Origin of the sequence: Thioalkalivibrio sp. ALRh (genome assembly GCF_000381425.1) — a bacterium.
GTDB lineage: Bacteria > Pseudomonadota > Gammaproteobacteria > Ectothiorhodospirales > Ectothiorhodospiraceae > Thioalkalivibrio.
In genome coordinates this window covers 114,134-170,767 of sequence record NZ_KB906519.1, presented here as the reverse complement: position 1 = coordinate 170,767, position 56,634 = coordinate 114,134, and the positions used below count along the sequence as shown (strand labels likewise).

Below are 56,634 nucleotides of genomic sequence, written 5' to 3'. Positions count from 1 at the left end.
CGAACCCCCGCCGAGGCGGCTGCCCCGCCAGCGGTCAATCCCGCACCCCTGGCGCCCAACGATGACGCACAGCGCACCAGCGTGGTGCGTCCCTACCAGCGTGTCCATGCATCCGAGGCCGAGCGTCTGCTGCGCGCCATCGAGGAATCCAGCGGCAACAAGACGCGGGCCGCACTCGGCCTGGGGCTGACCCCGCGCCAGCTACGCTACCGCCTGAAAAAACTCGGCATAGAAGTCACTTAGAAGCGATCAAGCCGTTTAATAGGGACACTTTGTCCACTCTGTCCAGAGTGTCGACCAAGTGTCGCCAGACACCTCCCCGCCGCCTCCCCACAAATCGTCATTTCCCTTCTTGGCATGGCTTCTGCAACCCCTTGGGCATGGGCGGCGCAACCGCCCCGTTTTGAATCCGTCCACCCAGGAGAACATCGCCATGCCGACCAAGAGCCTAAGCGACCCGTTTGACGCCAATTCGGACCTGCGCCACGACAGCGCCTGCCGCCACGGCCACCACGGCCCAGGTCAGTGCAGCTGCTTCGACACGGCCGACCCCAACCTCGAACGCCGAATGGACAACGGCGAATTCGCCACGACCGAGCCGCACCATGCTGAGCACAAGGCCCAGGACACGCTGGACGAAGAGGCCCTGATCGACCGCGCGGTCGAGAGCGCGGTAGTGCGCGGCATGTTCGGCCACAACGAGATCAATCGTCGGCGTTTCCTGCAGATGCTGGGTGGCGGCACCCTGGCCGCGGCGCTGGGTTCGGTCATGCCGCTGGACAAGGTGAAGGCCGCGATCAAGGACGGCGGGCCGCTGGAGAAGACCAAGCTGCGCATCGGCTTCGTGCCGATCACCTGCGCCACGCCGATCATCATGGCCCACCCGATGGGCTTCTACGAGCGCTATGGCCTGGATGTCGACGTGATCAACACGGCGGGCTGGGCGGTCGCGCGCGACATGTCCCTCTCGGGTGAATACGACGCCTCGCACATGCTCTCGCCGATGCCGCTCTCGCTGACGATGGGCACCAGTTCCTCCAGTCGCGAGCATTTCATCATGCCGGCGATCGAGAACATCAACGGCCAGGCAATCACGCTGCACAACAAGCACAAAGACAAGCGCGATCCCAAGGACTGGAAGGGCTTCCGCTTCGCGGTACCGTTCGAGTATTCGATGCACAACTTCCTGCTGCGCTACCTGGTCGCGGAACACGGCCTGGACCCGGATCAGGACATCAGCATTCGCGTGATCCCGCCGCCGGAGATGGTCGCCAACCTGCGCGCCGAGAACATCGATGGCTACCTGGCCCCCGACCCGTTCAACCAGCGCGCGGTCTGGGACGAGATCGGCTTCATTCACATGCTGACCAAAGAGATTTGGGACGGTCATCCCTGCTGCGCCTTCGCCTGCTCCGCGGCCTGGGCCGAGGAACACCCGAACACCTTCGGGGCACTGTTCCGCTCGCTGATCGATGCCACCCAGTACTCGTCCGACATCGAGAACCGGGCCGAGATCGCCAAGGTCATTTCGCCCCGTGCCTATCTGAACCAGCCGGAGCCGGTGGTGCGCCAGGTCCTGACCGGCCGCTACGCCGACGGCCTGGGCAACGTGCAGGACGACCCGCACCGGATCGACTTCGACCCGTTCCCCTGGCATTCGATGGCCACCTGGATCCTCACGCAGATGAAGCGCTGGGGCTATGTGAGTCGCGACTTCGACTACAACCGGCTCGCCGAGGATGTCTTCCTCGCCAGCGAGTGTGCCGAGGTGATGAAAGAGCTGGGCTACGAACCGCCGAGCGACACTTACAAGAACTTCGAGATCATGGGGAAGGTGTTCGACTACACCGACCCGGAAGGCTATCTCGAAAGCTTCGAAATGCGCAGGAGCTAAGCCATGTTGAGCAATCTCAACTTTCGAGCCGGAGTACTTTCGGTTGTGATCCTGCTGTTCTTCCTGGGCGTGTGGCAGTTGGCCACCGCCCCGGAGGTCCTGATGATCCAGGAGGAAGAACTCAGCGAGTACGAAATGCTGACCGGGGGCGGCGGGCAACGCGGCTCCAGCGGCATCCCCGCACCGTCCGAGGTGATCAGCCACGCCGTTTCCGAGCTGAGCAACCCCTTCTACGATGCCGGCCCGAACGACAAGGGCATCGGCATCCAGCTGGGGTACTCGATCTACCGCGTCCTGCTGGGCTTCTTCCTGGCCGCACTGATCGCCGTTCCGTTCGGCTTCGTGATCGGCATGTCGCCGCTGTTGAACAAGGCCTTTGACCCGTTCATCCAGGTGCTCAAGCCCATATCGCCCCTGGCCTGGATGCCGCTGGCCCTGTTCGTGATCCGTGACTCGAACATCTCGGCGATCTTCGTGATCTTCATCTGTTCGATCTGGCCCATGCTGGTGAACACGGCCTACGGCGTCGCATCGGTGCGCAATGACTGGCTGAACGTGGCCAAGACCCACGAGCTGTCCAAGGTGCGCACGGCGTTCACCGTAATCCTGCCCGCCGCGGCCCCGACCATCCTGACCGGGATGCGCATCTCCATCGGCATCGCCTGGCTCGTGATTGTGGCCGCCGAGATGCTCGTGGGCGGCACCGGCATTGGCTACTACATCTGGAACCAGTGGAACAACCTCGACCTGGCCAGCGTGATCTTCGCGATCGTGATGATCGGCATCATCGGCTTCCTGCTGGATCTCAGCCTCGCCCAGGCCACCAAACTCGTGCGCTACGCCGACTAGCGTCGGCGCAGCCCAACCAGGAGTACAACCATGAGCAAGGGCTTCCTCGAAATCGAGAATCTGAGCCAACGCTTCCCGCAGCCCGACTCGGACGACCTGATGACGGTCTTCGAGGGGGTAGATCTGGGGATCCAGAAAGGCGAGTTCGTCTGTCTGATCGGCCACTCCGGGTGCGGCAAATCCACCATCCTGAACGTGCTCGCCGGCCTGGCCTCGCCCACCGACGGCAACGTGATCATGGACAACAAGGAGATCAAGGGGCCGAGCCTCGATCAGGGCGTGATCTTCCAGAACCACAGCCTTCTGCCCTGGCTGTCGGCGCGCGACAACGTAATGTTCGCGGTGCGCGCCCGCTGGCCCAACTGGAGCAAGCAGAAGCGTCTGGAACATGCCGAGCGTTATCTGAAGATGGTCGGGCTGGATCACGCGATGGACCGCAAGCCGTCGCAGCTCTCCGGCGGCATGCGCCAGCGCGTCGGCATCGCCCGCGCCTTTGCGATCGAGCCGAAGCTGCTGCTGATGGACGAGCCGTTCGGGGCACTCGATGCCCTGACCCGCGGCGTGATCCAGGAGGAGCTGCTGAAGATCTGGCAGGAGACCCACCAGACGGTATTCATGATCACGCATGACGTCGACGAGGCCATCCTGCTGGCCGACCGCGTGCTGCTGATGACCAACGGCCCGCACGCCAAGGTCGCGGAGTCGGTGAAGATCGACATCCCGCGTCCCCGCGAGCGCGCCACGCTCCACCAGCACGAGCACTACTACAAGATCCGCAATCACCTGGTGGACTTCCTCGTACACCGCGCGAAGGACATGTCCCTGGAGGCCCAGCAGGAAGCCGCCCAGGGGCTCGATCCGCGCCACAAGCCGCGCCATGTCAATCCGGCGAAGCCCTCGGAGTCCGCCACGCCACAGGAACGGGCCGCGATCCGGGCCGTTTGAACACCCTTATCCACTAACACGACCAAGAGGACTTACCCGATGAGTCTCAGCAAGACCGCCATGACCACCACCATCCTCGAGGCCAAGGAGAACCGCGACACCACCTGGGCCGCGATCGCCGAAGCCACCGGGCTGCACGAGGTCTACGTGACCTCTGCCTGCTACGGCATGAATCACCTCGAGGCGGACCAGGCCGAAAAGCTCTCGAGCTTCCTCGGCCTCGGGCCGGAGGTCGCCCAGGCACTGCAGGCCTTCCCGCACAAGCACTGGGACAAGACGATCCCGACGGACCCGGTGATCTACCGTTTCTATGAGGCGATCAATGTCTACGGCGACACCATGAAGGCGCTGATCCACGAGAAGTTCGGCGATGGCATCATGAGCGCGATCGACTTCACCATGGATATCGACAAGGTCGAAGACCCGAAGGGCGACCGCGTCAAGATCACCTGGAACGGAAAATTCCTGCCCTACAAGAGCTGGTAGTCCGCCCGTGCGCCCTGCCGCCGACCCGTGGCGGCGGGGTCCCTCCCCTTGCACCGCACTCGCCCGCCCCCATGCGGCATTCCCCCAGATCGAGTAGGCTCTTGCCATGTTCTGGCCACGACCCCTGCTCTCCTCGCTGCTGGCGCTGCTAACCGCTGTTGCGCCCGCCCTGGCCATCACCGATACGCCCGACGTGCATACGATCGGGGTCCTCGCCTTCGAAGACCTCGAGGCCACCGAGGCGCGCTGGCAACCCACGGCCGACTATCTGAGCGAAAGCATCTCCGACGCCGCGTTCCGGATCCGTGCGCTCGACTACGCTGACCTCAATCGCGCCGTCGAATCGGGGGAGCTGGACTTCGTACTGACCAACACCGGACACTACGTGCGGCTGGAGGCGCAGCAGGGCATTACCCGGCTGGCCACCCTCATCGGGAGCGAGCAGGGCCAACCGGTCCGCCAGTTCGGCGGCGTGGTCCTGGTACCCGCCGGGCGCGAAGACCTGCAGACCCTGCCCGACCTGCGTGGCCAGCGCCTGCTCGCCGTAGACCAGGACTCGCTGGGGGGGTGGCAGGCCGGCCATTTCGAACTGCATCGCGCCGGGATCGACCCGTTCGAGGATCTCGAATCGCTCACCTTCACCGGGATGCCGCACCGCCTGGTGATCGACGCCCTGCTTGCCGGAGAGGCCGACGCCGGGATGGTCCGTACCGGGCTGCTGGAATCGCTGATAAAAGCGGGCGAGATCCCCTCGGATGCCCTTCGAGTACTGCAGCCGCGCGAAACCGCCGAATTCCCGCTGGCCCACACGACCCGGCTGTACCCGGAATGGCCCTTCTCGCGTCTGGACCACACCCCCGATGCAATCGCGGAGGCGGTCACCATCGCCCTGCTGCGCCTGCCGGCCGATCACCTCGCGGCCAGCGCAGGCGGCTACCACGGCTGGTCGGCCCCCCTGTCCTACACCCCGGTGCACCAGTTGTTCGAGACGCTGGGCCTGCCGCCCTACGAACCGACGCTAGTGCTGGATCTCCGCGCGCTCCTGGAGGCCCGCCCGGAGATCCCGCTGGGGTTTCTGCTGGCCCTGCTGCTGCTTTCGACGCTGGCCGTGGTGCATTACCGCCGGCTGAACGCCCAGCTGGCCCTGGAAGTTGACCAACGGCGCGAGGCGGAATCGCGCCTGCGCGCGCACGAGGCGCGCCTGGCCTATCAGGCCGGCCACGACCCGCTGACCGGGCTGCCCAACCGCGTATTGCTGCACCAGCGGCTGGAGAGCGCCATGGCCGAGGCCCGGCACCAGAAGGACCGAATAGCAGTGCTGTTCATGGATCTTGACCGCTTCAAGACCATCAACGACAGCCTGGGCCACGCGGTCGGGGACGAGCTGTTGCAAATCCTCGGAGAGCGCCTGAAAGAGCGCTTCCGGGCCCAGACCGTGGCACGCATCGGCGGGGACGAATTCATCGTGGTGCTCGATGACATCCGCGACCGGCCCGATGTCGAGGCACGCGCCCGCGAACTGCTGGAGCTGATCGCGGAGTCCTTCGCGGTCGGGGGCTGGCGCGACCTGCAGGTGGGCGCGAGCATCGGCATCTCGCTTTTCCCCGACCATGCCAGGGATGCCGGAGAGCTGATCACTCAGGCGGATGCGGCGATGTACGAGGCGAAGGATGCCGGCCGCAATACGTTCCGCTTCTACAGCCATTCGATGACCGAGGCGGCGAGCCGCCGCCTGGAGATCGAGAACCGCCTCCGCCGGGCCCTGGCGCAGGACGAGCTCGAGGTCTTCTATCAGCCACAGGTACGGATGGCCACCGGCGCCATCACCGGGGTCGAGGCCCTGGTGCGCTGGCGCGACCCGGAAGAAGGCCTGATCTCTCCGAACGTGTTCATCCCGGTCGCGGAAGAGACCGGCCTGATCGGGGCGGTCGGCGACTTCGTGCTGGAGCAGGCCTGCCGCCAGGTGATCGAGTGGGACCGCTCCGGACACCCTCCGCTCGAGGTCTCGGTCAACCTGTCCGGACACCAGATCGCCGCGCCCGGCCTGCCGCGCCGGATTCGTCAGGTACTGCGCGACACGGGCCTGGAACCGCGCCGTCTGACCCTCGAGATTACCGAGAGCACCCTGATGCACCAGGCCGAGGCCACCCGCGGCACACTGGAACAACTGAAATCCCTTGGCGTATTGCTGGCGATCGACGACTTCGGCACTGGATATTCGTCGCTTGCCTACCTGAAGGAGTTCGCGATCGACATCCTGAAGATCGACCAGACGTTCGTGCGCGACCTGCCGGAGGACCGCAACGACGTGGAGCTGACCATGGCGATCATCAGCATGGCCCACAACCTGGGGCTGGACGTGCTGGCGGAAGGCGTGGAGACCGAGGCCCAGCGGAGCTTTCTCGCCTCGCAGGGCTGCGATGCCTGGCAGGGCTACCTGACCACGCCCCCCGTGCCCCCCAAGCGAGTGATCGAGCTGGTGCAGTCCAGCCACCCTTCGAGCGCCCGCCAAACCGGAAGCTGAAACGAAAAAAGGCCTGCGTCTGCAGGCCTTTTCTCTGATGTATTGGTGGAGCGGAGGAGGATCGAACTCCCGACCTTCGCATTGCGAACGCGACGCTCTCCCAGCTGAGCTACCGCCCCAATCAAGGCGCGCATTCTAGCAACTCCCGACGAGCGCGGGAAGAGACAGTCGCGTAATCCCTGCCCGTCGCCCTTGCCCAGGCTGACCAAGCGGCGTTCCTCGCCCATCCCGGGTGCCAGCACGGGCCCGGAACCGGGTGGAAAACGCGATGCCTAGCACCTTTTTCAGCCGTTGTCCGACCACACGTGCCATTTTCGTGGTGCAGGTCACGTCAGACACGCTTAGACCTGATCTAGTCTTAATGTATGTTAGAAGTACGTCGGAAATCCGTCGTAGCTACCGTCTCTTCAAGGAGGCGTCTCTGCCGCATGGTCTGCCGAGACATTCACAACTTTCAGTTGCAGTCCGATCCGGAATGAGTCTCTCTGTCCGCATATTGGGCGCTAGTGGCGGCATCGGCCCCAACCGTCGCACGACTTCGATTCTGATCGACGAAGATATCCTGATCGACGCCGGCAGTGGGGTCGGTGACCTGACTCTGGGCGAATTACAAAAGGTCCGTCACGTATTTCTGACCCATTCGCACCTCGACCACATCGGATTTCTGCCGATGCTCGCGGACATGGTGTATTCACCGGACGCGCCCCCCATCCAGATCCATGCGCTACCGGCCACCCTGCGGGCCCTGCGCAAGCATGTGTTCAACTGGGTGATCTGGCCAGACTTCACCTGTCTCCCCTCTCCCGAGCGGCCCCTGCTGCAGTTTCAGGCGATTCAGCCGGGGCAGCAGGTAATGATCGGATCGCGCGAGATTCATATCCTGCCTGCGCTGCATACGGTGCCCGCCGTGGGGTACGGCGTGATGCACAACGACGGCATGGGCTTCGCGTTCACCGGAGACACCTCGTCTTCCGGGGCCCTGTGGGATGCCTTGAATACCCTGCCCTATCTGGACTTGTTGATGATCGAGTCCGGGCTGCCGGACGAAATGGACGGCATGGCCGAGCTGGCCAAGCATTACACCCCGCATCGTCTTGCGGACGACCTGGAGGCGCTCCATCACCAGCCACGGATCGCCATCACACACCTGAAGCCCGGACATGAATCCGCCATCCGCCGGCAGCTCCAGCAGTCGCGGCATGCGAGCCGGATGGTGCTACTGGAAGGCAGCGAGCGGTTCGAACTGCATGCCCAGAACCGGGCCCTCAAGGTCGGATAGGCTCTCAGCCGCAACGCCCGGCCTGCATCCGGCCATTCCCGTTCCCTCACCGTCACACGGCTGTAACATCTCTGTTATCTAATGCAGGGCATCCTGAACTCGGGAATGGGTCATGGCTGTAAAGATACTGCTGGTCGAGGATGACACCGCAATCCGCGAAATGCTCCAGCTGCCGTTGCACAAGGCCGGATACGCGGTGCGCGAGGCGGGCGATGTGCGCACTGCCAAGGCCCTGCTGCTGGAAGATCCCCCCGATCTGATCCTGCTCGACTGGATGCTGCCGGACACGAGCGGCCTCGATTGGGCGCGCACGCTAAAGGCCAGCCCGCTCACCAAGGACATCCCGATCATCATGCTGACGGCCCGCGGCGAAGAAGAAGACCGCGTGCGCGGGCTGGATGTGGGTGCCGACGACTACGTGACCAAACCGTTCTCGCCACGCGAACTGGTTGCCCGTATAAAGGCCGTGCTACGGCGTACCGCGCCGATCACCAGCGAAGAGCCGGTGGAAGTCGAGGGTCTGCGTCTGGACCCGGTCTCGCACCGCGTGAGCGGCAACGGCGAGGCCCTGTCGATGGGCCCGACCGAATACAACCTCCTGCACTTCTTCATGACCCACCAGGACCGCGTGTTCACCCGCGGCCAGTTGCTGGACCAGGTCTGGGGCACCAATGTGTACGTCGAGGAACGCACCGTGGACGTGCATATCCGGCGCCTGCGCAAGGCGCTGGCGCTGACCGGGCATGACCACCTCGTGCAAACCGTACGCGGATCGGGGTACCGTTTCTCCCAGACTCCCTGACCGCGGCCGGCGCCGCGAGCTCCAATCACCCCACTCGGTCGTCCGATGCAATCACGCAACCCCTGGCCCGGTGTCATCGCGGGAACCCTGCTGGTCGGTGTCCCGATCGCGCTGCTCGGCTGGAGCATGGGGCAGTTCTGGGCCACGATCGCGTTCCTGCTGGGGGCGGCGCTGTTCTGGAACCTCTCTCACCTGTTGTTGCTGGAACGCTGGCTGCGTCAGGGCGGCCGCAGCGAACCACCGGATGTGCGCGGGCTTTGGGGGCTGGCCTTCGACCATCTCTACCGCCGACGCCGGCGCCACGAACATCGCGTCCATCGGCTGCGCCAGTACCTCGAGCGCTACCGCGACTCGGCACGGGCGATGCCGGATGCAGTCGTGGTCCTGAATGACGATCTGCGCATCGAGTGGCTGAACGAAATGGCCACGCAGCTGCTGGGACTGAACTGGCCGGAGGATGAGGGCCAGCGCATTACCCACCTGCTGCGCTATCCGGCATTCATCACGTTCATGGAGAGCGCGCGCACCACGCCGGGCAGCGTGACCACGCCCTCCCCGATCTACGACGACCAGCAGCTGGAATTCCGCCTGGTGCCCTATGGCGATGCGCAATTCCTGCTCCTGGCGCGGGACACCACGCACCTGCACCGGTTGGAAGTGATGCGGCGCGACTTCATTGCGAATGTCTCGCACGAGCTGCGCACGCCGTTGACCGTACTGTACGGAGTTGTGGAAACGCTGGAAGACGAACTGGCGGACCAGCCGGACAAGGCGCGCTCGGTCCAGCTGCTGCGCGAGCAGTCCGAACGCATGAAGCTGCTGGTCGACGACCTGCTGACCCTCTCCCGCCTGGAGACCGGCAGCCCGCAGGGCCCGCCACAATGGGTCGACGTCGGGGCCATGCTGGACACGCTGAAAGGCGAGGCGGAACTGCTCTCCGGCGACCAGCGCCACCGCATCGAGATCCACGCACAGCACTGGCTCCAGTTACAGGGGGCCGAGAACGAATTGCGCTCGGCCTTCGCCAATCTCATCTTCAATGCGATCAAGTACACCCCGGCCGGGACCCGCATCGAGGTCCGCTGGAAATCCGACCCGGACGGCGCGCGCCTCAGCGTAATCGACGAGGGACCGGGGATCGCCCGCCACCACCTTCACCGCCTGACCGAACGCTTCTACCGCGTGGACGCCGGCCGCGACCAGCGCCGCGGCGGAACCGGGCTCGGACTGGCCATCGTCAAACATGTGCTCGCGCGACACGGCGGCCACCTGGAGATCGACAGCCAGCTCGGTCGCGGCACGCGCTTCACCTGCCTGTTCCCCCTCTCGATCACCCGCACCAAGCCCACCGAGCCCGCCAAAAACTAACGCCCTGCGATGTCACACGGCTGTCATGTCCCCGTCACAGGAGCGTCAACGCGGCTCCGCATAATCCCCCTCCAAGGTCGCTTGAAGTGACCTTGCAAGAATTCCATTCAAGGGGAGATTCCCATGTTGTTGAAGCGCAGCATTCTGGCCCTGGCCACCGCCACCGCAATGGCCGTTACGCCGTTTACCGCCTCCGCCGAAGTCGATGCCGACATCCCGGCCTACGAGGCGGTCTCCGGGATTTCCGGCAACCTGTCGAGCATCGGCTCCGACACCCTGAACAACCTGATGACGCTGTGGGCCGAGGAGTTCCAGAACTTCTACCCGAACGTCAACGTCCAGATCCAGGGTGCCGGCACCTCCACCGCGCCGCCGGCCCTGACCGAGGGCACCGCCGACTTCGGCCCGATGTCGCGCATGCCGCGTGACAGCGAGCATGCCGAGTTCGAAGAGCGCCACGGCTACGAAATGACCGCCGTCCCGGTCGCGATCGACACCATCGCCGTGTACGTGAACCGCGACAACCCGATCGAGGGCCTGACCCTCGAACAGACCGATGCGATCTTCTCCTCCACCCGCCGCTGCGGTGGGGCCGAGGATATTACGCGCTGGGGCCAGGTCGGCCTCGACGGTTCCTGGGAAAACCGCGACATCACGCTCTACAGCCGTAACGCGGTCTCCGGCACCTATGGCTTCTTCCGCCAGCACGCCCTGTGCGACGGTGACTTCAAGGATTCGGTCAATGAACAGCCCGGTTCCGCCTCGGTGGTCCAGGGTGTCTCCGAGTCGCTGAACGGCATTGGCTACTCCGGCATCGGCTACATGACCTCCGGTGTTCGCGCCGTCCCGCTGGGCGAGAACGAGGGCGAGTACTACGAGCCGAACGCGGACAACGCCTCCTCCGGCGACTACCCGCTGGCCCGCTTCCTCTACGTGATGGTCAACAAGCACCCGGAAGACGGCCTGACCCCGCGCGCGGCCGAGTTCCTGAAGATGGTGCTGTCGAAGGAAGGCCAGGAAGTCGTGGTGCGTGACGGGTTCATCCCGCTGCCGGCCGCGGTGGCCGAACGCGAGCGCAAGAACCTCGGTCTGGAATAACCCAGGCCTCGCGCCGGCCATCTCCGGATGGCCCGAACCGGGTCCCTCGCGGGGCCCGGCTTTTTTGTGCCCGCCCGCTCGACCCGCAATACAGCGTTCAACGGTCCGTCACATGGCTGTCACGTTTCTGTCATGAAGCGGCCGTAGCATGCCGGCCAGTTGCACCCTACACCCGCCGCATCAGGGGACCCTGAATGTCCAGCCTCTCCGCCACCTCGACGCTCGGCCGCTTCCAGCGCTGGCGCCGCACCAAGGACCGCACCGCCCGTTACACCATCGGCTTTTTCGGTGTGGCCGTGGTTGGTGCACTGACCCTGATGTTCGTGTATCTCGCCAGCGAGACACTGCCCATGTTCCAGGGCGCGACCCTGGAGCCGCGCACGGAATACGCGGCTCCAGGCGGCGCCGACACGCAGACCATCCATCTGGCAGTGAACCGTCATCGCGAGATGGCGGTTCGCCTGACCGAAGACCGACGCGCCCTCTTCTTCCGCCCCTACAGCGGCGACATCGTGAAAGAAGAGTCGCTACCGATCCCGGAGGATGTGCAGGTCACCAGCTTCAGCGCCGCCGAGCCGCGCACGCGCCTGGTGGCCGCGGGCCTGGACAACGGGCAGGTACTGGCCATCGAGTACGAATACAACGAGCGTTTCAGTCCCGAAGGCCGTCTGTACGACCCGAGCCTGGTGTACCCCCTGGGGGACGAAGACTCCGCACTGCTGGACGTGGACGACGACGGCCGCGCGATCTCGGTGGTCGGCATACAGCGCGGCTCCAGCGGCATCCGCGTCGCCGCTGCGACGGAGAATGGCGATCTCAAGCTGGTGCGCTTCGAGAAACGCACCTCGATGATGACCGGCGAGACCGAGGTCCGACGCTCCGCCTACGACCTGCCCTCGCTCCCGGATGGCGCCACACCGACCCGCATCCTGCTGGATATCACCGGCCGCCACATGCTGGTCGGCGACGATCAGGGGCAGCTGCACTTCTTCGACATCAACAACCCCTCGCGCGCCAGCCTGGTCGACAGCAAGCGCGTGATCCGCGGCGATGATGCCGAGGTGACCTCGCTGGAGTATCTGCTCGGCACGGTCTCCATCATCGTCGGGGGCTCCGACGGCACGGTCGCCCAGTACATGCTGGTGCGCGACGACGACAACGTGAATCGCATCACCCGCGTACGCGATTTCCCGTCGCATGCCGGCCTGATTCGCAACACCCAGCCGGAGTACATCCGCAAGGGCTTCCTGACCGCCGACGATCAGGGCGAGGTCAAGATCCACTACTCCACCTCTCAACGGACCCTGATCGAACGCCAGATCACCGACCAGCCGCTGCACCGGGTGTATGTCGACCCGCGCAACCGCCTGCTGATCGGCATCGACGACGACGAGACCTGGCACCTGCAGGACCTGTCCAACCCGCACCCGGAGGTCTCTTTCCACGTACTGTGGCAAAAGGTCTGGTACGAGGGCCGCTCCGGGGGTGACTACGTCTGGCAGTCGTCCTCGGCAACCGACGAGTTCGAGCCGAAATTCTCGCTGGTGCCCCTGACCATCGGTACCATCAAGGCCGCGTTCTACGCGATGCTGTTCGCCACCCCGCTGGCGATCATGGGGGCGATCTATAGCGCCTACTTCATGTCGCGGCGCATGCGCAGCATCACCAAACCCTCGATCGAGCTGATGGAGGCGCTGCCGACGGTCATCCTCGGCTTCCTCGCCGGGCTGTGGCTGGCCCCGTTCATCGAGGCCAATCTGCCGGCTGTCGTCAGCATCCTGATCCTGATACCGCTGGGCATGCTGGTCGCCGCGTTCCTGTGGACCCGTGTGCTGCCGGAGAATCTGCGCAATCTCGTGCCCGCCGGCTGGGAGGCCGCGATCCTGATCCCGGTGATCCTGGTCATCGGCTGGTTCTCGGTCTCCATGAGCCCGCTGATCGAGGTCTGGATGTTCGGTGGCGATGCCCGCCAGTGGCTGACCGATCAGGGCATCACCTACGACCAGCGCAACGCGCTCGTGATCGGCATCGCGATGGGCTTCGCCGTGATCCCGACCATCTACTCGATCTCCGAGGATGCGGTGTTCAACGTGCCCAGGCACCTGACCCAGGGCTCGCTGGCCCTGGGCGCGACCCCGTGGCAGACCGTGGTGCGCGTGGTGCTGCTGACCGCCAGCCCCGGGATCTTCTCCGCGGTGATGATCGGCTTCGGCCGCGCGGTGGGCGAGACCATGATCGTGCTGATGGCGACCGGCAACTCCCCGGTGGTCAACTTCAACATTTTCGAGGGCATGCGCACGCTCTCCGCGAACATCGCGGTGGAGATGCCGGAGGCCGCCGTCGGCAGCACCCACTTCCGCATCCTGTTCCTGGCCGCCCTGGTCCTGTTCGCGCTGACCTTTGCGGTAAACACGGTCGCCGAGATCGTGCGCCAGCGCCTGCGCCAGAAATACAGCTCCCTTTGAGGCATACCCGATGAATCGTTGGTTCAAATCCGGCACCCCGTGGATCTGGCTGAATGCCGGAGCGGTCGCTGCCTCGCTGGTGATGGTCTTCGGCCTGATCCTGATGATCGCCGTGAACGGCCTGTCCTTCTTCTGGCCCTCGGAGGTCATCGAGTTCGAATACCAGACAGAGCAGGACTCCGAACCCCGGCGCGTCATGGGTGAGCTGCAACGCTCGGAGACCATGACCGCCCAGGCCATGCGCGACGCTGGATTCACCGTGCCGGAAGGCCAGGACATCGTGGTCCGCCACCTGATCAAGCGTGGCAACCGTGACCTCGACAGCCGCGACTTCCAGTGGTACCTGGACGACTTCATGTCCGAATGGGAACGCCCGCGCGACGTGGTGGTGCTGGAGCGTCTGCAGTGGGGCGATTTCTACGGCTACATCCGCGAATACCAGGAAGACGGCGAAACGGTCGCCGAGGGTGGCGAGGCGCGAACCGCGTTCGAGGAACGCATGCCGCAGACCCGCGAGCTGGTTCAACAGATCGAGCGCATCGAGCGTATCGAGATCGGCCGGGTGAACTTCGAGCTCGAGCGCCTGCGCATCGCCCAGCGCGGCGTGGAGCGTGCCGAAGAGCTGTCGCTGGAGGAGCGCGGCCAGCGCCAGGAGGAGCTGGACGCCGAGCGCGCGGAGCTGGACGCCCGCTACGCCGAACTGGAGGCCGAGCGCAACGCCCTGCGTGACGAACTGGGCCGCTTTGCGATCGTGCTGGAGACCGCCGACGGGCAGCACGCGACGATCCCGCTTTCGCGCATCGTGAACGCCTGGTGGCCGAACGACATGAGCGTGCCGGCCAAGCTACGCCACTATGTCGTCGCCTTCTGGGACTTCATGACCGGCTACCCGCGCGAGGCGAACACCGAGGGCGGCATCCTGCCGGCGATCTTCGGCACCGTGCTGATGGTCATCCTGATGTCCATCGTGGTGACCCCGTTCGGCGTGCTCGCTGCGATCTACCTGCGCGAGTACGCGAAGCAGGGCCCACTGGTGCGCACCATCCGTATCTCGGTGAACAACCTCGCCGGGGTCCCGTCGATCGTGTTCGGGGTGTTCGGGCTCGGCTTCTTCGTGTACCTGATTGGCGGCAACATCGACCAGATCTTCTTCCGCGATGCCCTCCCCTCGCCGACCTTCGGCTCGCCCGCGATCATCTGGGCCTCGCTCACACTCGCGCTACTGACGCTGCCGGTGGTGATCGTCTCCACCGAGGAAGGCCTGACCCGGATCGGCGCCAGCATCCGCCACGGCTCGCTGGCACTGGGCGCGACCAAGGCCGAGACCCTGTGGCGCCTGATCGTGCCGCTGTCGGCCCCGGCGATGATGACCGGGCTGATCCTGGCCGTGGCGCGTGCCGCGGGCGAGGTGGCGCCGCTGATGCTGGTCGGCGTGGTCAAGCTGGCGCCGACCCTGCCGCTGGATGGCAACTTCCCCTATCTGCACCTGGACCGCGCGTTCATGCACCTGGGCTTCCATATCTTCGACGTCGGCTTCCAGAGCCCGAACGTCGAGGCCGGCCGCCCGCTGGTCTACGCCACCGCCCTGGTGCTGGTAATGCTGATCATCGTGCTCAACCTGATCGCGATCTCGATCCGCAACTACCTGCGCGAGAAATACCGCGCCGACAGCGATTGAGTTGCCCGATGCACAACGCCTCCCGCAAACACCGTCATTGCGAGGCCCCGAAGGGGCCGCGGCAACCTCCCGCCGCCACCCCGACGCCTGCCCGGGGTCGCGTCGGGGCCGACCCACGGAGATCGCCACGCGCCTGCGGCGCTCGCGATGACGGTGCTTTTCCGAACCGTCGCGAGGACGGGATGCGTCGAACCCTGTTTCCCATGGAGTACCCGAGATGAGTGACACCGCTACCCACGCCGTCAACGTGACGCAAGGCGACCGACCCGACCGCGGCCTGCGGCTCTCCAGTGAGGAGATCTGCCTGACCGCCGAGGACCTGAAGCTGTTCTATGGTGAGGATCAGGCCCTGAAGGGCATTGACATCCAGATCCCGAAGAACCGGATCACGGCATTCATCGGCCCGTCCGGCTGCGGCAAGTCCACGTTCCTGCGCTGTTTCAACCGCATGAACGACCTGATCGATGCCGCCCGCATCGAAGGCACGATCCGGCTCGACGGCGACGACATCTACGAAAAGGCCGTGGACGTGCCGGAGCTGCGCCGTCGCGTCGGCATGGTGTTCCAGAAGCCCAACCCGTTCCCGAAGTCCATCTACGAGAACGTGGCCTACGGCCTGCGGCTGCAGGGTGTCAAGAATCGCCGACGCCTGGACGAGGTGGTGGAAAAGTCGCTCAAGCGTGCCGCGCTGTGGGACGAGGTCAAGGATCGCCTGCACGAGAACGCCTTTGGCCTGTCCGGCGGTCAGCAGCAGCGTCTGGTGATCGCCCGCGCGATCGCGATCGACCCCGAGGTCCTGCTGCTGGACGAGCCCTGCTCCGCGCTGGACCCGCTGGCCACGCTGAAGATCGAGGAGTTGATGATCGAGCTGAAGAAGGATTACACGCTGGTCATCGTCACCCACAACATGCAGCAGGCCGCACGCGTGTCCGACTACACCGCCTTCATGTACATGGGCGAGCTGATCGAATACGCCGACACCGACACCCTGTTCACCTCGCCTGCCAAGAAGCAGACCGAGGACTACATCACCGGCCGCTTCGGTTAGGCCATTTCGGATCAGGAGTCCGGATCATGGACAAGAGCTTTTTCAAGCAGCACATCTCCCAGCAGTTCAATGCCGAGCTGGAGGACATCATCAAGAAGGTGATGACCATGGGCGGCCTGGTCGAGCAGCAGCTCGGCGATGCGGTGACCGCGATGGTCGAGGGCGACACCGCGCTGGCGGAGACCGTGATGACCTCCGACTACAAGGTCAACGCGCTCGAGGTCGAGATCGACGAGGAATGCACCCACATCCTCGCCCGTCGCCAGCCCACGGCCTCCGACCTGCGTCTGGTGATCGCGGTGATCAAGACCATCACCGACCTGGAGCGAATGGGCGACGAGGCCGAGCGTGTGGGCCGCATGGGCTTGCAACTGCTGGACTCCGATCGCCGCGAGGCACCGATGGACGAGATCGCGAAGATGGGCCAGCTCGTGCGCGAGATGACGCGCGGCGTGCTCGATGCGTTCGCGCGCATGGACACCGAGCAGGCGGTGCGGGTCGCACAGCAGGACATCCAGATCGACAGCCTCTACGAGGCCATCACGCACAAGCTGATGAAACAGATGACCGCCTCCCCCGATGCCGTGCCGCGTCTGATGGACATCGTGTGGGCGACCCGATCGCTGGAGCGGATCGGCGACCGAGCGCGGAACATCTGCGAGTACGTGGTGTACTTCGTGAAGGGCAAGAACGTCCGCCACACCAGCTACGACCAGATGGCGGCCGAGGCCACGGGGGATCGCCACTAGGAAAGCGACAAACCCGGGCCGAGTAGACACCGACCCGGCAATCAGGCCCAAAATAGGGTTCAGCACACCCATGCCCTGACCCCTGGTACCCGATGCCGCGTTTCATCTCGACGTTGTTTGTCCTTTGCAGCCTGACACTGCCCACGGCCGTTGGCAGTCTGGCCGCTGCGGATGAGCCGGAAGAGGCCGTCCCCTCTTCCAAGGTCGAGGCACTGCTCGAGAAGACCGAACTCCCCGATGGCGTCGCATTCGAGATTGTCGAAAACGACCGCGCGGCCCTGAGTGCCCTGCTGCCCGAGATCCACGCCAATATCCGGGTGCTGCGCCAGCGCGCTCCGGACCTCCCGATCGCGGTTGTCACACACGGCGCCGAGCAGTTCACCCTCACCCGCGCCGAGGCAGCGGCACAGGGCTCGCTCCACGCCGAGATCGAGTCACTGGTGATGGATGACGGCGTCAACGTCGTGGTCTGCGGGACCTTCGCCGGCTGGCGCGATCTCGAGCCCGATGCCTTCCCCGAGCATGTCGAGGTGGCCACGGCCGCACCGGACCGGCTGGATGACCTGGAGGCCGCAGGCTACACCGTGATCCGCCTGCGTCCGTCCCTGCTGGACGCCCCGGCGGAAGACCCCTGGGAGTTCGACTTCGGCCAGCCGTGACGTGCCACGCCCGATGCGGGCTCTGTCACCCGCCAGGGGGCTTGTGGCATCCTTTCGCGCATGCGATTTCTGATCCGATGGTTTTTCCGCGGCGTACGCCTGATCCTCACGCCGTTCATGCTGATTGGCGAGCGCCTGTCGCGCCCGCGCGGCATCGAACGCGACCCCGCCGACCAGGCCCGCGTTGACGAACAGACGCGCCACCTCGCGCTTTACCATTTCCCGGCCTGCCCGTTCTGCATCCGGGCCCGCCGTACCATGCAGCGGCTGTCGCTCGACATCGAGTTGCGCAATGCCCAGGCGGCCGGCCCTCACCGCGAGGAGCTGCAGACCGAGGGCGGCAAGCTGCAGGTGCCCTGCCTGCGCATCGAGGAACCGGACGGCCAGGTACGCTGGCTGTACGAGTCGGATGCGATCGGCGAATACCTGCGCGAGCGCTTTGACCCGAACCGCCCGGACGGTAGCTCCGGAGATGCCGCGGTGTCCGGGGACTCCCGCGCCTAACCGCCACAGGCCACCGACTCGGGGACTGTCGGCACAGCACGGTATAAGATTGGGGTTCCCGTACCCGAGGAACCCGCTGGATGGCTGCCCTGAACCGCCCTCGAAGACTGCCCCGTCTGTTCATTCTTCCGGCTGCGACCCTGCTGCTCGGCTCACTGCTTGGCGGAGCCTCTGCCCAGGCACTTGAACCCCTGTTCGATGCCCACCTGCACTACCGCGACCGGCAGATGGAACACTTCCCGCCGGAGGCCGTCGCGCGCACGCTGCAAGAAAATTCAATCCAGTCCGCGATCATCATGTCCCCGCGCTCGAAACTGATCGAAGCGCTGGAACCGGAGGTGGATGCGCGCATCGTCCCGTTTCTCGAGATCTCCCAGCGCCTGGGGCGCAAGATGGACTGGATGCACGAGGACGGCCTGCGGGAACAGGTCGAGACCATACTCGACCGAAGCCAGGTCCAGTGGCGCGGGATCGGGGAGCTGCACATACAGGCCGATGACCGATTTGCCCGCGGCTTCGAGGACCTGCTGGCACTGGCAGTCGAGCGGGATCTGTGGATCGTGATCCATGGCGACCCTGCCGTGATCGACCATGCCTACGCCGTCCAGCCCGAGGTACGCATCCTCTGGGCGCACGCCGGTTCCTATGCCTACCCGCCACTGGTTCGTGACTACCTGGAGCGGCATCCGAACATGGTCATGGATGTCTCCATGCGCAACCCGCGCATCAATCCCGGCGGCATCATCGACGCCGACTGGTTCGAACTGTTCCTCGACTATCCGGATCGTTTCCTGATCGGCAACGACACCTTCAGCCTGGCCCGCTGGGAGCACTTCACGGTGCTGAAGGACAGCACCCGGGCCTGGCTCGAGCAGCTACCCGCGAACGTCCAGCGCATGATCGCCCGGGAGAACGGCGAGCGCCTGTTTCCGCCCACCGAGAGCCAGTAAGCCGGCCACAAAAAAGCCCGGGACCGTCTCCGGTCCCGGGCTTGGCATCAACTGGCTCGGGGCTTATACCTTGAACTGACCCACCCGCTGCTGCTGCTCGGAGGCCAGCTTGGACAGCTCCTCGGAAGCATTGCGGATCTGTTCCGATCCGGCCGCGGTCTGATCCAGCACCTCAGTGACATTGGCCACGTTGCGGTTGATCTCCTCGGCCACCGTCGACTGCTCCTCGGCGGCACTGGCGATCTGCGTGTTCATGTCGCTGATGCGCGTGACCGACTGCGTGATCGCGGTCAGCGATTCGCCCGCGAGATTGACCTGCTCCACGCTCTGGTGCGCCTTGGAACGGCCATCTTCCATCGCCTGCACCGCCTCGCGGGTACCGCTTTGCACCCGCTCGATCATCTGCTGGATCTCGTGGGTCGAGTCCTGCGTGCGGCTGGCCAGGGTACGGACCTCGTCGGCAACCACCGCGAAACCGCGGCCCTGTTCGCCCGCACGCGCCGCCTCGATCGCCGCATTCAGCGCCAGTAGGTTGGTCTGGTCGGCGATATCGCCGATGACTTCCAGGACCTTGTTGATCTCCTCTGCGTCCTGCGACAGGCGGCTGACCACCTCGGCGGCGCCATCCACCTGCTGCGACAGCGCGTTGATCGCAGCCACGGTACGCTGCACCACCTGCTGACCCTCGTTGGCGTCCTGGTCGGTGTTCTGTGCCGCGGCGGCGGCATCCGCTGCATTGCGGGCCACCTCCTGCACCGTTGCCGTCATCTCGTTCATGGCCGTGGCGACCTGATCGATCTCCGACTTCTGTCGCCGCACCTGCTCGTTGGTCTCTTCGCTGGTCGCGGACAGCTCGTTCGCTGCTGCGGCAACCTGATCGCCCCCGGCCGCGACCGTGGATACGAGGCCGCGGATCTTCTTGACGAAGTTGTTGAACGCCTCCGCCAGCTCTCCGAGTTCGTTCTTGCCAGAGACCTCCAGCGAACGGGTCAGATCGCCCTCGCCTCCCGCGATATCGTTCAGCCGGGCCACCGTGCGATTCAGGGGACGAACGATGCTTCGGGTCAGGAGCCAGGCCAGGAGGGCACCAAGCGCCACGGCAACCACGCCAACCGCCACCACCGTGCCGGTCGCGTTGCGCGCCATCGCGACATACGCGCTGCGGTCCACCATGACCTCCAGCACGCCGACCACGTCACCGGAGAAATCCGTAACGGGACGCGCGACCACGGCCATCGGGGTGCCTTCATAGGTCACGTTTCGCACCAGCTCCTCGCCCTCCATGACCTCGCGCATCTCGGCATCGCTGAAGGTGGACTCGCCACTGATCGTACCGCCAAAGCGGTTGAACGACCGACCATCACGCAGGTAGAGGGCAACCGGCGAATCCGTTTCTTGGGTGAACTCTTCAAAGAAGCTGTCACCAAACGACAGGCCGAATTCCACGGAGCCGACGTGGTCGCCGTTGTGCTCGATGGGTACCACCCCGCGGATCCCGAGACCCGCCACGCCTTCTTCCAGCCCCGAGATCGCGTTGCGCTTGTCGTTCGTGTCGACCACGGTCTGCCGGAAGTCGGACAGGTCATCGCCGTGGTTGTCGGGGGAGTGGACGCGCAGGAATGAAGTGGCCGGGGGGGTATGGAACTGATACTGGTCCACCCCGTAGTGCTCGTTCAGCGATTCAAAGCTGGGAACGGTCATCTCGGCCAGACGCTCGCGATCGCCCGTCGCCATCGCCTCTTGCACGTCGGGGATTTTCGCCACGGTCTCTGCCATCGCGGTCGCGCGCGCGGCTTCCTGGTCCAGACGACCGACAAGCTGCGCGGCCAGATCGGTCAGCTCGCGCTGTTCGGCACGATCGGCCATGGTGCCCAGGCTGTTCATCACGACTACGAGTGTCAGGATCACGGCCAGCAGCACCACCGTGATAATCCCGACCATCAGCCGGACCCCGATTCGGATGTTATCGAACATGTTGAAGACTCTCCCCAATAAGGCTTTGCGGGCCAGCGGCATCCTTGCTGCGGCAGTTCACCGTCGATAGCGGCGGCGAAGCATAAAACTTGAGGGAGATCACAGGAAGCCGGAAAGGCTGGGAGACAGGCCTAGCCCTGCATCAGGATGGCCTCCGCCAGGGCGTAGACCGCAAGCGTAATCATGGCAATTGCCACCAGGGAGAGCAGCGCCCCGCCACGGATCATGTCGATCACCCGCAGCCGGTTGCTGGCGAACACGATCGCGTTGGGCGGGGTCGCGACCGGCAACATGAAGGCCACGGAGGCGGCAAAGGCCACGGGGATCGCGAGGAGCACGACGGGAATATCCATGCGCATCGCCAGCGCAGCCACCAGCGGCAGCAGCGTGGCAGCGGTGGCCGTGTTGCTGGTCACATGCGACAGCAACATGGTCACCACCACGGCCCCGGCAATGATCAGCAGCAGCGGCCATGCCTGGGCGGCGCCCAGGCCCTCGGCGGCCAGCTCCGCCAGGCCGCTCGCCTCGATGGCCGAACCCAGGCTGAGACCACCGCCGACCAGCAGCAGCACCCCCCAGGGGAGCTCGCGCGTATTGTCCCAGGCCAGCAGCCGGCGCTGGTCTGCTGCGCCCGAGGGCAGCAGGAACAGCAGCCCGGCCCCCAGGATGGCAATCCCGGCATCCGTCAGGTGAATCGGCAGGAGACCTTCCAGAAAGGGGCGCGACAGCCACGCCAGCGCTACCAGCAGGAAGACGCCGGCGACCCGGTATTCGGCCCGCGACCAGACCCCGACCTCGGCGCGCTGCTGGTCCATCATCGCCTGCAACCCCTGCAGGCGTACTCGATGAACCGGGAAGACCCAGCGCGTCAGCAACCACCAGGCCAGCAGCAGCAACGCGGTGGCCAGGGGCAGGCCCAGCATCATCCACTGCACAAAACCGATCTCGATGCCATGCCGGTCGCCCAGATAGGCGGCGGTCAGCGCGTTCGGCGGAGAGCCGATGATCGTCGCCATGCCCCCGATATTGGCGGCAAAGGCGATCCCCAGCAGGAGCGCCAGTGCGGGGCGGCGCGAATCGGCGCCGAGGCCGTTACCCGCGATGTGCGTATCACGATCCATCAGCGCCAGAACGGACAGGGCGATCGGCAACATCAGCGCAGCAGTGGCTGTGTTGCTGACCCACATCGACAGCCCCGCCGTGGCCAGCATGAAGGCCCCGACCAGGCGATGCAGGCAATTCCCCGCCCGGCTGACGATCGCGAGCGCAATCCGCTGGTGGAGTCCCCAGCGCTGTACCGCCAGCGCGATCGCAAAACCGCCCATGAACAGAAAGATGATGGGATTGGCGTAGGGCGCGGTGGCCGCGTCCATCGGCATCACGCCGAGCAGCGGCAAAAGGGCAATCGGCAGCAACGCCGTTACGGGTAGTGGCAAGGCCTCGGTAATCCACCAGGTCGCCATAAAAAGGGTCAACCCGAGCACCCACCATGCCTCGCGTGCAACACCTTCTGGCGCTGGAAAAACCAGGAACGCAAGCATCAGGAGCGGGCCCAGGAAAAGCCCGATGCGCCCGCGCCAGGCGTAGGCACTGCGCGAGGGGTTCGCACCCACCGACGAGGGGGCGCCGTCCGATTGTCGATCGGCATCGTGCGCGGACATGCCGTGGCTCCTTCACACTTCCGCAAACGTTGGCTGAACGATAACCAAGCCGCATCATCGGAAATTGCATCACCCGAGCAACGTGACTATCGTTGACGGGTTTACTGGCGCGGCCACCAATGGTCGGCCAGCCGCAGTCTCGCATGTTTTCTTACAAGGAGTCTTTCATGGCCTACGAACTGCCCGATCTGCCCTATGCCAAGAACGCGCTGGAGCCGCACATCTCCGCCGAGACGCTGGAATACCATCACGACAAGCACCACGCGACCTACGTGACCAAGCTGAACGGCCTGCTGCCCGGCTCCGAGTTCGAGAATGCCTCGCTGGAGGACATCATCAAGAAGGCCCCGGCCGGCGGCATCTTCAACAACGGCGCCCAGGTCTGGAACCACACCTTCTACTTCAACTGCATGGGCCCGGACGCCGGCGGCGAGCCGTCCGGCAAGGTGGCCGACGCGATCAACAGCGCCTTTGGCTCGTTTGATGGCTTCAAGGAGAAGTTCAACGAGGCCGCGGTCGGCAATTTCGGCTCCGGCTGGACCTGGCTGGTGCAGAATAGCGACGGCTCGGTGGAGATCGTCAACACCTCCAACGCGGCCAATCCGATGCGTGATGGCAAGACCCCGCTGCTGACCTGCGATGTCTGGGAACATGCCTACTACATCGACTACCGCAATGCGCGTCCGAAGTATCTGGAGAACTTCTGGAGCGTGGTGAACTGGGATTTTGTCGCCCAGCAGATGAAATAAGTCGCGATAACGCGATTGGGGGCCGCCCCAGTGCGGCACCCTGGGCAGAAGCCGGCGGCTCGCTCGCCGGCTTCTTCATTTGGGAGAGCTTTGCTAATGAGTGATGTCCTGCAGAATACCTACAGCCGGCTGCCGGTTGCCTTCGAACGGGGGGAAGGCGCCTGGCTCTGGGATACCGAGGGCAAACGCTACCTCGATGCCCTGTCCGGCATCGCGGTCTGCGGCCTTGGACACGCCCACCCGAAAGTGGCGCATGCGATCTGCGATCAGGCTCAGACGCTGGTACATACATCGAACCTGTTCCGCATCCCCTTGCAGGAACAGCTCGCGCGACGCCTGTGCGCGCTGGCACAGATGGAGCAGGCCTTTTTCTGCAACTCTGGCGCCGAGGCCAACGAAGCGGCCATCAAGCTGGCCCGTCTGCATGCCCGCCGCCGCGGCATCGCGAAGCCGAAGGTCATCGTGATGCACGGCAGCTTCCACGGGCGCACGCTCGCGACGCTGTCGGCCACCGGCAACGAAAAGATCCATGCCGGATTCGAACCCCTTGTCGAGGGCTTCGTGCACGTCCCCCATGGCGATGCCGAGGCCGTCGCGGCCCTGAGCAACGATCCGGACGTGGTCGCCATCCTGGTCGAACCCATCACCGGTGAAGGCGGCATCCACGTACCCCCGCCCGGATACCTGCGGCGCCTGCGCGAACTGGCTGACCAGCACGACTGGCTGCTGATGCTGGACGAGATCCAGGCCGGGATCGGCCGCACCGGACACTGGTTCGCCTTCCAGCATGAAGGCATCACGCCCGATGTGATATCACTCGCAAAAGGCCTGGGCAACGGCATCCCGATCGGGGCAAACCTGGTAGCCGGACGCGCATCCGGCCTGTTCACCCCCGGCACCCACGGCACCACCTTCGGTGGCAATCCCCTGGTCTGCCGGGCGGCCCTGGCCGTGCTGGACGTGATGCAGGACGAGGGCCTGTGCGAGGAAGCGGGGCGACAAGGCGAGATCCTCCGCCGCCGCCTGGCTGACCGGCTCGAGGACAAACCGGGGGTGGTCGCCGTGCGCGGACGCGGGCTGATGATCGGCATCGAGCTGGATCGCCCGGCCGGAACACTGGTTCAGGCCGCCCTCGACGCAGGGCTGATCCTCAACGTGACCGCGCAGCGGGTGATCCGGCTACTGCCACCACTGATCGTGGACGACGCCCAGGTCGACCAGATCGCCAGCACCGTGGCCGATCTGGTCGACACCCTGCTCGTATCCGAAGATTCCCGGGAGGCCCAGGCATGAAGCCCCGCCATTACCTGTCGTTCCACGACCTGTCCGCAGACGAGACACGCGCCCTGCTCGAACGTGCCGTCGAACTGAAGCGCCAGACTCACGCGGGCGAGCACCACGACGACATCCTGCGCGGCAAGACGCTGGGGATGATCTTCGAGAAGTCCTCGACCCGCACGCGTGTCTCGTTCGAGGTCGGCATGCAGCAACTGGGCGGCAACGCCCTGTTCCTGTCCCCGCGCGACACCCAGCTGGGCCGCGGCGAGCCGATCGAGGACACGGCCCGTGTGCTCTCGCGCATGGTGGACTGCGTGATGATCCGCACCTACGAACACGAGAAGATCGAACTGTTCGCCCAGCACTCCTCGGTCCCCGTGATCAATGGCCTGACCGACCGGGAGCACCCCGCCCAGCTGCTGGCCGACCTGCAGACCTATCTCGAACACCGGGGCGATATCCGGGGCAAGCGCGTGGCCTGGATTGGCGATGGCAACAACATGTGCCACAGCTACATGTATGCCGCGCACCTGCTGGACTTCCAGCTGGTGGCGGCCTGCCCCGAGGGCTACGACCCGGAAGAGGACGTCGTGGATGCCACACGCGACCATTTCGAACTGACCCGTGATGCGCGCGCGGCGGCCGAGGGTGCCGACCTCGTCGTCACCGACGTCTGGGCCAGCATGGGACAGGAGCAGGAAAAGAGTGCCCGCCGCCGGGCCTTTGCCGGGTTCTTCGTGGACGCCGACCTGATGCGTCTGGCCAACGACGACGCCCTGTTCATGCACTGCCTGCCCGCGCACCGCGAGGAAGAGGTCTCCACCGAGGTCCTCGAAGGCCCGCAAAGCGTGGTCTGGGACGAGGCGGAAAACCGGCTGCACGCGCAGAAGGCCCTGATGGAATTCCTGCTGACCCGCGGCAGTTGACCCCGAACAGGCCCAGTCACGAAACTGACATAATGCACACCTACACTCGAGGCCCCACCCTTGCCCCGAGTCGTGCATGCCGGATGCCGACGTGACCGATACCGAGCTCTTCCTCAACCGCGAGCTGTCACTGCTGGAATTCAACCGGCGCGTGCTGGAACTGGCACGCGACCCGGGCTTTCCCCTGCTGGAGCGGCTGCGCTACCTGAGCATCTCGTCCACTAACCTCGACGAGTTCTTCGAGGTCCGAGTGGGCTCGCTGCGCCAGCAGATCGACCTGAACGTCCAGGCGCCGGGGCCGGATGGCCTGTCCGCGGCGGAACAGCTGCGCCAGATCGCGCCCCGGGCCCACGCCCTGGTCGACAATCAGTATCGCGCGCTCAACGACGAACTGATCCCGGCGCTGGCCGAGGAAGGCATTCATTTCGTGCGGCGCTCGCACTGGAGCGAGCAGCAGAAGGCCTGGGTACGCCAGTTTTTTCACGAGCAGCTGCAGCCCGTCCTCAGCCCGATCGGGCTCGACCCCGCGCACCCGTTTCCGCGCATCCTGAACAAGAGCCTGAACTTCATCGTCACGCTCAAGGGCAAGGACGCATTCGGGCGCGAATCCGGGCGCGCGGTGGTCCAGGCACCACGGTCGCTCCCGCGCCTGGTGAAGCTCCCCCGCGAGGTGGCCAGCGGCGATTCCGATTTCGTGCTGTTGTCGTCCATCCTGCACGCCCACGTCGACGAGCTGTTCAAGGGCATGAAGGTCACCGGCTGCTACCAGTTCCGGCTGACCCGCAACTCTGATTTGTTCGTTCAGGAAGAGGAGATCGACGACCTGCTGAACGCGCTGGAAGGCGAACTACCCCAGCGCAACTACGGCGCGGGCGTTCGCCTGGAGGTCGCGGACAACTGCCCGGGAGAAGTCGCGCAGTTCCTGCTGCAGGAATTTCATCTGGAGGCGGACGACCTCTACCAGGTCACCGGTCTGGTCAACCTGAACCGGATGATGGCCGTGTACGACCTGGTCGACCGGCCCGACCTCAAGTTTCCCCCGTTCATCCCCGCCCTGCCGCGCACGGATGCCAGCGGTGAAAGCATCTTCGCGGCCATCCGCCAGCAGGACCTGCTACTGCACCACCCCTACCAGTCGTTCATGCCAGTGGTGGATTTCCTGCGCCAGGCCGCCAGCGACCCGCGCGTGCTGGCGATCAAGCAGACGCTTTATCGCACGGGCACCCAGTCGCCACTGGTGGAAACGCTGATCGAGGCCGCGCAATCGGGCAAGGAAGTGACCGTCGTGATCGAGCTGCGCGCCCGCTTTGACGAGGCGGACAATATCGAGCTGGCCAACCGCATGCAGGATGCGGGCGTGCATGTGACCTATGGCGTGGTCGGCTACAAGACCCACGCGAAGCTCGCCCTGGTGGTGCGTCGTAACGGCGACAAACTGGTGCGCTACGCCCACCTGGGCACGGGCAACTACCACTCGGGCACCGCCAAGGCCTATACCGATTACGGCCTGCTGACGGCCGATCCAGTCCTCACCGAGGACGTGCATCGCGTGTTTCAGCAGCTCACGGGCCTTGGCAAGGTGGAACGCCTGCGCGAGCTGATCCAGGCGCCTTTCCGTCTGCACGATGCGATGTGCGAGAAGATCGAACGCGAGGCCGAGAACGCCCGCGAAGGCCGGCCTGCGCGGATCGTCGCACGCATGAACTCGCTGAACGAGACCGGCATCATCCAGGCGCTGTATCGCGCATCGCAGGCGGGCGTGAAGATTCAGCTGATCGTGCGCGGCATCTGCAGCCTGCGCCCGGGCGTGCCGGGCATCTCCGAGAACATCGAAGTGCGCTCGGTGCTCGGCCGGTTTCTCGAGCACTCTCGGGTGTTCTATTTCGAGAACGGGGGCGAGCCCGAGCTGTATCTGTCCAGCGCCGACTGGATGCCCCGCAATTTCTTCCGACGGGTGGAGGTCGCCTTTCCGATCCGCGATACCGCCATGCGCGACCGTGTCGCGGAGGAGTGTCTGTTCAACTACCTGCGGGATACCGCCAGCGCATGGGCCCTGCAGGTCGACGGGAGTTATCAGCGGGTCCAACCGGTTGCCGACGAGCCGCCCCATTCGGCACAGCAACAGTTGCTCAAGACGCTCGCTAGCTAACGACCAGCTCCAGGTCGTGGCGCGCCCACTGCCCGGCCTCCTCCTCCAGATCGGCCCGCGTGAGCGGATGCGCATCCAGCCAGCCAGCGGCAAAGCCCAGCACCAGCCCGCGCTCGCGCGCCTCGACCCGCTCCAACGGCGGGGGCTCCGGCGCACGCGCGCGATGCAGCAGCACCGCCAGTCGCAGCAGACTGGCCAGACGCAGCAGGGGCTCGACCCGGGCCTGACGTACGTCATTGAGCAGCTTCGGCTTGAACGCGCGGCGGTGCAGGCGCACCAGCAGCGCCAGCTCGTGCTGCTCGGGCTGCGAGAACCCCGGCAGATCGGCCCAGTTGAGGATGTATTCGCCGTGCTTGTGGTACTTGCTGTGCGCGAGCGCCAGTCCCACCTCGTGCAGCTCAGCCGCCCAGTCCAGGCGCTCGCCGTCGTTCTCGTCCAGCCCCCAGCGGGCCCGGACGGCCCCCAGCAGTCGCGCGGCCATGGCCTGTACCCGCGCGGCCTGGGCCTCGTCGACGGCAAAACGGCGGCGCAGGTTTTCAATCGTCAGGCCACGGACATCCTCGTGCCGAAAGCGTCCCAGCAGATCGTGGATAACTCCCTCGCGCAACGCGCCATCGGAAGGATGCAGCCGCTCGATCCCCAGCGCCTCGAACGCCCCGATCAGCACCGCCAGCCCGCCCGCAATCACCGGCACCCGGTCCTCGGCCAGCCCTGGCAGCTCCAGCTTGTCCAGACGCCCAACCTCGATCATGCGTTGGCGCAGGGTGCGCAACGCGTCAAGTGTCATGCCCGGTGCCTCGTCGATGCCGGTCTCGCGCACAATACGGTCCAGTGCCAGGATCGTGCCGGAGGCCCCCAGCGCCTGGTCCCACCCGGCCTCGCGATAGATGGAGGCGATCGGCTGCAGCTCCTGGCCGGCATGCAGCTCGGCGGCGGCAAACGCCCGGGGTGTCAGGCGGCCATCGGAGAAGTGCCTCTGGGTGAAGGTCACACAGCCCATCTCCAGGCTCTCGGCGAGGATGGGCCGGAAGCGCTCGCCAATGATGAATTCGGTGCTGCCACCGCCGATGTCCATCACCAGCCGCCGCCCCTCGTCATCCGCGAGCGTGTGGGCCACGCCCAGATAGATCAGCCGGGCCTCCTCGCGCCCGGCAATAATCTCCACTGGATGCCCGAGGGCCCGCTCCGCAGCGGCCAGAAAACGGTGACTGTCGGCCATCTGGCGCAGGGTATTGGTGCCCACGACGCGCACACTGCCCTGGCGTAGCTGGCGCAGTCGCTGGCCGAATCGCTCGAGGCAGTCCAGTGCGCGGCGTTCGACGGTTGCATCCAAGCGACCGCGGGCATCCAGACCACTGGCCAGTCGCACCGTTTCCTTCAGCCGGTCCATCTTCAGGACCTCACCGTCATGACGCCGGGCCACGATCATGTGAAAGCTGTTGGAACCCAGATCGACCGCCGCGACAGTCTCGCCCTGTCCGTCCATCGCCATCTACCCGTATTCTCCCGAGAGACCCTCCAGCACCCGTCGGGGCAACAGCCAGAGCAATTGCATGGGACCGGGCAGGCCGCCTCCCAGGGCGCAGACCGAACCCTTGCCCATATGTACCCCGGAAGCCCCCGCCGGGCAGCCCATCAGGCGCCCGGCCAGCGAAGAGAGGTCCGGCTCATGGCCGACCACCACCAGACTGCCGTCGGCCGGCAGGCGCGCCGCCAGGGCCTCCAGTTCCACGCCGGCCACCTGTCCGGGTGCCAGCCATTTCTTCTGGCGCACCGGGACGCCCAGTCCTTCGGCGATGGGTGACGCCGTTTGACGCGCACGCAGGTAAGGGCTGGTTAGCAGTTCCACATGCCCGGAAAGCAAACCGGTCAGCGAGGCGGCCATGCGCCGAGCGCTCACCTGGCCGGCCTCGCTCAACGGCCGATCCCGATCGGCACCTTCCCACTCCCCTGCGTTGCCCGCCTGGGCGTGGCGGACCAGCACGAGACGCGGGCTCCGGCTCATGCCTGTGCGCCTCCCGGGGCCAGCAGGAACAGGCTGTAGGCCTCATCCGGCGCCGACCACTCCGCCACCTGTGCCAGTCCGGCGCCGGACAGCAGTTGCTGCACCATCGGGCGCGTAAACTTGCGCGAGATCTCGGTGCGAATGGCCTCGCCATCGGCGAACTGCAGGGTGGTCGCGGGTTCGGAGACCTGGACGGTCTGATCACCCTGGGCGACCAGGTGCATCTCGATACGTGAATGCGCCTCGACGAACGGGGCGCGATGGCGGAAACCATCGGGATCAAAATCGGCTCCCAACTCGCGATTGAGGACGGACAGCAGGTTCAGATTGAACGCCGCCGTCACACCGGCCGCGTCGTTGTAGGCCGCCTCCAGCACGGGAATAGCCTTGACCCGATCCAGCCCGAGCAGGAGCCGATCCTCCGCGCCCATGGCGGCGCGAATCTGCGACAGCAGTGCGATCGCCTCCGCGTCCTCGAAATTACCCAGGCTGCCGCCGAGAAAGGTGAACAGGCGCGGGGCTATTGGGACAGGTGTCAGCGTCGGCAGAGCCGAAAGCGCGGCGAGATAGTCACCACACAGGGCCTCGATCACGAGCGTCGGGAATCGTCCCAGCAGTCGCTCGGCCGCCTCGTCGAGGATCTCGCCACAGACATCATTGGCGACGTAATACGGATCGTCGACGCGCTCGTTCAACGCAGCGATCAGGTACTCGGTCTTGCGCGAGGTCCCACTGCCGAGCTCGATCAACGTATGGGCACCCGAGGTCTCGACGATCTCGGTCGCTCGGGACTCCAGCAGGGCCGATTCAAGTCGAGTGGGGTAATACTCGGGCGTGTCGCAAATGGCATCGAAAAGCTGCGAGCCACGGGCATCGTAGAAGTACTTTGGCGGCAGCCAGCGCGGCGCCTCCAGCATGCCCTTGCAAAAGTCCGCTACCAACTCCGCATGGGGATCGCGCACCTGCACCACATGACGGGTATAGCGCTCCGGGAGCGACATGGCAGGACTCTCGGGATTCATGGGCACATCCGTGCTTCGGGGTTCCCGGCACGCTACCATGAAACTCCCGACCTCCCAACCGCGAGTCCGCGCCAATGTGTCGCCATCTTGCCTATCTCGGCCCGCCACTGGCACTCAGGCGGATACTGCTGGACCCACCGCACAATCTGATCGAGCAGGCGATTGCCCCGCAGGAGCTGGTTTACGCCCGCGTCAATGCGGATGGGTTCGGCTTTGGCTGGTTCAGCGAGGACGGCACCGCGCGCTGCTATCGGCGTGCCGACCCCCTGTGGCAGGACCCGAACCTGCAAGCACTCGCCGAAACACTGGAAGAACCGCTGTGGATCTCCGCCATCCGCAGCGCGACCCCCGGGTTCGGGGGCGACACCGTCAATGCCCAGCCGTTCGCCATCGACGGGCTGCTCTACAGCCACAATGGGCTCATTGGCGGCTTCCGGCCGCAGATCCGCCGCCAGATCGAGAACCTGCTGACGCCCGAGATCGAGGCGGGCATCCAGGGCACCACGGATTCTGAATACCTGTTTGCCCTGGTCCGCCAGTTCCTGGCGGATGACGAGAACGCCACACTGGAAGGCGCCCTGGGCGAGGCCTTTTCAACACTGGAAACCTGGCTCGGCGACGAAATGGCCCTGCTCAACGTCCTCCTGTCCGACGGGCGCCGTCTGGTCGCCAGCCGCCATGCGATCAACAGCCCCTGCCCCAGCCTGTACTACACGTCCGACGATGACGACTTCCCCGAGGACTCGGTGATCGTCGCCTCCGAGCCGCTGACGGACCGCGAGCGCTGGCGCCCCGTCCCTTCAGGGCACATCCTGATCCTGGATCCTGACGAGCCACCGGAACTCCTTGCGCTCTAGCCTTTCCACTCGGATATGAGCACCCCAGCATTCGACCCTCCAGCAAGCCTCGTCTCTTCTTCGTCCTTGCTGGACGACCTCGCCCGTCAGCACGAGCGCTTGAACAGTGCACTGGAAAGCACACCCGCCGAAATCTGGCGTAACCAGTATCACCCGGACCTTAGCCCGATCGGCTGGCACTACGCCCACTGCCACTTCATCGAGGCCGTCTGGCTGCGCGAACGTATTCTCGGGCACCCACCACCCCGCACGCGGGACTGGCATGACCTCTATTTCCCGGAACTCAGCCCCAAATGGCGCCGGGGTGGACGCCTCCCCGCGCTCGATCGACTCACTCGATGGGGACGCGAGCTCCAGTTCCGGCATCGCGATTGGCTTGCGCGTAACGCCGAGATCCTCGACCACCCGCTGATGGCTGACGAGTACCTGACGGGGTTCCTTGCCCAGCACCACGCGATGCACCTGGAGACCCTGGCTCAGGTGCGCTGGTTTGCCCGCCTTCAGGGGCCTGAGCCCGGCCACTCGGAACCCCGCCTGCAGGCGCCCGAGATCACCTCGCAATCCTGGCTCGAATGGGATGCCGTGCACACCACCGTAGGCAGCGACGACGTACAGGTCTTCGACAATGAAAAGGGCGTTCACGGGAAGGAACTCGCGCCCTTTGCCATCCGGCGCGACCCTGTCACCAACGGGGAATGGCAGGCCTTCATGCAGGAGGCCGGCTATCACCGCCCCGAACTATGGAGCCGCGAGGGGTGGGACTGGCGCAACGCCCACGACATCCGGGCCCCACTCGGGTGGCGCGCGTCCGGGACCGACATTGGCCTGCAGGTTCTGCCGGAGGGAACGGTACAGCGCAACGCCGATGCCCCGGTGGTGGGCGTATCCCGCTTCGAGGCCGAGGCCTTCGCCCGCTGGGCCGGCGCCCGGCTGCCCCACGAACACGAATGGGAACATGCTCAGCGCGAGGGATCGCTGCGAGGCACCGGCCGAGTATGGGAGTGGTGCGGAAATCCGTTCGCACCGTATCCCGGATTCCGCCCGTTCCCCTACAACGAATACTCGGCCCCGTGGTTTGACGGCCAGCATTACGTCCTGCGCGGCGGCAGCGACTGGAGCGATCCGCTGCTGAAACGCCCGAGCATGCGCAATTTCTTCACCCCGGAGAAACGCCATGTCTTTGCCGGCGTGCGCCTCGCACGTACGATGGAACCCTGACCCCACCGGATAACATCCCATGAGCCGCACCCTATCCCTGCGTCCCCTTGTTGCATGCCTCTGGCTTAGCGCCCTGCTGCTGATCCCGGCCCTGGCCAGCGCCGATGGAAACACCACACTGATGCTCTCCGGCCATGCCGAGCAGCAGGTGGAGAATGACCGCATGACGGTCCAGGTGCAGGCCCAGGCCCGTGCCCCGGACGCACGGGACGCCGCAGACACGGTCAACCGCCGCATGGAACAGGCCCTGGCTCGCGCGGAAGACTACGACGCGGTCGAGGCGTCGACCCGCAGCTACACGACACAGGCCATCCACGACCGCGACAAACCTGGCCAGATCACAGCCTGGCAGGTCCAGCAGACCCTGGAACTCGTCAGTAGCGACTTCGAGACCCTGACCGAGCTGGTCGGGGCCCTCCAGGGAGACGAACTCACCGTGGGCCAGATCCGCTTCTCGCTCAGCCGCGAGACACAGCAGGAGCACCGCAAGGCCTTGCTGGAGGCCGCCATGCACGACTGGAAGGAACAGGCCCGCGCGATGGCACGTTCCCTGGGGGCTACCCATCTGCGCCCCGTGGAAGTCGAGCTCGTCGACAGCGGCTATGACCGCCCGCAGCCGATGATGGCGATGCGCGCGATGGACGAAGCCGCCAGCCAGCCTGCACTGGAGGCCGGGACGTCCACGGTTTCCGTCACCGTGCGCGCCAAAGTCGAAGCGCTGGGGGGCGAGACGCTGCGCGTCGACCCGTAGTCAATCTACAGGAGCTGGCTAGCGTGCGAGATGCAGGGCCAGCTCCCCTTCGCGCACATCGATGCTCTCGATCCCCGCGCGCAGGTGCTGGAAGGGCTCCAGCGCCAGCAGGTCCTCGTCTTTCAGGCCGCCCAGCCACGCATCCGGCAGGGGGATGCCGGCGACGGACACACCGACGAGCCGAGCTCGCAGTTCCTCGCCTTCGGTCTCGAAGCGCACACCGGAGCGCACGTTCAGCACACGCCCGCCCATCAGCGGCACATCCGCCGGCACGTCGATGCGCACGCGCGTGCTCACCTGCCCCGGCGTCAGGCGGACCGCCACCCGGCCGGCCAGGTCCGGATCGCGCGCGATCAGGGCATTCAGCTCGCGTTCGCTGAACTGGACGATCCGCGCCTCGTCGGTCTCTTCGTAGAGTTCGGGGATCAGCGGCTCCGCTTCCGCCTCGAGGTCGATGATCGGCTCACTGGGGGCCTGATCGGGGCGCGGTGCATCGGGTGCAGAGATCGCCTGCAGCTTGGCCTCGAGCTCCACCTGCTCCTGCTCGCTCAGGGTCACGGGCTTCGGCTCGCCGGACTGCAGCATCACCACGCCCCAGAACGCCGCCCAGATGACCGCCAGCACCAGCAGGACGATCAGATAGCGCGGGGGCCGCCCCGTGGAGCGGTACTGGATCGGTGCGGAGGGTTCTTTGTATTTGGCCATTGCGCGGTTCCGTCCCTGGGGGACGCTTCATGGGGATCGCAATATGGTCGCACAGACACCCACGCGTGTGCGCAGGCGCTTCTGCCTAGATGAAGTCGAACAGGGAGAGCCGGTTGACCTGGGTATAGGTCTGCTGGGCCGCCTGAAGCGCCACCTGCTGCTGGTTGAAGCGGCTGATCGCCTCGGCATAGTCCAGATCACGGATCTGCGACACCGCGCTTTCCAGATCCAGCAGCCGGTCCTCGTTGAGGTCCTTTTGCTGGTCGAAGGCCTTCAGCTTGCTCCCAAGCTCGGCACGTTTGTCGCTGAAGTTACCAAGCACGGCATCCAGATCCGCCAGTGCGGTGTTGCTGGCGCTGGCCAGATCCGCCCGCGCACTGGCGGAGTCGCCGCTGCGCTCCAGGGCATCGATAATGCGATCCAGCGTCTGGAACACACTGAAATTCTCGGCCGGACGCGATAGCACCTCGTCACCCGGCTCGGGCGTACCGCTGATGGTCACGCTGCGGCCGGCGAATTCGATGGACTCGCCCGATACATAGGGGACATCCTCTTCCAGCGAAACAGTATCGCCGTCCTCGTCGACATAGGTAATGCTGTAGACAAGCCCCCCATCGCCGTTCTCGTCGAAGGAGATGCTGTATTCGCGATCATCCAGGTCGGAAACACTCGTGACGCCAGTTTTCTCCAGCACCAGCGACCCATTGTTCTCGACGACCTCGGCACCGACACGGCCATCGTTCTCCGGGATATCCATGAACACGGCCGCGCCATCATGGCCCACCGCGATCTTGCGATCGGCCGAAACGGCCACCTCGCGCACACTCCCCGCACCCGAAGCCCCTTCGTAACGGATCTCGCCGTCGCCATCCTGCCGGAAGGGCTGATTCTGGGACTTGGTGCCAGCGAAAATGTATTCGCCATTGGGATCCTTGGTGTTGGCAACATCCAGCAGGCCGTCGCGGATCTGGCGCAGCTCGTCGGCCAGGTACCCGCGGGTCTCACGCGTCTGGCTGTCGTTGTTGCCGGTGACGACCAGCTCGCGCGCACGTTGCAGGGCATCGGTGCCCTGCTGCAGCAGTGATTCCTGTTGCTGCATGCGCGGCTGGGTGTTCTCCATGTTGCGCTGGAACTGCTTGGTCGCCTTGATGATGCGCTCGAACTGGTTGATCTGGGTCGCGCCGCTCGGGTCGTCCGATGGCGACAGGATGCGCTTGCCGGAGCCCAGCTGCAGCGAGGTGCGGTTGAGTTCGCCCTGGCCCGCCTGGATCTGGTTGATCCCGCTCTGGAAGATCTGGGTTGTGGAGATACGCATCGGGTTTCCCTCGAATTGCCAGCTGTTTAACGGCGGAACGCGCCCAGCAGGCTGTCGAACAGCGAATTGCTGACCTGGATCACCTGGGCGGCGGCCTGATAGGCCTGCTGGTAGCGGATCAGGTCGGCGGCCTCTTCATCCAGATTCACGCCCGAGATCGACTCGCGCTGGGCCTTGGCCTGCTCCAGCTGGGCATTCGCGGAGTCCAGCGCCACATTGGCCTGTCGCGTGCGCGTGCCGACATTCGCGATCAGGCTGTTGTAGGAATCACCAAAGCCGGGTACACGACGTTCGCCGTCTTCTGTCTGGACTGTGCGAGCCTCGGACAGATCAGCCATCTCGAGCATGTTGCGGTTATCCCCCGGCCGGTCGCGGTCGAGCCCGATGGTCAATTGGTCATCCTGACCGGGCTCACCGCTGAGCGTGATCGACCAGCCATGCTCAGTCTCAATTGTGACCGCATCCCCACCATTCACTGCCCCCCGGCCAATCTCGTTGCCATCGGCGTCCTCGACCACGTATTCGTCAGTATCGCTATCGATAACGATAGTGGCCGCGCTGTCCAGCAAGGATGGATCAAACCCGTCGGCAACTTCGAGGGCATCTACCGTACCGCTCCAGTCATCCCCGTCGGCAACAGTCGCCTCTGGGAGAGCTGCAGCTGCGGCGATCCCGGCCGGGTCATCCAAGACGACTTCGAGGTCGCGCGCGCCATTGCGGGTCGGCTGGATCAGCCAGTTGTCGCCCTCCGTGGGGTCATCGGGATTATCGAGCTCGTTTACGTCGATGATCATGCCGTCGGCTCGGAAGCGACCGTCGCCGAGGTCTTCCATCTCCACCACCTGATTGCCCGGCAGCCGCAGTAGTTCGAACTCCTCGTCGCTGTTTACGCGCAGACGGTAGTCGGATGTGGTCAGCCGGTCGGGGTCAGCGATCTCAACGCCCGGGACACCACTCTCGGCGTTACTGGAACGTCCCCATACTGCGGGTTCGCCGATCCCGAAGATGTCGCCCCCGATCTGGCCATCGGCATCGAGACCCTGGGCGTTCTGCTCGTTGAAGGCCTGTCCCAACTGAGTGGCGATCTGACCCAGGGTGTTCTGCGCGGGGTCGATGACCGAGTCGCGAATCTCCAGCAGCCCCCCGAGCTCACCGCCCTGCAGGAAGCGAGTCACATTCGCTACCCCGCTGCCCGACTGAATACCGACCTCTAACTTGCCCGGGTCCCCGGAGAAGGATTCGGCCACCAGCGACTGGTTGGTCCCGCCCAGCACCAGCGCCTGCCCGTTGCCGATGAACACATTCAGCGCACCGTCGTCCTGCTCGACCGTGGTGACGTCGATCTTCTCCGCCAGCTGGTTCAGCACACGGTCGCGCTGGTCCAGCAGGTCGTTCGGTGTGCCCTGGGTGCTCTTGGCAACGATCTCGCGGTTGAGGCCCGCCAGCGATTCGGCGAGCTGGTTGATCTCCTTGACGTTGGTCTCGATCTGCCCATTCAGGATGCGCCGCTGCTCCTCCAGGCGCCCGTCGATGGCTTTGAAGCGCTCGGCCAGCGACTCGGCCTCGGTCAGGAACACCGTGCGTGCAGCATTGGAGGTCGGATCATTGGCCACGTCGGAGGCGGCATCAAAGAACCCCTGCAAGACCGGCGCCAGGCCACTGGCCTCGTCCGCCAGCAGGTTGTCGATCCGTCCGGCGAGATCCGCCTTCGCCTGGGCGTTGGACTGCTCGGAGATGCTGGTGCGCAGCTGGGTGTTGACGAAGTCATCCGAGATGCGCCGGATGGCATCCACGCCGACCCCCTGCCCCTGATACGAGCCACCCAGGAACTGCGGGTTCAGGTTGCCCAGCTCCGTGCGCTGACGGCTGTAGCCCTCGGTCGCGGAGTTGGCGATGTTGTTGCTGGTCGTGCCGATCGCGCGCTGAAACGCCAGCAGCGCGGAGGTCCCAATACCGGAGACACTCATACCCCGCCCCTCCCGGTCAGGCTCGCCCAGCTGGATTTACGTGTCTGCGACATGGTCTACCCCTCGTTTCGGGTAACGGCCGGCTCGGCCAATGCTTGAGTCGGTTCGGGAATCACAAAGCCCGACAGCTGATCGCGTACCCGCAGCACCTTGTCCGCATAGGCGGGGTCGGTCGCGTAGCCGGCGGCCTGCAGCTCACGGATGTACTGGACATCGTCGCCAGCCTGAAGGGCGCGGTGATAGCGCGGATTGTTGCGGATAAAGTCGACGTAGTCGGCGAAGGAATCCGCCGGATCGGCGTACGCGCGGAAACGTGCCTGCTCGCGCTGGGCCACGCCATCACGGTACTCCAGAGTACCCACGGCGACCTGATCCCCCTCCCAGCGGGAGTCGGCCTTGATGCCGAACAGGTTGAAGCTTGGCTGGCCGTTCTCGCGCGAGGGCACGTGCCGTCCCCAGCCGGTCTCCAGGGCGCTTTGCGCCAGCAGGATGCCGGGCTCCACGCCCAGGTCGGCAGCCGCTTCCCGTGCCAGGGGTTCCAGTGTCGCAACAAACTCGGACGGGTCGCGTGGCGGCCAGTCGATCGCCAGCGGGCTCGGCGCACCGCCCAGCCGTTGGAGCTCACCGGCTCCAGCCCCCGTGTCGCTTTGTGCAGGACGCACGGGCGCGACGGGCTCGAGTTCGCGTTGTTCGTCGGACAGGCGCCGGAAATTCAGGTCACCCCGGCGTTGCGGGAGATCCAGGGACGCCAGCCGCTCGGGATCCCGCAGACCCTGCCCGTCCTGCGGCTGGCTCTGCTGCGACAGCTGCTGCATCAGTACCTCGCGCAGTCCAATCCCGTCCCCCTGACTCATGGCCTTGGCGAATTCCTGGTCCTGCATCTCGAGGTACATCTTGCTCTGCTCGTTGTCGAACAGTCCGTCGCCCAGCGAGGCCTCGCGCATCTGCTTGAGCATCTGGCCGATCAGCATCGCCTCGAACTCGCGTGCGACCGCCTCCAGCGCCTCGTCCCCGCCTCCCTGGGCGGCGCGCCCGAGGTCACGCAGGCCGCTCGGGTCGCTGGCCAGCGCCGAGCGTGCCTGCATGGAGAGATCGTGGCCGGAGGAGATCATCAGATGACCACCAGCTCCGCGCGCAGGGCGCCCGCCTCGCGCAGGGCCTCGAGGATGGCCACCAGATCACCCGGAGCCGCGCCCACGTTGTTCACCGCGCGCACGATCTCGTCCAGCGAGGTGCCGGGGTCAAACAGGAACATGGTGCTGTCGTCCTGCTGGATGGCAATGTCCGTCTGCGGCTGCACCGCGGTCTCGCCCTCGGCAAAGGGCAGCGGCTGCACCACCTGCGGGGCCTCGCTGATGGTGACGGTCAGGCTGCCATGAGAGACCGCCGCCGGGGTCACCTGCACGCTGGAGCCGATCACCACGGTCCCGGTGCGCGAGTTCACGATCACCCGTGCCGGGGGCGCACCTCGCTCGATGGGCAGGTTCTCCAGCTCGGCGACAAAACCCACGCGCTGGTCCGGGTTCTGGGGCGCGCGCACACGCACCGAGGATCCGTCCAGTGCATGTGCCACGCCAGGCCCAAACGTGTCGTTGACGGTCTCCACCAGCCGGTTGGCCGTTGTGAAGTCCGGACGGTTCAGGTTCAGGGTCACGTGATCGCCCTGGGCAAAGGCCGTCGGCACCTCGCGCTCGACCGTCGCGCCATTCGGGATACGCCCGACACTTGGGACGTTCACGGTGATCCGTGACCCGTCCTGCCCCTCGGCACCGAAACCGCCCACAACCAGGTTGCCCTGGGCGATGCTATAGGTCTGCCCGTCCGCGCCCTTCAGCGGCGTCATCAGCAGGGTCCCGCCCCTCAGGCTGGTCGCGTTCCCCATCGAGGAGACGGTCACGTCGATGCGCTGACCGGGCTTGGCGAACGGGGGCAGGTCGGCTGTAACCATGACGGCCGCGACATTGCGCAACTGTGGGTTGCCGGCCTCGGGGGTCAGCCCCAGCTGGCCGAGCATGTTGTTCAGGCTCTGGATGGTGAACGGGGTCTGCGTGGTCTGGTCGCCCGTACCGTCCAGCCCCACGACCAGGCCATAGCCCACCAGCTGGTTCTCGCGCACGCCGAAGACACTGGCCACGTCCTTGACCCGTTCGGTGTAGGTGCGCTCCTGCATCGCCGCCTGCTGCTGGATCGCTGTCTGGGCCTGCGCGCCGGCGATTCCGCCCAGCAGTAGCCCCATGGCGACCATCAGACCGGGCAGCACGCGCCCTGCGATGCGGCGCATGCTGCGCCGATGCGACTTGTACCCTGTTCGTTGCATCTCGGATCTCCCGCTCAGAACGGCCACCAGGGGCTATTGAAGAAGCGGGTGATCCACCCGGGCGTGTTGCTGTCGGCCAGCACACCCGTGCCGCCGTAGTAGACCCGCGCATTGGCCACCTGCGTCGACAGGACGGTGTTGTTGGTCGTCACGTCCACCGGGCGCACGATGCCGCGAAAGCGCACGTATTCCTCGCCCTGGTTGATGCCCAGCCACTTCTCGCCCTGTACCACGAGATTGCCGTTCGGCAGTACCTCGGCGACGGTCACGGTGATCTCGCCATCCAGCTGGTTACTCTGCGACGAGTCGCCGGAGCCATCGAAGTCACGGCTGCTGGTATTGCTGGCACCGAACAACGGACGGCCACGGTGGGTCGCCTCGCCGCCGAACGCCTGCAGATTGCCGAGATCCAGGTTCGAATCCTTTTGCGTAGAGGTCGAGGCGGACTTCTGCGCCTGGGTGCTCTCGGCCAGGATCACGGTCAGGATGTCGCCCACCTGGCGTGCCTTGTAGTCCTCGAACAGGCCCTGAGACTGCGCGACCTGGTAGATGCCGCCATTGTTCTGGGCTTGCGGCACCGGTTGCGGCGGCATCACGGGGTTGTAGTCCGGGTTGTCCCCGGGCATCGTCGGCTGGGTCGCGGCGCACGCGGACAGCACCACCACGGCCGCCAGGCCCAGGATCGGTCGCATCATTGTCTCAAGCCGGTTCATCGCGCTACCCGATCGTCTGGTTGACGAACTGCAGCGACTGGTCGGCCGCGGAGATCGCCTTGGAGTTGACCTCGTAGGCGCGCTGGGTCTCGATCATGTTCACCAGCTCCTCGGCGATGTTCACGTTCGAGGTCTCCAGCGAGCCCTGTACCAGGGTGCCGGTACCGTTCAGCCCGGGCTGGGCCTGCTGGGCGACGCCGGAGGCCGCAGTCTCCTGGAACAGGTTCTCGCCCATCGCCTGCAGACCCGCCGGATTCACGAAGTCCGCCAGCTGGATGTTCCCCAGCTCCACCGGTTCGGCCTGCCCCGGGATCTGCGCGGTCACGGTCCCATCCTTGCCGATCGCCAGCGACTGGGTATCTGGCGGCACGAACAGGCCCGGCTGCAGCGGATAGCCGTTCGACATCACCACCTCGCCATCGGCATTGAGCTGGAAGCTGCCGTCCCGTGTGTAACCAATGTCCCCATTGGGCATCAGGACCTGGAAGAAACCCCGCCCTTCGATCGCGACATCCAGCGAGTTGTCGGTCTGCTGCAGGTTACCCTGGGTAAACATCTTCTCGGTGGACACGGCGCGCACACCGGTACCGATCTGCAGCCCCGAGGGCAGTTGCTGATCCTGGGTGGCCTGGGCGCCCGGCTGGCGTACGGTCTGGTAGATCAGATCCTCGAACACCGCACGGTCCTTCTTGAAGCCGGTGGTATTCACGTTGGCCAGGTTGTTCGAGACCGTCGACATGCGCGTGTGCTGCGCGTCGAGGCCGGTCTTGGCAATCCACAGTGCCTGGTTCATGGTGCTCTCCTGTCAGTCCTGCAATGGGGGCCGCGTCAGCCGAGGCCCAGCAGCCGGTTGCTGCTTTGTTCCAGCGTGTTGGCGCTGTCCATCATCTTTACCTGCATCTCGAAGTGGCGAGACAGCTCGATCATCCGGGTCAGCGCCTCGACGGTATTCACGTTGCTGCCCTCGAGCATGCCCGAGACCACCCGCACCTCAGCATCCGGCGGCGCCTCGCCGCCGTCGGCCATGCGGAACAGGCCGTCATCGCCGCGCTCCAGTTCATTCACGTCCGGGTTCACCAGGCGGATACGCTCGATCGCGGCCAGGGCCTCCGGCCCCACTCCCTGCGGGCGCACGCTGATCGTGCCGTCCGTGCCGATCTCGATCTTCTCCGACGGCGGGATCGCGATCGGGCCGCCATCCCCCAGGACCTGGTGCCCCTGTGCGGTGCGCAAGAGCCCGAACGCATCCACATGCAGGGAACCCGCCCGGGTGTAGCCTTCCTCGCCGTCCGGGCCCTGCACCGCGATAAAACCCTGGTCCTCGATCGCGATGTCCAGATCGCGACCGGTGCTTTGCATCTGGCCCTTGGAGAAGTCCGTGCCGTCGGTGCCCAGCTGTGCGTAGTCGCGCGAATCGAATACCGGACCCCGCACGGGGACGGTGTTCGCGTTGGCCAGTGCCTGGCGAAAGCCGTCGGTATTGGCATTCGCCAGGTTGTGGTTGTTGACCGACTGCGCGTGCATGGTCTCCTTCGCGCCGGACATCGCGATGTAGAGGAATCGATCCATGCCTGTGCCCTCGTGTCCCTGTCCCTGACCTAGCGGATGTTGATGATGGTCTGGGTGACCTGGTCGGCCGTGGAGATCGTCTGCGCGTTCGCCTGGAAGTTGCGTTGCGCGGTGATCAGATTCACCAGCTCCTGGGCAATATCGACGTTCGAGGCCTCCAGAGCGCCGGCCTGGATCTCGCCCAGGTTGCCGGTGCCCGGAGAGGCAAACACTGGATCACCGGCCGCAAAGGTCTCGGCCCAGTTGTTGTTGCCCAGCTGCTCCAGGCCCTGTGGGTTGGTGAAGTTGGCCAGAGCGACCTGCCCCAGAACGGAAGATTGGCCGTTGGTGAAGCGCGCGAACACCACCCCGCTGGAATCGATGTCGACCCCCGTCAGCCGGCCCGAAGCGAACCCGTCCTGGCCAAGATCGTTCACCGCAAAGTCGCCACCAAACTGAGTGGTCCCGGCAAAGTCGATCGTCCCGTCCAGACCTTCAGCCCCGTTGGTAAAATCTTCCGTGGAGAACGGGAATTCCGTGTTGCCATCCAGCTGGCCACTGGCGTCAAAAGAGAGTTCGAAGCCTTCTTCCTCGTTGATCGGCTCGCCGTCAACGCTCATGAAGGCCGTCCACTCTCGTTCGTCGCTCTTCACGAAGTAGATGCGCGCATCGCGGGACGTCCCCAGCGAGTCATACACCGTCAGGGACGTCGAGTAGTTATAGCTGTCCGGATCATCGAACTCGAACTCGCCCGGATCCAGGATTGGAGCATCCGACTGGAGATTGACCAGAGCCTCAATGTCACTGGTAGCCTGCGGCGCGGAGGCCCCTGTCTGCAGACGCAAATCCCCAAGCTGTCCGGTATTGAAATCAGTATCCGTGCTGCCCGGGTTGATTGGCGGATAGCCCTGCAGCTGCTGACCCTGGTTGTTCACCAGGTTGCCGTCGCGGTTTACCTGAAACTCGCCAGCGCGCGTATAGACACGATTGCCACCATCGTTCATCACGAAAAAGCCCTCGCCATCAATCGCGAGGTCGAGACCGTTCTCGGTGAACTCCGTGCGTCCCTGCGAGAACTGCTGTGTCACCGCCATGAGACGCGAACCACCCCCAGTCGCGGTCTGGCTGACGCCACCAAAACTCTGCGCAAAGACATCACCGAACTCGGCGCGCGAGCGCTTGAAACCGGTCGTGCCGGCATTCGAGACGTTGTTGCCGGTGGTCTGCAGATCGGCCTGCGCCGAGTTCAGTCCGCTCAATCCGATATTGAAGGGCATACTGGTCTACCTCCGTTAGAGTCCGTCAGCTGCTGATGCGCCGGACATCCGAGAAATTGATCTCGCCCAGGCCACGGACCATCAGGCCCAGGCTGGAATCGTCGCCTACCGAAACGCTCTCGACGCGGGCGTCGAGGAAGACATCTACTGATTCACTACTGGAACCGCTCTGGGCCGACGCCCGGAATTCATATACGCCCGGGGCCGCAGGCGTCCCGTCATCGCGCAGACCGTCCCAGGTGAATTCCTGCAGCCCCTCACTGGCCGAACCCAGATTCATGCTTCGGATGCGTTCACCCGTGGGGCTGTACACCTCGACCTGCAACTGCCCGGTCGACTGATCCAGATCCACGGCGCCGCGCACCGTGCCATCCGCACCCAACTCGCTGAAGTCGGTTGGGACAAGGACGTCCTTACCCACCAGGGAGGCCGCTTGCAGGGTCTGGCTCTGGCCCATGGACTGAGCGAGTTTCTCGAAGGACTTCGAAAGCTCTTCGATCCCCGTGACGGTCGAGAACTGAGCCATCTGACCGATAAACTCCCCGTTTTCCATCGGTTCAAACGGGTCCTGATTCTGCAGCTGGGTAGTCATCAGCTTCAGGAAATCGTCCTGACCCAGGCGATCCGTCTCCTTGTCGTCCGGCTTGGGACGTGACAGGCCCAAGCGGTCCAGCATTTCGGGTGATATCTGAGTCATGGGAGGCTCCGGTTTAGCCCTGGCCGATCTGCAGCGTTCGCTGCAACAGCTGGCGCGAGGTCTCCATCACCTCGACGTTCGCTTCGTAGTTGCGCGAGGCCGACATCATGTTGGCCATCTCCTCCACCACGCTGATCGCGGGACGGAAGATGTAGCCGTCTTCGTTGGCCTGCGGATGGTTTGGTTCGTAGTGCGCCTGTGGCGGCGCGCGCGACTCATCAATTCCCGCCACCCGCACGCCATTGGAGGCGCCGTTCGGATCGGCCTGGTTCATCACGGTCTGAAACAGCACCTGCTTCGCCCGGTAGGCCTCGTCGGGGTTGGTCGCCACGGTGTTGGCGTTGGCCAGATTCGACGCGACCGTATTCAGCCGCACCGACTGCGCGGTCAGCGCGGAGGCCGAGGTGTTGAACAGATTAAACAGATCACTCACGACATCACTCTCCTGTTCCCAGCGTTGGCGCTCGCATTAGCGCTCGCCCCGCAGAGCATCACGGATGCCGGAAACCCGGCGGTTCAGGAACTCGAGGCTGCTCTGGTACTGCAGGGAATTCTCGGCAAAGGCCGCCCGCTCCAGCTGCGGGTCCACCGTGTTGCCATCCAGAGACGGCTGCGATGGCACGCGATAAAGCGTCTCCATCGACCCGTTGGCACCACCCGCCCCGCCGGCGCCGATATGGCCCTGATGTGTGCTCGCCATCGGCATGTTGCCGCCCTCGCCGGCCGCCGCCTGCAGCACCGAGCGAAAGTCGATATCGCGCGCTTTGTAATTCGGCGTATCGGCATTCGCGACATTCGAGGCCAGCAGCTCCATCCGCTTCGCACGGACGTTCACCGCCTCCGGGAGAATGCCCATCGCCTTGTCGAGAGAGAGACTCATCCGTCGTACCCCGTCCGCCACTGGCGAACTTCAGGTTCCTCGGGACGAAACCGCTTCGCCCCGTACGACAGGGACAAAGCAATTGGTGTGCCACTATGGGCCGAAAGAGGTTGGGAGAGCAGCGCCGAGGGTGGCGCCCGGATCGCGGGAGCGACCGTATGGAAAGGCGGAAAGGGCCGATCAGCCCTTCAGGCGAAGGACGGAGCCGTACTCGGTGCGAACGGTTTCGAAGGCCTGGGTGTAAGGACCCGCTGTCTCGGAAGCGCCAAGAAACAGATAGCCACCGGGATTCATCTGGCGGGCAATTCCGTCAAGAACCTGTCGCTTGGTCTCGGCGGAGAAATAGATCAGCACGTTGCGACAGAACACGATGTCGAACTTGCCCAGCGCCGCATAGCTGTCGATCAGGTTGAGCTTCTGGAAACGGCAGCGGCGCTGGATCTCCGGGCGTACGCGATGGCCCTCCGCCACGGTCTCGAAGAAGCGGGCGCGCCTCGCCTCGCTCAGGCCACGGACGATGCTCAGCCCGTCGTACACCGCGCGCCGGGCATCGTCCAGAATCTTCTCCGAGAGATCCGTACCCAGGATCGATACCGGCACCACACGCTTGGGCCGCGATTCCTCCCACTCGGACGCCACCATCGAGATGCTGTAGGCCTCCTGTCCGCTGGAGCAGCCGGACGACCAGACCTTGATCCCTGCGCCTTTCTCCGCCCGTTCCGGGAGCAGTACATGGCGCAGGATCTCGAACGGGAAGCCATCGCGAAACCAGGAGGTTTCGTTCGTGGTCATCGCGTCGATCACACGCGTGCGCAGGCGCGGGTTGGGTGCCTGGCGCATTGCGTGCAGCAGCTCCGGCACACTCTTGTAGCCGAACTCGTCCAGCAGCCGCGACAGTCGGCTCGACACGAGATACTGACGACTGTCGCCCAGCACCAGGCCACAGCACTCGGAAAGAAAACGCGAGAACTCCTCGTAGTCACGCGAGTCGATCACGAAGTCATCCTTGAAAGTCGACGGTACGGGCGGACGGGCACGTTGATGACGAATCCTTGACAGCGTGTCGGAAAACCCGACTGGGGAACACGCGATCCCCCATGCCGGACGGATGCAGTATACGTGCAACCGCGCGGACGCCGACAGCATCCCAACGGGTGATCGATGCGGCGCGCCATGGCCGCTGATGTTCATGCGGCCGGCAATCCGTTACCGCTTCCATGCCGCCAGGGTCGACTCGGTCGACTAACGCAAACGGCGCAGGCACCGGCATCAGTCCTTGCGGGTCTGGTCAAGCACAGCCTCGGCCAGCTCGTCGGGGTTGAACTTGGACAGGAAGGCGTCGGCCCCGGCACGCTTGACCATATCCGTATTGAACTCCCCACTCAGTGACGAGTGCAGCAGAACCCGGAGGCCTTTCAGGCGATCGTTCGCACGAATTCGAGCGGTGAGGGTATAGCCGTCCATGCGCGGCATCTCGATATCCGAAATCACCAGCTCCACCACCTCGTCCACGGTGCCGGCCTCGGCCTGCTCCTCCAGGAAATCCAGCGCCTCGCGACCATCCTTGAAGACCACGTACTCCCAGCCCAGGCCCTTGATCGCACCCTCGATCTGCTTGCGCGCGACCACGGAGTCATCAACGATCACAATCTTGCGCTGTCCATGCTTGGCGCGTTCTTCCTCGGCCTCCGCGCGCACCGCGTCGGATACCGTGGATGGCAACGGGTTGACGATCGACAGTACCCGTTCGACGTCAATGATCTCGACCAGCTTGTTGTCGATCTCGGTGACCGCCACCAGAAACGACTCGCGCCCGGTCCCACGAGGCGGGGACTTCACGTCTTCCCAGTTAACGTTGACGATCCGGTCGACCGCGGACACCCAGAACCCCTGTACCGACCGGTTGAACTCGGTCACCACCACCTTGTGGTCGCCCGTTTCGCCCACGGCGGTACGCAGCCCCATCGCGCGCGCCAGATCGATGATGGGGACGGTTCCGCCACGCAGGGTAGCCACACCACGCACCACACTCAGCGATCCGGGAATCTGCCGCAGCGGCGGCGACGGGATCACCTCGCGCACCTTGAATACGTTGATACCGAAAGTCTGCGAGCTCCCCAAATGAAACAGGAGCAGCTCCATACGGTTCTGCCCCACCAGCTGGGTGCGCTGATTCACATCGTCAATGAATTGACTCATTGTCCTGCTCTCCCCCTCGCCCAGCGGCCAGCCACCTCGACTCGCCGGCCCCAGTGTGCACCCCGCAGACCGACGCTGTCATGCCACAACCCGCCGTCGCATGCCGATTGCACGCGTTCTAGACCCGATAACGGCCGGCCGCTGTGACTCTTGAGGGTACGCTCCTGATTGCCTGGCATGTTTTCTGCTTGCACGTCTCTGCAAACCTCTCGAGTCCTGACAAGCCGACGCGCATCCAGACCAATGAACCAGTCAGCACGCAAACCTTCCATTCGCTCCTGGTGGCTTTCGGCCGCCATGGGCGTCGTTCTGGCCCTGGTCTCCATTGCGGCACAGGCCGAGATCGAGGCAGTGGAAAACATCCGCCTGGCGGCGGAGCGCTTCATCCAGGAGGAGTTGAACCTCACACCAGGCGACGAAGCGGTAGAGATTCAGATCGGCCGGCTGGACAACCGCCTGCGCCTGGCCCGATGCAGCGAGGCACTGGAGACCCGGTTCCCGCCCGGCGGGCGACGCGATGGCAATACGGCGGTACAGGTTCAGTGCGAGACCCCCGTCAGCTGGTCGATCTATGTGCCAGTCACGGTCGAGCGCTACGCCGAGGTGCTGGTCGCCAGCCGCAGCCTGCGACGCCAGCACACGATCCTCCCCGGCGATCTGCGCACCAAGCGAATTCAGACCTCTCGCCATGCGGGGAGCTATTTCGAGAACAAGGGCGAACTGGTGGGGCTGCAGACCCGGCGCAACATCCGGCCCGGTCAGATCCTGGGCCAGCAGCACGTCACCCAGCGCGAGGTGGTCAGCCGCGGCCAGCGCGTCACCATCCTGGCCGAGAACGGCTCGGTGGTGATCCGCATGCAGGGCGAGGCGCTGGAGAATGGCATCCTGGGCGATCGCATCCGCGTGAAGAACACCTCGTCCGGACGCGTCGTGGAAGGCGAGGTGCTCGAGTCCGGACATGTACGCGTTGCCCTGTAGAATGGCGGTGTGTCTCGTCACCATCCACAAACTGTGAAGCGAATCGAAAATTCACAGCTCAAGGGGCTACAGTTTCAGCCGGTGCTGCCGCTAACCCCTGCAGTAGAATTGCAAAAACAGGAAACCGAATAATGGATATCAAAGGCCCGAACTCCCCCGGCCTGCGCCCGGATGGCAACAGCTCGAGCGTGAAGGGCCGCGATGAGACCTCTCGCCCCGACGCAGGCGCCCAGGGCAATGCATCCTCACCCGTACGTCAGGATGACTCTGTCACCCTGACCGGCGCGGCGCAGGCAATGAACGCCGCCTCCGGGGCCGCCAGCAACGCCCCGTTCGACGAGGCGCGAGTCGCCGAGCTGCGCGAGGCCATCTCCAACGGTCAGTACCCGGTAGACAACGAACAGCTAGCCGATCGCATGATCGAGCTGGAAAGCCTGTTGCGCTAACAGAGACCCGACGATGTCGCCCGAACAACGCCACGCCTTCCTCCGCTCGCTGGAGGCCTCGATTCGGCTGAGCCACCAGATGGAGGACATCCTGCTGCAGGAGACCCGGGCGGTGGAATCACGGGCCGCCGAGACCCTGCGCGAAGTCGTGGCCCAGAAGCAGACGCTACTGCAGGAACTCGAAACCGAAAGCCGGCGACAGCGCGAGACGATCGAGGCCGCCGGCGAAACGTATACGCCCGAGGGACTTGCACGGCTGTTCGGTCGGCTCGAGGGAGGCGCCGAGCTGGACGACCACTGGCAGGCGCTACGCCGCTCGGTGGAGCGCTGCAATACCCTCAACCAGGGGAATGCCCGACTGATCGATCGCGACCGTCGTCGCGTGGAGATGTCCATCCAGATCCTGCGCGGCGAGGAACCCGGCCCGGCTCCCACCTACGACCCCTACGGCCGCACCCAGTCCGGCAGCCGTACCGGTCGGCGCATCACCCGCGCATGACCCGCGCGCGCTCTGCGCGACACCTCTCCGCCCTTCTCCGCCTCACACCCGGGGCTGGCATTCCGGACCGCTCGGCAGTACCGTGCGGCTTGGCCCAATAATTACAACAACGCCACGCATGGAAGAGACCGACTACACCGTCGACAAGCCGGAGCGGATTGCCGGCATCCTCAAGGATCTGGATCACAAGCTCACCCTCGTCAACGTCCGCCTCGACGACGATGGCCCGCTGTACAACTCCGCGCTGGTTCGCCTTGATTCCGGTGCACGCGAGCTCTTCCTCGACGAACTCACGCCCATCGAAGCGAATCGCCACGCCCAGGAAGGCACTGGCATGCGGGTATTCGCCAGCCTGCGCGGGGTGGCCGTACGCTTCTCCACCGCCGTCTCGCGCATCGAACGCGAGGACGCCGGGGCCCTTTACGTCTGCCCCTATCCCGAGACCCTGGAATATCTCCAGCGACGCGAGACCTTTCGCGTCCATATCCCGATCAGCGAGCGCCCGCGCGTCGAATTGCAGTACCGCGAATGGGAAGAGCCCGGTATCGGGGACCTGGCCGATCTTTCGGCCCAGGGGATGTGCGTGGAGGTACCACAAGACTGGGTCGAAACAATCGAGATCGGGACCCCGATGCGTTTCGAGAACCTGCTACTGCCCGAAGTTGGCGAACGCCTGGGCGGCGACCTGCGTCTGGCCAATCGCCGTCGCAGCCCGCGCGACGGATACGTGTATGCCGGCTTCCAGGTCACCGGCATGAACCAGTGGCTGGAGCGGCAGTTCAACATCGCCCTGCTGCACTATCAGCGCGAGGCGCGCCGGCGTTCGATGGAGTAACAGACGAGGCCAGTCTCTTCCCTCACTCCAGACACAAAAAAGGCCGCTCGATGCGGCCTCTTTTTTCACCTGAAGAATATCCTTCAAGTCGTTGAACTTGGTCGGGACGGCAGGATTTGAACCTGCGACCCTCTGCACCCCATGCAGATGCGCTACCAGACTGCGCTACGCCCCGAAGCCGCGAATCATATCCGATTCCCTGCCCCCACGAAAGGACCCGGACCAGAAGACCTCTCAGGCGCGCAATACACGCAACACCGATTCCAGCTCCGAGATCGTATCCTGGATGATCTGGCGTGCCTGCTGGCGATCACCCTTGGCCTCGTCGCCAGACAGCTTCTGTCGCGCGCCATTGATCGTATAGCCCTCTTCGTACAGCAGGGCCCGAATCTGGCGGATCAGGATCACGTCCTGGCGCTGGTAGTAGCGCCGATTGCCCCGCCGCTTGACCGGCTCGAGCATCGGGAACTCCTGTTCCCAGTAGCGCAGCACGTGAGGTTTCACCTGACACAGCTCGGCGACCTCGCCAATGGTGAAGTAGCGCTTGCCCGGGATCGCGGGCAGTTCCTGGTGGTTACTCGCTTCCAGCATAGCTTTCGACCCTCTCGCGCAGCTTCTGCCCCGGGCGGAAGGTGACGACGCGCCGCGCCGAGACCGGGATTTCCTCGCCGGTCTTCGGATTGCGCCCGGGCCGCTGGTTCTTGTCGCGAAGGATGAAGTTGCCGAAGCCGGAGAGCTTCACGCCCTCGCCCTCTTCCAGCGACTGGCGCATCTCCTCGAAGAACATCTCGACGAATTCCTTGGCCTCGCGCTTGTTCAGGCCCAGTTCTTCGTTCAGCGTGGCGGCAAGATCCGCCTTCGTCACTGCTGCCATGGAATCACTGCCTCAGGGTTGCCTGGAAGCGAGCGTGCAGATGCTCGACGACCTTGTCGGTGACGCTTGCCACGTCCTGTTCGCCTAGGGTGCGATCAAAAGCCCGCAAAATCAAGCCCAAAGCGAGGCTCTTCTCGTCCGGATTCAAGCCCTTGCCCTGGTAGACATCAAACAGCCGGACATCCTGCACCAGCTCCAGCCCCAGTTCTTCGATCGCGTTCAGCACATCACCGGCCGGAACGGTCGCCTGCACCACCAGGGCAAGATCACGCCGGATCGACGGATATGGCGACAGCGGCGCGAACTGGGCGACCGGTGCGCGCAGGATCGCCCGCGCATCGAGATCGAACAGATACACCGGCTCGACATCGAACTGCCTGCAAAGCGCCGGGTGCAGACGCCCGACCCAACCGATGGGGCGATCACCCGCCATAATCCGCGCGGACTGCCCGTCGTGGAGCGCAGGATGTTTCTCCGAGCGAAAGCCCAGCGGCGCCTCCACGGAGGCACAAAGTGCCTCGACGACACCCTTGGCATCAAAGAAGTCGACGCGGCGCGACGCGGCCTCCCAGTGCTCCGGCTGCGCCCGCCCGCCCAGCAGGCCCGCGAGACGCGGCTCCTGGCGCAGGCCGGAGGCATCCGGCACAAATCGCAGGCCATGCTCGAACAGGCGCAGGTCCGGCTGCTGGCGCGCCTGGTTATAGGCCGCCGTGGCGACCAGACCGGGCCACAGGCCGGGGCGCATTACCGCCAAGTCACTGGAGATCGGGTTGGCCAGGCCCAGCGGCTCCACCGTCGGATAGAAAGACCGCGAGGCCTCGGCATCGATGAAGCTGAAACTGATGACCTCGTGAAACCCCTGACTCGCCAGCTGATCGCGCAGACCACGCAAGGCCGGTGGCCGCTCGGCCGGCGCCACCGGGGACGGCAGGCGCTGCGGCAACCGGTCGTAGCCATGCACCCGCGCCAGCTCTTCGATCAGGTCCTCCTCGCGCTCCATGTCGAAGCGGGCACGCGGGGCCCGGACTTGCCAGCCGTCATCCGAGGAAGCGACCTGGCAACCCAGGGCGCCCAGGATGCGCTCGACCTCTTCATCCGCGAACGTCGTCCCCAGCAGCCGTTCGATGCGGGGCCGGCGCAGTCGAATCGCTTGGGCGAAATGAGACGACGGCAGCTCGCCGACACGCTCCACCGGCCCGCACTGCCCGCCACAGATCTCCAGCAACAGACGCGTAGCACGCTCCATGGCCCGCTCGACCAGGGTCGGATCCACACCACGTTCAAAGCGATGCGAGGCATCGGTGTGCAGGCCATGGGCCCGCGCGCGCCCGGCCAGTGCCAGCGGGGCAAAGTGGGCACACTCGAGCACCACCCGCGTCGTGTCGTCATCCACGGCGCTGTCGGCGCCGCCCATGATCCCCGCCAGCGCCACCGCAGTGGTGGCCGAGGCGATTACCAGGTCCTGCTCGGCGAGCTCGACTTTCTGGTCCCCGCCCAGCAGGGTCAGCGCCTCGCCGGAGCGCGCCCAGCGCACCTCGATGGTGTCACCCAGACGGCCCGCGTCGAACGCATGCAGGGGCTGCCCGAGTTCCAGCATCACGTAGTTCGTGACATCCACGATTGCGCTGAGCGGACGCACCCCGGCCCGCCGCAGGCGCTCGGTCATCCACAAAGGCGTGGACGCACGCGCATCCAGACCGTCGAGCACGCGCGCCGCGTACAGCGGGCAGGCCTCGGTATCCTCGACCTGGATCGCAACACGTGCGTCCAGTTCCGCCCCGGCCGGCTCGGCCACGTTCTCGTTCAGCGGCCGATCGAGCAGCGCCGAGCATTCACGGGCAATCCCCCGCATCCCGAGACAGTCGGCGCGGTTCGGGGTCAGGTCCACCTCCAGGATGTGATCATCCAGGCCCAGTGCCGCGCGCAGATCCGCGCCGATCTTGAGGTCCGCGGGCAGTGCGAGCAGGCCCTCGGCGTCCTCCGCAAGGCCCAGTTCGCGTGCCGAACACAGCATGCCCGCGGAGGCGACGCCGCGCAGCTTGGACTTCTTGATCTTGAAGTTGTCGGGCAGCACTGCGCCGACCACCGCGACCGGTGCCACCATGCCTTCGTGCACATTGGGCGCGCCGCAGACGATGGTCAGCGGTTCGGCCTCGCCCACCTCGACCTGACAGACGCGCAGGCGATCGGCATCCGGATGCGGCTCCACCTTCGCCACCCGCCCCACACGTACACCGCTGAACGCAGGCGCGGCCGCCTCGATCGCGTCCAGCTCCAGCCCCGCCATGGTCAGGCGGTGGCCCAGCTCCTCGGGGGTCTCGTCGATCTGCAGCCAGTCCCGCAGCCACTGAATACTGATGCGCATTAGCCGGTCCGTCCGAATTGGCGAATGAATCGGATGTCGTTGTCGAAGAACAGGCGCAGGTCATTCACGCCGTGGCGCAGCATCGCCATCCGCTCGACCCCGAGGCCGAAGGCAAAGCCGGTGTACTGTTCCGGGTCGATGCCCACATGGCCCAGCACGTTCGGATGCACCATGCCGCAGCCCATCACCTCCAGCCAGCCGGTATGACTGCAAACCCGGCAGCCATCGCCACCGCAGTGCACGCACTGGATATCGACCTCGGCCGAGGGCTCGGTGAACGGGAAATACGACGGACGAAAGCGCGTGGCCAGGTCGTCGCGGTCGAAGAAGCTCTGCAGGAACGCGCTCAAGACCCCACGCAGATCCGCGAAGGTAATGTCCTCGTCCACGCAGAGCCCCTCCACCTGGTGAAACATCGGGCTGTGCGTCAGATCGGAGTCGCAGCGATAGACCCGCCCCGGCGCAATGACGCGCAGCGGCGGCTTCTGCTGTTCCATGGTCCGGATCTGAACCGGAGAGGTATGGGTGCGCAGGACGCGGTGGGCGTCGAAGTAGAACGTGTCGTGCATCGCCCGCGCGGGGTGATGTTCGGGGATGTTCAGCGCCTCGAAGTTGTGGAAGTCGTCCTCGACCTCGGGCCCTTGGGCCACGCGGAACCCCAGCCCGGCGAAGAATGCCTCGATGCGCTCCAGGGTGTGGGTGATCGGGTGCAGCGAGCCCTCGGGCAGGCGGCGCCCTGGCAGGGTCACATCCACCTGCTCGCTGGCCAGCTGCTCGGCCAGGGCGCTGTCCGCCAGGGCCTGCTTGCGGGCCTCGATCAGGCCGGCGACCTCGGTCTTGGCCTCGTTGACCTTCTGGCCGGCGGCCGGACGCTCCTCCGCCGGCAGCTTGCCGAGCTCCTTCAGCTGAGCGGTAATCGAGCCCTTCTTGCCCAGGTACTGCACCCGGACATCATCCAGCGCCTTCAGGTCAGTGGCCGCCTCGATGCGGTCGCGGGCCTCGGCGACGAGCTGTTGCAGTTGCTCCACGTGCATTCCCCGAAAGTGACGGGGCGGCGGTTGCCCGCCGTCCCGGTGTTCCCTGTTCCCGAAACAAAAAAGGGAGGGCGTCGACCCTCCCCTTTCCGGGACCCGCCAGGCAGCGCCCGGCGGGTAATCCTGCAGGACCTCGTCAGGCCGGCAGTGCAGCCTTGGCCTGTTCGGCGATCTTGCCGAAGGCGGTCAGGTCGTGCACGGCCAGATCGGCCAGGCTCTTGCGGTCGATCTCGATCTCGGCCTTCTTCAGACCCGCCATCAGGCGGCTGTAGGAGAGATCGAACTGACGGGCCGCCGCATTGATGCGGACGATCCACAGCGACCGGAACTGGCGCTTTTTCTGGCGACGGTCACGGTAGGCGTACTGGCCGGCCTTGATGACGGCCTGGTTGGCAACGCGGAAAACGTTCTTCCGGGCGCCGTAGTAGCCCTTGGCCTGCTTGAGGACCTTCTTGTGACGGGCGTGAGCGGTTACACCGCGCTTGACTCGTGGCATGTCTTTCTTCCTCGGTCAGATCAACGGTACGGCAGCATTTTGCGCACGGCGGCGACATCCGCCTCGTGCACCATGGCCGGACTGCGCAGTTGACGCTTACGCTTGGTGGATTTCTTGGTCAGGATGTGGCTGCGGTGCGACTGGAACCGCTTGAACTTCCCAGACCCGGTACGGGCGAAGCGCTTGGCCGCACCCCGATTGGTCTTGATCTTTGGCATTGCTCTCTCCGGCATTTTGGGCCGTACCCGATTCGGGCCGGCCGTTTATGGGAGGACCGGCAGGTATGCGGAGACCTGCGCGATCCTTGTTGTCTGACCGGCCTACTTCTTCTTGCCGGTCAGCACCATGATCATCTGGCGTCCTTCCATCTTCGGCCGCTGCTCGACGACCGCGATATCGGACATGTCCTGCTCGATCTTGTCCAGCAGCTCGCCACCCAGCTCCTGGTGGCGCATTTCGCGACCGCGGAAGCGGATGGTCACCTTGCCCTTGTCGCCGCCCTCGATGAAGCGGCGCAGGTTGCGAATCTTGACGTTGTAGTCGCCCTCGTCCGTGCCCGGACGGAACTTCACTTCCTTGATCTGGATCTGTTTCTGCTTCTTCTTGGCTTCCTGCGCCTTCTTCGCCTGCTCGAACTTGAACTTGCCGTAGTCCATGATCCGGGCTACGGGCGGTTCTGCATTCGGTGAGATCTCGACCAGGTCCAGACCGCTCTCCTGGGCCATTTCCAGGGCCTCTGCAGTACTGCAGACGCCGCGATTCTCGCCCTCGGCGTCGATCAGTCGGATTTGCGGGCACGTGATCTGATCGTTCAGGCGGACCGTTTTCGCTGCGCTAATAGCCTTCTCTCCAATTCAAGGTTCAGTGTTGGCGACTGGCGACCTCCTCCCGGAGGCGCTCGCCGAAGGCCTCGACGCTCATTACGCCCAGGTCTTCTCCGCTTCGTGTACGCACCGCGACCTGCCCGTTTTCCATTTCCTTGTCTCCAAGGACCAGCAGGTACGGCACGCGCTTGAGCGTGTGCTCGCGAATCTTAAAGCCGATCTTCTCGTTTCTCAAGTCGGACTCGACCCGGAATCCCTTGTCCCGTAGCGTCTTGGTGACCTCGCGGGCATAGTCGTCCTGGCGTTCGGTGATGGTCAGCACCTCGGCCTGCACCGGGGCCAGCCAGGTCGGGAAGTGCCCGGCGTAGTGCTCGATCAGCACGCCGAAGAAGCGTTCCACCGAGCCCAGCAGCGCGCGGTGGATCATGATCGGGCGCCGACGCTCGTTGTCTTCGGCCACGTATTCCATGTCGAAGCGCTCGGGCAGGTTGAAGTCCAGCTGCACCGTGGAGCACTGCCATTCGCGGCCGATCGCGTCGTGGATCTTGATGTCGATTTTCGGCCCGTAGAAGGCGCCACCGCCCTCGTCCACCGAGTATTCCAGCCCCTTCTTCTCGATCGCCGAGCGCAACGACGCGGTCGCGTGCTCCCAGATCTCGTCGGAGCCGACCGCATCTTCCGGTTTGGTCGAGAGGTTCACATCGAACTTCTCGAACCCGAAGGTCTGCAGGACCTCCAGCGTCAGGTCGATCACCGCCATCACCTCGGCCTCGATCT

55 protein-coding genes and 2 tRNA genes (2 of these 57 only partly in view) are annotated in these 56,634 nt (G+C 65.0%); 28 read left to right on the top strand and 29 right to left on the bottom strand.

The window, feature by feature from the left end; all coding sequences use genetic code 11:
* From F791_RS0100825 to F791_RS0100800, 6 genes are all read left to right on the top strand, one after another.
* Window positions 1-243, top strand: the final stretch of a protein-coding gene (locus F791_RS0100825; protein WP_018139108.1) for a sigma-54-dependent Fis family transcriptional regulator. 1,398 nt of this gene lie to the left of the window's left edge; the window shows 243 of its 1,641 coding nt (coding positions 1,399-1,641); the start codon falls outside the window, past its left edge; it ends in the stop codon at window positions 241-243.
* 190 nt (window positions 244-433) lie between these two features.
* Window positions 434-1,894, top strand: a complete 1,461-nt coding sequence (locus F791_RS0100820; protein WP_018174497.1) for an ABC transporter substrate-binding protein — start codon at window positions 434-436, stop codon at window positions 1,892-1,894.
* 3 nt (window positions 1,895-1,897) lie between these two features.
* Window positions 1,898-2,743, top strand: coding sequence for a nitrate ABC transporter permease (ntrB, locus tag F791_RS0100815; protein WP_018139110.1), 846 nt, complete (start codon window positions 1,898-1,900; stop codon window positions 2,741-2,743).
* Between the two features lie 30 nt (window positions 2,744-2,773).
* A complete protein-coding gene (locus tag F791_RS0100810) occupies window positions 2,774-3,688 on the top strand; it encodes an ABC transporter ATP-binding protein (protein WP_019592041.1) in 915 nt (304 codons plus the stop codon).
* Between the two features lie 39 nt (window positions 3,689-3,727).
* A complete protein-coding gene (cynS, locus tag F791_RS0100805; RefSeq protein WP_018174495.1) occupies window positions 3,728-4,174 on the top strand; it encodes a cyanase in 447 nt (148 codons plus the stop codon).
* 106 nt (window positions 4,175-4,280) lie between these two features.
* Window positions 4,281-6,698, top strand: coding sequence for a bifunctional diguanylate cyclase/phosphodiesterase (locus F791_RS0100800; RefSeq protein ID WP_019592040.1), 2,418 nt, complete (start codon window positions 4,281-4,283; stop codon window positions 6,696-6,698).
* 43 nt (window positions 6,699-6,741) lie between these two features.
* Here the strand turns inward: F791_RS0100800 and F791_RS0100795 are convergent.
* A tRNA-Ala gene (locus tag F791_RS0100795) sits at window positions 6,742-6,817 on the bottom strand.
* Between the two features lie 356 nt (window positions 6,818-7,173).
* Here F791_RS0100795 and F791_RS0100790 point away from each other — a divergent pair.
* From F791_RS0100790 to F791_RS0100740, 11 genes are all read left to right on the top strand, one after another.
* Complete coding sequence (locus F791_RS0100790; RefSeq protein WP_038050398.1) at window positions 7,174-7,977, top strand: MBL fold metallo-hydrolase; 804 nt, start codon at window positions 7,174-7,176, stop codon at window positions 7,975-7,977.
* A 112-nt stretch (window positions 7,978-8,089) separates the two neighbouring features.
* Complete coding sequence (gene phoB / locus F791_RS0100785) at window positions 8,090-8,779, top strand: phosphate regulon transcriptional regulator PhoB (RefSeq protein ID WP_018139115.1); 690 nt, start codon at window positions 8,090-8,092, stop codon at window positions 8,777-8,779.
* A gap of 45 nt (window positions 8,780-8,824) precedes the next feature.
* Window positions 8,825-10,147, top strand: coding sequence for a phosphate regulon sensor histidine kinase PhoR (phoR, locus tag F791_RS0100780; protein WP_018993583.1), 1,323 nt, complete (start codon window positions 8,825-8,827; stop codon window positions 10,145-10,147).
* 123 nt (window positions 10,148-10,270) lie between these two features.
* Window positions 10,271-11,245, top strand: a complete 975-nt coding sequence (locus tag F791_RS0100775) for a PstS family phosphate ABC transporter substrate-binding protein (RefSeq protein WP_018993584.1) — start codon at window positions 10,271-10,273, stop codon at window positions 11,243-11,245.
* Between the two features lie 194 nt (window positions 11,246-11,439).
* Entirely contained in the window at window positions 11,440-13,710 is a 2,271-nt protein-coding gene (locus F791_RS0100770; RefSeq protein ID WP_018139118.1) for an ABC transporter permease subunit, read from the top strand.
* 10 nt (window positions 13,711-13,720) lie between these two features.
* Complete coding sequence (pstA, locus tag F791_RS0100765; RefSeq protein WP_018993586.1) at window positions 13,721-15,388, top strand: phosphate ABC transporter permease PstA; 1,668 nt, start codon at window positions 13,721-13,723, stop codon at window positions 15,386-15,388.
* Window positions 15,389-15,605: 217 nt separating this feature from the next.
* Window positions 15,606-16,436: a phosphate ABC transporter ATP-binding protein PstB gene (pstB, locus tag F791_RS0100760; protein WP_018139120.1), complete on the top strand. Its 831-nt coding sequence runs from the start codon at window positions 15,606-15,608 to the stop codon at window positions 16,434-16,436.
* 26 nt (window positions 16,437-16,462) lie between these two features.
* On the top strand, window positions 16,463-17,185 hold the full coding sequence (gene phoU, locus F791_RS0100755; RefSeq protein ID WP_012982363.1) for a phosphate signaling complex protein PhoU: 723 nt from the start codon (window positions 16,463-16,465) through the stop codon (window positions 17,183-17,185).
* A gap of 92 nt (window positions 17,186-17,277) precedes the next feature.
* Window positions 17,278-17,844: a DsrE family protein gene (locus F791_RS0100750; protein ID WP_018993587.1), complete on the top strand. Its 567-nt coding sequence runs from the start codon at window positions 17,278-17,280 to the stop codon at window positions 17,842-17,844.
* A 60-nt stretch (window positions 17,845-17,904) separates the two neighbouring features.
* Window positions 17,905-18,348 carry a glutathione S-transferase N-terminal domain-containing protein gene (locus F791_RS0100745; RefSeq protein ID WP_018139122.1) on the top strand — a complete coding sequence of 148 codons (444 nt, stop codon included), beginning with the start codon at window positions 17,905-17,907 and terminating at the stop codon, window positions 18,346-18,348.
* Between the two features lie 80 nt (window positions 18,349-18,428).
* Window positions 18,429-19,298, top strand: coding sequence for an amidohydrolase family protein (locus F791_RS0100740; RefSeq protein ID WP_018993588.1), 870 nt, complete (start codon window positions 18,429-18,431; stop codon window positions 19,296-19,298).
* Between the two features lie 63 nt (window positions 19,299-19,361).
* On the opposite strand, the gene F791_RS0100735 is transcribed toward F791_RS0100740, so the two are convergent.
* A complete protein-coding gene (locus F791_RS0100735) occupies window positions 19,362-21,272 on the bottom strand; it encodes a methyl-accepting chemotaxis protein (RefSeq protein WP_018139124.1) in 1,911 nt (636 codons plus the stop codon).
* 131 nt (window positions 21,273-21,403) lie between these two features.
* Window positions 21,404-22,933 (bottom strand): DASS family sodium-coupled anion symporter, encoded by a 1,530-nt coding sequence (locus tag F791_RS0100730; protein WP_019592039.1) that lies wholly within the window; start codon window positions 22,931-22,933, stop codon window positions 21,404-21,406.
* A gap of 167 nt (window positions 22,934-23,100) precedes the next feature.
* On the opposite strand from F791_RS0100730, the gene F791_RS0100725 reads away from it, so the two are divergent.
* The 4 genes from F791_RS0100725 to ppk1 all read left to right on the top strand — a co-directional run bounded on the left by F791_RS0100725 (window position 23,101) and on the right by ppk1 (window position 28,035).
* Window positions 23,101-23,682, top strand: a complete 582-nt coding sequence (locus F791_RS0100725) for a superoxide dismutase (RefSeq protein WP_018139126.1) — start codon at window positions 23,101-23,103, stop codon at window positions 23,680-23,682.
* A 96-nt stretch (window positions 23,683-23,778) separates the two neighbouring features.
* The gene (locus F791_RS0100720) at window positions 23,779-24,975 is read left to right on the top strand and encodes an acetylornithine transaminase (RefSeq protein ID WP_018139127.1); all 1,197 of its coding nucleotides are present in this window, start codon (window positions 23,779-23,781) and stop codon (window positions 24,973-24,975) included.
* Window positions 24,972-25,886: an ornithine carbamoyltransferase gene (gene argF, locus F791_RS0100715; RefSeq protein WP_018139128.1), complete on the top strand. Its 915-nt coding sequence runs from the start codon at window positions 24,972-24,974 to the stop codon at window positions 25,884-25,886. The genes F791_RS0100720 and argF overlap by 4 nt, the downstream gene beginning before the upstream one ends.
* A gap of 76 nt (window positions 25,887-25,962) precedes the next feature.
* A complete protein-coding gene (ppk1, locus tag F791_RS0100710) occupies window positions 25,963-28,035 on the top strand; it encodes a polyphosphate kinase 1 (RefSeq protein WP_019592038.1) in 2,073 nt (690 codons plus the stop codon).
* On the opposite strand, the gene F791_RS0100705 is transcribed toward ppk1, so the two are convergent.
* From F791_RS0100705 to egtD, 3 genes are read right to left on the bottom strand one after another with little or no spacing between them, the layout of a single operon-like run.
* The gene (locus tag F791_RS0100705; protein WP_019592037.1) at window positions 28,028-29,527 is read right to left on the bottom strand and encodes an exopolyphosphatase; all 1,500 of its coding nucleotides are present in this window, start codon (window positions 29,525-29,527) and stop codon (window positions 28,028-28,030) included. The two genes, ppk1 and F791_RS0100705, sit on opposite strands and share 8 nt — an antisense overlap.
* Window positions 29,528-30,019, bottom strand: a complete 492-nt coding sequence (locus F791_RS0100700) for a histidine phosphatase family protein (RefSeq protein ID WP_018174481.1) — start codon at window positions 30,017-30,019, stop codon at window positions 29,528-29,530.
* 17 nt (window positions 30,020-30,036) lie between these two features.
* On the bottom strand, window positions 30,037-31,062 hold the full coding sequence (gene egtD / locus F791_RS0100695; RefSeq protein ID WP_026182218.1) for an L-histidine N(alpha)-methyltransferase: 1,026 nt from the start codon (window positions 31,060-31,062) through the stop codon (window positions 30,037-30,039).
* A 74-nt stretch (window positions 31,063-31,136) separates the two neighbouring features.
* Between egtD and egtC the strand changes: the two genes are divergently transcribed.
* The 3 genes from egtC (at window position 31,137) to F791_RS0100680 (ending at window position 33,888) form a co-directional block, all read left to right on the top strand.
* Window positions 31,137-31,919: an ergothioneine biosynthesis protein EgtC gene (egtC, locus tag F791_RS0100690; protein ID WP_018139133.1), complete on the top strand. Its 783-nt coding sequence runs from the start codon at window positions 31,137-31,139 to the stop codon at window positions 31,917-31,919.
* Window positions 31,920-31,985: 66 nt separating this feature from the next.
* Window positions 31,986-33,137, top strand: a complete 1,152-nt coding sequence (locus F791_RS0100685) for an SUMF1/EgtB/PvdO family nonheme iron enzyme (protein ID WP_019592036.1) — start codon at window positions 31,986-31,988, stop codon at window positions 33,135-33,137.
* Between the two features lie 19 nt (window positions 33,138-33,156).
* Complete coding sequence (locus F791_RS0100680; protein WP_019592035.1) at window positions 33,157-33,888, top strand: SIMPL domain-containing protein; 732 nt, start codon at window positions 33,157-33,159, stop codon at window positions 33,886-33,888.
* 18 nt (window positions 33,889-33,906) lie between these two features.
* On the opposite strand, the gene F791_RS0100675 is transcribed toward F791_RS0100680, so the two are convergent.
* The 14 genes from F791_RS0100675 to F791_RS0100610 all read right to left on the bottom strand — a co-directional run bounded on the left by F791_RS0100675 (window position 33,907) and on the right by F791_RS0100610 (window position 47,506).
* Complete coding sequence (locus F791_RS0100675; RefSeq protein ID WP_018174476.1) at window positions 33,907-34,593, bottom strand: hypothetical protein; 687 nt, start codon at window positions 34,591-34,593, stop codon at window positions 33,907-33,909.
* An 85-nt stretch (window positions 34,594-34,678) separates the two neighbouring features.
* The gene (gene flgL, locus F791_RS0100670) at window positions 34,679-35,908 is read right to left on the bottom strand and encodes a flagellar hook-associated protein FlgL (protein ID WP_018993595.1); all 1,230 of its coding nucleotides are present in this window, start codon (window positions 35,906-35,908) and stop codon (window positions 34,679-34,681) included.
* Window positions 35,909-35,934: 26 nt separating this feature from the next.
* Window positions 35,935-37,875, bottom strand: coding sequence for a flagellar hook-associated protein FlgK (gene flgK / locus F791_RS0100665; protein ID WP_018993596.1), 1,941 nt, complete (start codon window positions 37,873-37,875; stop codon window positions 35,935-35,937).
* Between the two features lie 56 nt (window positions 37,876-37,931).
* Window positions 37,932-38,987, bottom strand: a complete 1,056-nt coding sequence (flgJ, locus tag F791_RS0100660) for a flagellar assembly peptidoglycan hydrolase FlgJ (protein WP_018993597.1) — start codon at window positions 38,985-38,987, stop codon at window positions 37,932-37,934.
* On the bottom strand, window positions 38,987-40,120 hold the full coding sequence (locus F791_RS0100655) for a flagellar basal body P-ring protein FlgI (RefSeq protein WP_369699445.1): 1,134 nt from the start codon (window positions 40,118-40,120) through the stop codon (window positions 38,987-38,989). The genes flgJ and F791_RS0100655 overlap by 1 nt, the downstream gene beginning before the upstream one ends.
* A gap of 86 nt (window positions 40,121-40,206) precedes the next feature.
* Window positions 40,207-40,905: a flagellar basal body L-ring protein FlgH gene (flgH, locus tag F791_RS0100650; RefSeq protein WP_026296415.1), complete on the bottom strand. Its 699-nt coding sequence runs from the start codon at window positions 40,903-40,905 to the stop codon at window positions 40,207-40,209.
* A gap of 4 nt (window positions 40,906-40,909) precedes the next feature.
* Complete coding sequence (gene flgG / locus F791_RS0100645; RefSeq protein ID WP_018139142.1) at window positions 40,910-41,698, bottom strand: flagellar basal-body rod protein FlgG; 789 nt, start codon at window positions 41,696-41,698, stop codon at window positions 40,910-40,912.
* A 35-nt stretch (window positions 41,699-41,733) separates the two neighbouring features.
* Window positions 41,734-42,474 carry a flagellar basal-body rod protein FlgF gene (gene flgF / locus F791_RS0100640; protein WP_018139143.1) on the bottom strand — a complete coding sequence of 247 codons (741 nt, stop codon included), beginning with the start codon at window positions 42,472-42,474 and terminating at the stop codon, window positions 41,734-41,736.
* Window positions 42,475-42,503: 29 nt separating this feature from the next.
* Window positions 42,504-43,730 carry a flagellar hook protein FlgE gene (flgE, locus tag F791_RS0100635; protein WP_018139144.1) on the bottom strand — a complete coding sequence of 409 codons (1,227 nt, stop codon included), beginning with the start codon at window positions 43,728-43,730 and terminating at the stop codon, window positions 42,504-42,506.
* Between the two features lie 25 nt (window positions 43,731-43,755).
* Window positions 43,756-44,427, bottom strand: coding sequence for a flagellar hook assembly protein FlgD (locus F791_RS0100630; protein ID WP_026296416.1), 672 nt, complete (start codon window positions 44,425-44,427; stop codon window positions 43,756-43,758).
* A 13-nt stretch (window positions 44,428-44,440) separates the two neighbouring features.
* Window positions 44,441-44,860, bottom strand: a complete 420-nt coding sequence (flgC, locus tag F791_RS0100625; RefSeq protein ID WP_018139146.1) for a flagellar basal body rod protein FlgC — start codon at window positions 44,858-44,860, stop codon at window positions 44,441-44,443.
* Between the two features lie 36 nt (window positions 44,861-44,896).
* The gene (gene flgB / locus F791_RS0100620) at window positions 44,897-45,307 is read right to left on the bottom strand and encodes a flagellar basal body rod protein FlgB (protein ID WP_038056855.1); all 411 of its coding nucleotides are present in this window, start codon (window positions 45,305-45,307) and stop codon (window positions 44,897-44,899) included.
* A 180-nt stretch (window positions 45,308-45,487) separates the two neighbouring features.
* The gene (locus tag F791_RS0100615) at window positions 45,488-46,303 is read right to left on the bottom strand and encodes a protein-glutamate O-methyltransferase CheR (protein WP_018139147.1); all 816 of its coding nucleotides are present in this window, start codon (window positions 46,301-46,303) and stop codon (window positions 45,488-45,490) included.
* A gap of 273 nt (window positions 46,304-46,576) precedes the next feature.
* Window positions 46,577-47,506 carry a chemotaxis protein gene (locus tag F791_RS0100610; RefSeq protein WP_018139148.1) on the bottom strand — a complete coding sequence of 310 codons (930 nt, stop codon included), beginning with the start codon at window positions 47,504-47,506 and terminating at the stop codon, window positions 46,577-46,579.
* A 243-nt stretch (window positions 47,507-47,749) separates the two neighbouring features.
* Here F791_RS0100610 and flgA point away from each other — a divergent pair, with 243 nt between their 5' ends.
* From flgA to F791_RS0100590, 4 genes are all read left to right on the top strand, one after another.
* Window positions 47,750-48,484, top strand: a complete 735-nt coding sequence (flgA, locus tag F791_RS0100605; protein WP_018139149.1) for a flagellar basal body P-ring formation chaperone FlgA — start codon at window positions 47,750-47,752, stop codon at window positions 48,482-48,484.
* Between the two features lie 131 nt (window positions 48,485-48,615).
* Window positions 48,616-48,930, top strand: a complete 315-nt coding sequence (flgM, locus tag F791_RS0100600) for a flagellar biosynthesis anti-sigma factor FlgM (RefSeq protein WP_018139150.1) — start codon at window positions 48,616-48,618, stop codon at window positions 48,928-48,930.
* Window positions 48,931-48,943: 13 nt separating this feature from the next.
* A complete protein-coding gene (locus tag F791_RS0100595; protein WP_018139151.1) occupies window positions 48,944-49,429 on the top strand; it encodes a flagella synthesis protein FlgN in 486 nt (161 codons plus the stop codon).
* Window positions 49,430-49,547: 118 nt separating this feature from the next.
* Window positions 49,548-50,264: a flagellar brake protein gene (locus tag F791_RS0100590; protein ID WP_018139152.1), complete on the top strand. Its 717-nt coding sequence runs from the start codon at window positions 49,548-49,550 to the stop codon at window positions 50,262-50,264.
* 98 nt (window positions 50,265-50,362) lie between these two features.
* Here the strand turns inward: F791_RS0100590 and F791_RS0100585 are convergent.
* The 9 genes from F791_RS0100585 to thrS all read right to left on the bottom strand — a co-directional run.
* Window positions 50,363-50,439: transfer RNA gene (locus F791_RS0100585), tRNA-Pro, on the bottom strand.
* A gap of 59 nt (window positions 50,440-50,498) precedes the next feature.
* Window positions 50,499-50,855 carry a MerR family transcriptional regulator gene (locus tag F791_RS0100580; RefSeq protein WP_012982329.1) on the bottom strand — a complete coding sequence of 119 codons (357 nt, stop codon included), beginning with the start codon at window positions 50,853-50,855 and terminating at the stop codon, window positions 50,499-50,501.
* Window positions 50,839-51,138, bottom strand: a complete 300-nt coding sequence (locus tag F791_RS0100575) for an integration host factor subunit alpha (RefSeq protein ID WP_018139153.1) — start codon at window positions 51,136-51,138, stop codon at window positions 50,839-50,841. Before F791_RS0100575 ends, F791_RS0100580 begins: the two co-directional genes overlap by 17 nt.
* A gap of 4 nt (window positions 51,139-51,142) precedes the next feature.
* Window positions 51,143-53,503: a phenylalanine--tRNA ligase subunit beta gene (gene pheT, locus F791_RS0100570; protein ID WP_018993600.1), complete on the bottom strand. Its 2,361-nt coding sequence runs from the start codon at window positions 53,501-53,503 to the stop codon at window positions 51,143-51,145.
* Window positions 53,503-54,531, bottom strand: coding sequence for a phenylalanine--tRNA ligase subunit alpha (pheS, locus tag F791_RS0100565; RefSeq protein ID WP_038056937.1), 1,029 nt, complete (start codon window positions 54,529-54,531; stop codon window positions 53,503-53,505). The genes pheT and pheS overlap by 1 nt, the downstream gene beginning before the upstream one ends.
* 142 nt (window positions 54,532-54,673) lie before the next feature.
* Window positions 54,674-55,033, bottom strand: coding sequence for a 50S ribosomal protein L20 (gene rplT, locus F791_RS0100560; RefSeq protein WP_018139156.1), 360 nt, complete (start codon window positions 55,031-55,033; stop codon window positions 54,674-54,676).
* A 20-nt stretch (window positions 55,034-55,053) separates the two neighbouring features.
* Window positions 55,054-55,251 (bottom strand): 50S ribosomal protein L35, encoded by a 198-nt coding sequence (gene rpmI / locus F791_RS0100555; RefSeq protein WP_018139157.1) that lies wholly within the window; start codon window positions 55,249-55,251, stop codon window positions 55,054-55,056.
* 102 nt (window positions 55,252-55,353) lie between these two features.
* Entirely contained in the window at window positions 55,354-55,887 is a 534-nt protein-coding gene (infC, locus tag F791_RS0100550; protein WP_081601214.1) for a translation initiation factor IF-3, read from the bottom strand.
* A 7-nt stretch (window positions 55,888-55,894) separates the two neighbouring features.
* Window positions 55,895-56,634, bottom strand: partial view of a threonine--tRNA ligase gene (thrS, locus tag F791_RS0100545; RefSeq protein ID WP_018139158.1) — the final stretch only. The gene runs 1,177 nt beyond the window's last position; 740 of the gene's 1,917 nt are visible here — the last part of the coding sequence; the start codon falls outside the window, past its right edge — the gene reads right to left on this strand; the stop codon is at window positions 55,895-55,897.

Excerpts from the sequence above, each read along its gene's own strand:
- F791_RS0100820 (WP_018174497.1), top strand. The coding sequence starts at position 434 with ATGCCGACCAAGAGCCTAAGCGACCCGTTTGACGCCAATTCGGACCTG.
- ntrB (WP_018139110.1), top strand. The coding sequence starts at position 1,898 with ATGTTGAGCAATCTCAACTTTCGAGCCGGAGTACTTTCGGTTGTGATC.
- F791_RS0100810 (WP_019592041.1), top strand. The coding sequence starts at position 2,774 with ATGAGCAAGGGCTTCCTCGAAATCGAGAATCTGAGCCAACGCTTCCCG.
- cynS (WP_018174495.1), top strand. The coding sequence starts at position 3,728 with ATGAGTCTCAGCAAGACCGCCATGACCACCACCATCCTCGAGGCCAAG.
- F791_RS0100800 (WP_019592040.1), top strand. The coding sequence starts at position 4,281 with ATGTTCTGGCCACGACCCCTGCTCTCCTCGCTGCTGGCGCTGCTAACC.
- F791_RS0100790 (WP_038050398.1), top strand. The coding sequence starts at position 7,174 with ATGAGTCTCTCTGTCCGCATATTGGGCGCTAGTGGCGGCATCGGCCCC.
- phoB (WP_018139115.1), top strand. The coding sequence starts at position 8,090 with ATGGCTGTAAAGATACTGCTGGTCGAGGATGACACCGCAATCCGCGAA.
- phoR (WP_018993583.1), top strand. The coding sequence starts at position 8,825 with ATGCAATCACGCAACCCCTGGCCCGGTGTCATCGCGGGAACCCTGCTG.
- F791_RS0100775 (WP_018993584.1), top strand. The coding sequence starts at position 10,271 with ATGTTGTTGAAGCGCAGCATTCTGGCCCTGGCCACCGCCACCGCAATG.
- F791_RS0100770 (WP_018139118.1), top strand. The coding sequence starts at position 11,440 with ATGTCCAGCCTCTCCGCCACCTCGACGCTCGGCCGCTTCCAGCGCTGG.
- pstA (WP_018993586.1), top strand. The coding sequence starts at position 13,721 with ATGAATCGTTGGTTCAAATCCGGCACCCCGTGGATCTGGCTGAATGCC.
- pstB (WP_018139120.1), top strand. The coding sequence starts at position 15,606 with ATGAGTGACACCGCTACCCACGCCGTCAACGTGACGCAAGGCGACCGA.
- phoU (WP_012982363.1), top strand. The coding sequence starts at position 16,463 with ATGGACAAGAGCTTTTTCAAGCAGCACATCTCCCAGCAGTTCAATGCC.
- F791_RS0100750 (WP_018993587.1), top strand. The coding sequence starts at position 17,278 with ATGCCGCGTTTCATCTCGACGTTGTTTGTCCTTTGCAGCCTGACACTG.
- F791_RS0100745 (WP_018139122.1), top strand. The coding sequence starts at position 17,905 with ATGCGATTTCTGATCCGATGGTTTTTCCGCGGCGTACGCCTGATCCTC.
- F791_RS0100740 (WP_018993588.1), top strand. The coding sequence starts at position 18,429 with ATGGCTGCCCTGAACCGCCCTCGAAGACTGCCCCGTCTGTTCATTCTT.
- F791_RS0100735 (WP_018139124.1), bottom strand. The coding sequence starts at position 21,272 with ATGTTCGATAACATCCGAATCGGGGTCCGGCTGATGGTCGGGATTATC.
- F791_RS0100730 (WP_019592039.1), bottom strand. The coding sequence starts at position 22,933 with ATGTCCGCGCACGATGCCGATCGACAATCGGACGGCGCCCCCTCGTCG.
- F791_RS0100725 (WP_018139126.1), top strand. The coding sequence starts at position 23,101 with ATGGCCTACGAACTGCCCGATCTGCCCTATGCCAAGAACGCGCTGGAG.
- F791_RS0100720 (WP_018139127.1), top strand. The coding sequence starts at position 23,779 with ATGAGTGATGTCCTGCAGAATACCTACAGCCGGCTGCCGGTTGCCTTC.
- argF (WP_018139128.1), top strand. The coding sequence starts at position 24,972 with ATGAAGCCCCGCCATTACCTGTCGTTCCACGACCTGTCCGCAGACGAG.
- ppk1 (WP_019592038.1), top strand. The coding sequence starts at position 25,963 with ATGCCGGATGCCGACGTGACCGATACCGAGCTCTTCCTCAACCGCGAG.
- F791_RS0100705 (WP_019592037.1), bottom strand. The coding sequence starts at position 29,527 with ATGGCGATGGACGGACAGGGCGAGACTGTCGCGGCGGTCGATCTGGGT.
- egtD (WP_026182218.1), bottom strand. The coding sequence starts at position 31,062 with ATGAATCCCGAGAGTCCTGCCATGTCGCTCCCGGAGCGCTATACCCGT.
- egtC (WP_018139133.1), top strand. The coding sequence starts at position 31,137 with ATGTGTCGCCATCTTGCCTATCTCGGCCCGCCACTGGCACTCAGGCGG.
- F791_RS0100680 (WP_019592035.1), top strand. The coding sequence starts at position 33,157 with ATGAGCCGCACCCTATCCCTGCGTCCCCTTGTTGCATGCCTCTGGCTT.
- F791_RS0100675 (WP_018174476.1), bottom strand. The coding sequence starts at position 34,593 with ATGGCCAAATACAAAGAACCCTCCGCACCGATCCAGTACCGCTCCACG.
- flgL (WP_018993595.1), bottom strand. The coding sequence starts at position 35,908 with ATGCGTATCTCCACAACCCAGATCTTCCAGAGCGGGATCAACCAGATC.
- flgK (WP_018993596.1), bottom strand. The coding sequence starts at position 37,875 with ATGAGTGTCTCCGGTATTGGGACCTCCGCGCTGCTGGCGTTTCAGCGC.
- flgJ (WP_018993597.1), bottom strand. The coding sequence starts at position 38,987 with ATGATCTCCTCCGGCCACGATCTCTCCATGCAGGCACGCTCGGCGCTG.
- F791_RS0100655 (WP_369699445.1), bottom strand. The coding sequence starts at position 40,120 with ATGGTCGCCATGGGGCTACTGCTGGGCGGAATCGCCGGCGCGCAGGCC.
- flgH (WP_026296415.1), bottom strand. The coding sequence starts at position 40,905 with ATGAACCGGCTTGAGACAATGATGCGACCGATCCTGGGCCTGGCGGCC.
- flgG (WP_018139142.1), bottom strand. The coding sequence starts at position 41,698 with ATGAACCAGGCACTGTGGATTGCCAAGACCGGCCTCGACGCGCAGCAC.
- flgF (WP_018139143.1), bottom strand. The coding sequence starts at position 42,474 with ATGGATCGATTCCTCTACATCGCGATGTCCGGCGCGAAGGAGACCATG.
- flgE (WP_018139144.1), bottom strand. The coding sequence starts at position 43,730 with ATGCCCTTCAATATCGGATTGAGCGGACTGAACTCGGCGCAGGCCGAT.
- F791_RS0100630 (WP_026296416.1), bottom strand. The coding sequence starts at position 44,427 with ATGACTCAGATATCACCCGAAATGCTGGACCGCTTGGGCCTGTCACGT.
- flgB (WP_038056855.1), bottom strand. The coding sequence starts at position 45,307 with ATGAGTCTCTCTCTCGACAAGGCGATGGGCATTCTCCCGGAGGCGGTG.
- F791_RS0100610 (WP_018139148.1), bottom strand. The coding sequence starts at position 47,506 with ATGAGTCAATTCATTGACGATGTGAATCAGCGCACCCAGCTGGTGGGG.
- flgA (WP_018139149.1), top strand. The coding sequence starts at position 47,750 with ATGAACCAGTCAGCACGCAAACCTTCCATTCGCTCCTGGTGGCTTTCG.
- flgM (WP_018139150.1), top strand. The coding sequence starts at position 48,616 with ATGGATATCAAAGGCCCGAACTCCCCCGGCCTGCGCCCGGATGGCAAC.
- F791_RS0100595 (WP_018139151.1), top strand. The coding sequence starts at position 48,944 with ATGTCGCCCGAACAACGCCACGCCTTCCTCCGCTCGCTGGAGGCCTCG.
- F791_RS0100590 (WP_018139152.1), top strand. The coding sequence starts at position 49,548 with ATGGAAGAGACCGACTACACCGTCGACAAGCCGGAGCGGATTGCCGGC.
- F791_RS0100580 (WP_012982329.1), bottom strand. The coding sequence starts at position 50,855 with ATGCTGGAAGCGAGTAACCACCAGGAACTGCCCGCGATCCCGGGCAAG.
- F791_RS0100575 (WP_018139153.1), bottom strand. The coding sequence starts at position 51,138 with ATGGCAGCAGTGACGAAGGCGGATCTTGCCGCCACGCTGAACGAAGAA.
- pheT (WP_018993600.1), bottom strand. The coding sequence starts at position 53,503 with ATGCGCATCAGTATTCAGTGGCTGCGGGACTGGCTGCAGATCGACGAG.
- rplT (WP_018139156.1), bottom strand. The coding sequence starts at position 55,033 with ATGCCACGAGTCAAGCGCGGTGTAACCGCTCACGCCCGTCACAAGAAG.
- rpmI (WP_018139157.1), bottom strand. The coding sequence starts at position 55,251 with ATGCCAAAGATCAAGACCAATCGGGGTGCGGCCAAGCGCTTCGCCCGT.